Annotated in this window: 60 protein-coding genes and 4 pseudogenes (1 of these 64 cut by a window edge); 29 read left to right on the top strand and 35 right to left on the bottom strand. The window is 60.9% G+C overall.

All coding sequences use genetic code 11. The features are described 5' to 3' along the window. The 4 genes from hcnC to I5961_RS17170 all read right to left on the bottom strand — a co-directional run. On the bottom strand, positions 1 to 339 hold the 5' end (the start) of the coding sequence (gene hcnC / locus I5961_RS17155; RefSeq protein ID WP_227232916.1) for a cyanide-forming glycine dehydrogenase subunit HcnC. Its footprint begins 921 nt before the window's first position; 339 of the gene's 1260 nt are visible here — the first part of the coding sequence; its start codon is at positions 337 to 339; the stop codon falls past the left edge of the window. Then, the gene (hcnB, locus tag I5961_RS17160) at positions 332 to 1741 is read right to left on the bottom strand and encodes a cyanide-forming glycine dehydrogenase subunit HcnB (protein ID WP_227232917.1); all 1410 of its coding nucleotides are present in this window, start codon (positions 1739 to 1741) and stop codon (positions 332 to 334) included. The genes hcnC and hcnB overlap by 8 nt, the downstream gene beginning before the upstream one ends. Next, positions 1738 to 2052 carry a cyanide-forming glycine dehydrogenase subunit HcnA gene (gene hcnA / locus I5961_RS17165; RefSeq protein WP_085605085.1) on the bottom strand — a complete coding sequence of 105 codons (315 nt, stop codon included), beginning with the start codon at positions 2050 to 2052 and terminating at the stop codon, positions 1738 to 1740. Before hcnA ends, hcnB begins: the two co-directional genes overlap by 4 nt. Positions 2053 to 2458: 406 nt before the next feature. Next, a complete protein-coding gene (locus I5961_RS17170; protein WP_085703201.1) occupies positions 2459 to 3397 on the bottom strand; it encodes a hypothetical protein in 939 nt (312 codons plus the stop codon). 297 nt (positions 3398 to 3694) lie between these two features. Between I5961_RS17170 and I5961_RS17175 the strand changes: the two genes are divergently transcribed. Then, positions 3695 to 4378 (top strand): response regulator transcription factor, encoded by a 684-nt coding sequence (locus tag I5961_RS17175; RefSeq protein WP_007952956.1) that lies wholly within the window; start codon positions 3695 to 3697, stop codon positions 4376 to 4378. After that, a complete protein-coding gene (locus I5961_RS17180) occupies positions 4356 to 5750 on the top strand; it encodes a sensor histidine kinase (RefSeq protein WP_085699238.1) in 1395 nt (464 codons plus the stop codon). Before I5961_RS17175 ends, I5961_RS17180 begins: the two co-directional genes overlap by 23 nt. A gap of 127 nt (positions 5751 to 5877) precedes the next feature. Here I5961_RS17180 and I5961_RS17185 read toward each other — a convergent pair whose 3' ends face one another. The 3 genes and pseudogenes from I5961_RS17185 to I5961_RS17195 form a co-directional block, all read right to left on the bottom strand. Next, entirely contained in the window at positions 5878 to 6288 is a 411-nt protein-coding gene (locus tag I5961_RS17185; protein ID WP_085703202.1) for an SRPBCC family protein, read from the bottom strand. Between the two features lie 25 nt (positions 6289 to 6313). Beyond that, entirely contained in the window at positions 6314 to 7111 is a 798-nt protein-coding gene (locus tag I5961_RS17190) for an SDR family NAD(P)-dependent oxidoreductase (RefSeq protein WP_085699235.1), read from the bottom strand. A gap of 32 nt (positions 7112 to 7143) precedes the next feature. Next, positions 7144 to 7251, bottom strand: a pseudogene (locus tag I5961_RS17195) (aldo/keto reductase); the annotation flags it as partial. 363 nt (positions 7252 to 7614) lie between these two features. On the opposite strand from I5961_RS17195, the gene I5961_RS17200 reads away from it, so the two are divergent. Then, positions 7615 to 8274, top strand: coding sequence for a methyltransferase family protein (locus tag I5961_RS17200; RefSeq protein ID WP_085699234.1), 660 nt, complete (start codon positions 7615 to 7617; stop codon positions 8272 to 8274). Here the strand turns inward: I5961_RS17200 and I5961_RS17205 are convergent. Beyond that, the gene (locus I5961_RS17205) at positions 8268 to 8936 is read right to left on the bottom strand and encodes an HAD family hydrolase (protein ID WP_227232918.1); all 669 of its coding nucleotides are present in this window, start codon (positions 8934 to 8936) and stop codon (positions 8268 to 8270) included. The genes I5961_RS17200 and I5961_RS17205 overlap by 7 nt on opposite strands. Before the next feature lie 78 nt (positions 8937 to 9014). Continuing rightward, positions 9015 to 9428: a response regulator gene (locus I5961_RS17210; RefSeq protein WP_085699232.1), complete on the bottom strand. Its 414-nt coding sequence runs from the start codon at positions 9426 to 9428 to the stop codon at positions 9015 to 9017. A 188-nt stretch (positions 9429 to 9616) separates the two neighbouring features. On the opposite strand from I5961_RS17210, the gene I5961_RS17215 reads away from it, so the two are divergent. Next, the gene (locus tag I5961_RS17215) at positions 9617 to 10558 is read left to right on the top strand and encodes a class I SAM-dependent methyltransferase (RefSeq protein ID WP_227232919.1); all 942 of its coding nucleotides are present in this window, start codon (positions 9617 to 9619) and stop codon (positions 10556 to 10558) included. Between the two features lie 5 nt (positions 10559 to 10563). Here the strand turns inward: I5961_RS17215 and I5961_RS17220 are convergent, their stop codons facing one another. After that, positions 10564 to 11337 (bottom strand): helix-turn-helix transcriptional regulator, encoded by a 774-nt coding sequence (locus I5961_RS17220; protein WP_227232920.1) that lies wholly within the window; start codon positions 11335 to 11337, stop codon positions 10564 to 10566. 112 nt (positions 11338 to 11449) lie between these two features. Between I5961_RS17220 and I5961_RS17225 the strand changes: the two are divergent. Beyond that, positions 11450 to 12553: pseudogene (locus I5961_RS17225) on the top strand (polyamine ABC transporter substrate-binding protein). Positions 12554 to 12593: 40 nt separating this feature from the next. Beyond that, positions 12594 to 13712, top strand: a complete 1119-nt coding sequence (locus tag I5961_RS17230; RefSeq protein WP_227232921.1) for a P1 family peptidase — start codon at positions 12594 to 12596, stop codon at positions 13710 to 13712. A gap of 250 nt (positions 13713 to 13962) precedes the next feature. Here the strand turns inward: I5961_RS17230 and I5961_RS17235 are convergent, their stop codons facing one another. After that, positions 13963 to 14589, bottom strand: coding sequence for a TetR/AcrR family transcriptional regulator (locus tag I5961_RS17235; RefSeq protein WP_227232922.1), 627 nt, complete (start codon positions 14587 to 14589; stop codon positions 13963 to 13965). Positions 14590 to 14744: 155 nt separating this feature from the next. On the opposite strand from I5961_RS17235, the gene I5961_RS17240 reads away from it, so the two are divergent. Then, the gene (locus I5961_RS17240; protein ID WP_085699226.1) at positions 14745 to 15185 is read left to right on the top strand and encodes a hotdog fold domain-containing protein; all 441 of its coding nucleotides are present in this window, start codon (positions 14745 to 14747) and stop codon (positions 15183 to 15185) included. 67 nt (positions 15186 to 15252) lie between these two features. Here I5961_RS17240 and I5961_RS17245 read toward each other — a convergent pair whose 3' ends face one another. Next, on the bottom strand, positions 15253 to 15939 hold the full coding sequence (locus I5961_RS17245; protein WP_085699225.1) for a GNAT family N-acetyltransferase: 687 nt from the start codon (positions 15937 to 15939) through the stop codon (positions 15253 to 15255). 182 nt (positions 15940 to 16121) lie between these two features. Between I5961_RS17245 and I5961_RS17250 the strand changes: the two genes are divergently transcribed. Continuing rightward, the gene (locus tag I5961_RS17250) at positions 16122 to 16349 is read left to right on the top strand and encodes a YXWGXW repeat-containing protein (protein WP_085699224.1); all 228 of its coding nucleotides are present in this window, start codon (positions 16122 to 16124) and stop codon (positions 16347 to 16349) included. 6 nt (positions 16350 to 16355) lie between these two features. Here the strand turns inward: I5961_RS17250 and I5961_RS17255 are convergent, their stop codons facing one another. Both I5961_RS17255 and I5961_RS17260 read right to left on the bottom strand, forming a co-directional pair. After that, positions 16356 to 16913: a YceI family protein gene (locus I5961_RS17255; RefSeq protein ID WP_085699223.1), complete on the bottom strand. Its 558-nt coding sequence runs from the start codon at positions 16911 to 16913 to the stop codon at positions 16356 to 16358. Between the two features lie 91 nt (positions 16914 to 17004). Then, a complete protein-coding gene (locus I5961_RS17260) occupies positions 17005 to 18360 on the bottom strand; it encodes an MATE family efflux transporter (RefSeq protein WP_085699219.1) in 1356 nt (451 codons plus the stop codon). Between the two features lie 148 nt (positions 18361 to 18508). Between I5961_RS17260 and I5961_RS17265 the strand changes: the two genes are divergently transcribed. Both I5961_RS17265 and I5961_RS17270 read left to right on the top strand, forming a co-directional pair. After that, a complete protein-coding gene (locus I5961_RS17265) occupies positions 18509 to 19075 on the top strand; it encodes a chorismate mutase (RefSeq protein WP_085703211.1) in 567 nt (188 codons plus the stop codon). Positions 19076 to 19201: 126 nt separating this feature from the next. Next, the gene (locus tag I5961_RS17270) at positions 19202 to 19681 is read left to right on the top strand and encodes a phage infection protein (RefSeq protein WP_227232923.1); all 480 of its coding nucleotides are present in this window, start codon (positions 19202 to 19204) and stop codon (positions 19679 to 19681) included. A gap of 138 nt (positions 19682 to 19819) precedes the next feature. On the opposite strand, the gene I5961_RS17275 is transcribed toward I5961_RS17270, so the two are convergent. Both I5961_RS17275 and I5961_RS17280 read right to left on the bottom strand, forming a co-directional pair. Continuing rightward, positions 19820 to 20206: a c-type cytochrome gene (locus I5961_RS17275; protein ID WP_227235617.1), complete on the bottom strand. Its 387-nt coding sequence runs from the start codon at positions 20204 to 20206 to the stop codon at positions 19820 to 19822. Positions 20207 to 20263: 57 nt separating this feature from the next. Further along, a complete protein-coding gene (locus I5961_RS17280; RefSeq protein WP_227232924.1) occupies positions 20264 to 21595 on the bottom strand; it encodes a PLP-dependent aminotransferase family protein in 1332 nt (443 codons plus the stop codon). 89 nt (positions 21596 to 21684) lie between these two features. Between I5961_RS17280 and I5961_RS17285 the strand changes: the two genes are divergently transcribed. Further along, positions 21685 to 22578, top strand: coding sequence for a DMT family transporter (locus I5961_RS17285; RefSeq protein ID WP_227232925.1), 894 nt, complete (start codon positions 21685 to 21687; stop codon positions 22576 to 22578). A 3-nt stretch (positions 22579 to 22581) separates the two neighbouring features. On the opposite strand, the gene I5961_RS17290 is transcribed toward I5961_RS17285, so the two are convergent. Next, a complete protein-coding gene (locus tag I5961_RS17290) occupies positions 22582 to 23403 on the bottom strand; it encodes an AraC family transcriptional regulator (RefSeq protein WP_085699199.1) in 822 nt (273 codons plus the stop codon). Between the two features lie 134 nt (positions 23404 to 23537). Between I5961_RS17290 and I5961_RS17295 the strand changes: the two genes are divergently transcribed. Further along, positions 23538 to 24062, top strand: a complete 525-nt coding sequence (locus I5961_RS17295; protein ID WP_085699197.1) for a carboxymuconolactone decarboxylase family protein — start codon at positions 23538 to 23540, stop codon at positions 24060 to 24062. Between the two features lie 126 nt (positions 24063 to 24188). Here the strand turns inward: I5961_RS17295 and I5961_RS17300 are convergent, their stop codons facing one another. After that, positions 24189 to 25634, bottom strand: a complete 1446-nt coding sequence (locus I5961_RS17300) for a SulP family inorganic anion transporter (RefSeq protein ID WP_085699195.1) — start codon at positions 25632 to 25634, stop codon at positions 24189 to 24191. Positions 25635 to 25808: 174 nt separating this feature from the next. On the opposite strand from I5961_RS17300, the gene I5961_RS17305 reads away from it, so the two are divergent. After that, the gene (locus tag I5961_RS17305) at positions 25809 to 26105 is read left to right on the top strand and encodes a hypothetical protein (RefSeq protein WP_085699193.1); all 297 of its coding nucleotides are present in this window, start codon (positions 25809 to 25811) and stop codon (positions 26103 to 26105) included. 75 nt (positions 26106 to 26180) lie between these two features. Further along, a complete protein-coding gene (locus I5961_RS17310; protein ID WP_085703217.1) occupies positions 26181 to 26726 on the top strand; it encodes a hypothetical protein in 546 nt (181 codons plus the stop codon). Between the two features lie 52 nt (positions 26727 to 26778). Here I5961_RS17310 and I5961_RS17315 read toward each other — a convergent pair whose 3' ends face one another. After that, positions 26779 to 27393 carry a hypothetical protein gene (locus I5961_RS17315; RefSeq protein WP_085699189.1) on the bottom strand — a complete coding sequence of 205 codons (615 nt, stop codon included), beginning with the start codon at positions 27391 to 27393 and terminating at the stop codon, positions 26779 to 26781. 117 nt (positions 27394 to 27510) lie between these two features. Beyond that, positions 27511 to 27969, bottom strand: a complete 459-nt coding sequence (locus tag I5961_RS17320; RefSeq protein WP_227235618.1) for a GNAT family N-acetyltransferase — start codon at positions 27967 to 27969, stop codon at positions 27511 to 27513. Positions 27970 to 28093: 124 nt separating this feature from the next. Here I5961_RS17320 and I5961_RS17325 point away from each other — a divergent pair, with 124 nt between their 5' ends. Both I5961_RS17325 and I5961_RS17330 read left to right on the top strand, forming a co-directional pair. Then, positions 28094 to 28735 (top strand): TetR/AcrR family transcriptional regulator, encoded by a 642-nt coding sequence (locus tag I5961_RS17325; RefSeq protein WP_227235619.1) that lies wholly within the window; start codon positions 28094 to 28096, stop codon positions 28733 to 28735. A gap of 57 nt (positions 28736 to 28792) precedes the next feature. After that, positions 28793 to 29065: a DUF3630 family protein gene (locus I5961_RS17330; protein WP_227232926.1), complete on the top strand. Its 273-nt coding sequence runs from the start codon at positions 28793 to 28795 to the stop codon at positions 29063 to 29065. A 121-nt stretch (positions 29066 to 29186) separates the two neighbouring features. Here the strand turns inward: I5961_RS17330 and I5961_RS17335 are convergent, their stop codons facing one another. Beyond that, a complete protein-coding gene (locus I5961_RS17335; protein WP_227232927.1) occupies positions 29187 to 29720 on the bottom strand; it encodes a cysteine hydrolase family protein in 534 nt (177 codons plus the stop codon). Positions 29721 to 29785: 65 nt separating this feature from the next. Continuing rightward, on the bottom strand, positions 29786 to 31513 hold the full coding sequence (ggt, locus tag I5961_RS17340) for a gamma-glutamyltransferase (protein WP_085703221.1): 1728 nt from the start codon (positions 31511 to 31513) through the stop codon (positions 29786 to 29788). Between the two features lie 136 nt (positions 31514 to 31649). Here ggt and I5961_RS17345 point away from each other — a divergent pair, with 136 nt between their 5' ends. Further along, positions 31650 to 32165, top strand: coding sequence for a methylated-DNA--[protein]-cysteine S-methyltransferase (locus I5961_RS17345; RefSeq protein ID WP_085699179.1), 516 nt, complete (start codon positions 31650 to 31652; stop codon positions 32163 to 32165). On the opposite strand, the gene I5961_RS17350 is transcribed toward I5961_RS17345, so the two are convergent. From I5961_RS17350 to I5961_RS17365, 4 genes and pseudogenes are all read right to left on the bottom strand, one after another. Then, positions 32162 to 32752: an NUDIX domain-containing protein gene (locus tag I5961_RS17350; protein WP_085703222.1), complete on the bottom strand. Its 591-nt coding sequence runs from the start codon at positions 32750 to 32752 to the stop codon at positions 32162 to 32164. The genes I5961_RS17345 and I5961_RS17350 overlap by 4 nt on opposite strands. Before the next feature lie 143 nt (positions 32753 to 32895). Continuing rightward, a pseudogene (locus I5961_RS17355) lies at positions 32896 to 33921 on the bottom strand (chitinase); the annotation flags it as partial. Positions 33922 to 33961: 40 nt separating this feature from the next. Further along, positions 33962 to 34597 (bottom strand): lytic polysaccharide monooxygenase auxiliary activity family 9 protein, encoded by a 636-nt coding sequence (locus tag I5961_RS17360; RefSeq protein ID WP_007958235.1) that lies wholly within the window; start codon positions 34595 to 34597, stop codon positions 33962 to 33964. Between the two features lie 223 nt (positions 34598 to 34820). Further along, positions 34821 to 35258 carry a hemerythrin domain-containing protein gene (locus I5961_RS17365; protein ID WP_227232928.1) on the bottom strand — a complete coding sequence of 146 codons (438 nt, stop codon included), beginning with the start codon at positions 35256 to 35258 and terminating at the stop codon, positions 34821 to 34823. Positions 35259 to 35395: 137 nt separating this feature from the next. On the opposite strand from I5961_RS17365, the gene I5961_RS17370 reads away from it, so the two are divergent. Continuing rightward, complete coding sequence (locus I5961_RS17370) at positions 35396 to 35821, top strand: GNAT family N-acetyltransferase (protein WP_085699171.1); 426 nt, start codon at positions 35396 to 35398, stop codon at positions 35819 to 35821. A gap of 64 nt (positions 35822 to 35885) precedes the next feature. Here I5961_RS17370 and I5961_RS17375 read toward each other — a convergent pair whose 3' ends face one another. Continuing rightward, the gene (locus tag I5961_RS17375; RefSeq protein WP_085699169.1) at positions 35886 to 36236 is read right to left on the bottom strand and encodes a hypothetical protein; all 351 of its coding nucleotides are present in this window, start codon (positions 36234 to 36236) and stop codon (positions 35886 to 35888) included. A gap of 135 nt (positions 36237 to 36371) precedes the next feature. Between I5961_RS17375 and I5961_RS17380 the strand changes: the two genes are divergently transcribed. The 8 genes from I5961_RS17380 (at position 36372) to I5961_RS17415 (ending at position 40994) form a co-directional block, all read left to right on the top strand. Next, complete coding sequence (locus I5961_RS17380; protein ID WP_085699167.1) at positions 36372 to 36701, top strand: DUF6388 family protein; 330 nt, start codon at positions 36372 to 36374, stop codon at positions 36699 to 36701. A gap of 24 nt (positions 36702 to 36725) precedes the next feature. Beyond that, positions 36726 to 37427, top strand: a complete 702-nt coding sequence (locus I5961_RS17385) for a YoaK family protein (protein ID WP_085699165.1) — start codon at positions 36726 to 36728, stop codon at positions 37425 to 37427. A 100-nt stretch (positions 37428 to 37527) separates the two neighbouring features. After that, positions 37528 to 37920 (top strand): sulfurtransferase complex subunit TusD, encoded by a 393-nt coding sequence (gene tusD / locus I5961_RS17390; RefSeq protein ID WP_085699276.1) that lies wholly within the window; start codon positions 37528 to 37530, stop codon positions 37918 to 37920. Position 37921: 1 nt separating this feature from the next. Further along, a complete protein-coding gene (gene tusC / locus I5961_RS17395) occupies positions 37922 to 38278 on the top strand; it encodes a sulfurtransferase complex subunit TusC (RefSeq protein ID WP_085699163.1) in 357 nt (118 codons plus the stop codon). Continuing rightward, the gene (gene tusB / locus I5961_RS17400) at positions 38278 to 38571 is read left to right on the top strand and encodes a sulfurtransferase complex subunit TusB (protein WP_085699161.1); all 294 of its coding nucleotides are present in this window, start codon (positions 38278 to 38280) and stop codon (positions 38569 to 38571) included. Before tusC ends, tusB begins: the two co-directional genes overlap by 1 nt. Beyond that, on the top strand, positions 38568 to 38903 hold the full coding sequence (locus tag I5961_RS17405) for a TusE/DsrC/DsvC family sulfur relay protein (protein ID WP_085699159.1): 336 nt from the start codon (positions 38568 to 38570) through the stop codon (positions 38901 to 38903). Before tusB ends, I5961_RS17405 begins: the two co-directional genes overlap by 4 nt. Beyond that, on the top strand, positions 38900 to 39901 hold the full coding sequence (locus I5961_RS17410; protein WP_085699157.1) for a glycosyl transferase family protein: 1002 nt from the start codon (positions 38900 to 38902) through the stop codon (positions 39899 to 39901). Before I5961_RS17405 ends, I5961_RS17410 begins: the two co-directional genes overlap by 4 nt. Before the next feature lie 91 nt (positions 39902 to 39992). Next, positions 39993 to 40994 (top strand): glutathione S-transferase family protein, encoded by a 1002-nt coding sequence (locus I5961_RS17415; RefSeq protein ID WP_085699155.1) that lies wholly within the window; start codon positions 39993 to 39995, stop codon positions 40992 to 40994. 45 nt (positions 40995 to 41039) lie between these two features. On the opposite strand, the pseudogene cysG reads toward I5961_RS17415, so the two are convergent. The 6 genes and pseudogenes from cysG to I5961_RS17445 all read right to left on the bottom strand — a co-directional run bounded on the left by cysG (position 41040) and on the right by I5961_RS17445 (position 48558). Continuing rightward, a pseudogene (cysG, locus tag I5961_RS17420) lies at positions 41040 to 42433 on the bottom strand (siroheme synthase CysG). Then, positions 42434 to 43714: a serine--tRNA ligase gene (serS, locus tag I5961_RS17425; RefSeq protein WP_085703231.1), complete on the bottom strand. Its 1281-nt coding sequence runs from the start codon at positions 43712 to 43714 to the stop codon at positions 42434 to 42436. Between the two features lie 15 nt (positions 43715 to 43729). Next, positions 43730 to 44104 carry a fluoride efflux transporter CrcB gene (gene crcB, locus I5961_RS17430; protein WP_227232929.1) on the bottom strand — a complete coding sequence of 125 codons (375 nt, stop codon included), beginning with the start codon at positions 44102 to 44104 and terminating at the stop codon, positions 43730 to 43732. Beyond that, on the bottom strand, positions 44104 to 45426 hold the full coding sequence (locus tag I5961_RS17435; RefSeq protein WP_064597723.1) for a replication-associated recombination protein A: 1323 nt from the start codon (positions 45424 to 45426) through the stop codon (positions 44104 to 44106). The genes crcB and I5961_RS17435 overlap by 1 nt, the downstream gene beginning before the upstream one ends. Positions 45427 to 45450: 24 nt before the next feature. Then, positions 45451 to 46071: an outer membrane lipoprotein chaperone LolA gene (gene lolA, locus I5961_RS17440; protein ID WP_011334944.1), complete on the bottom strand. Its 621-nt coding sequence runs from the start codon at positions 46069 to 46071 to the stop codon at positions 45451 to 45453. 78 nt (positions 46072 to 46149) lie between these two features. Then, positions 46150 to 48558 carry a DNA translocase FtsK gene (locus I5961_RS17445; RefSeq protein ID WP_085687381.1) on the bottom strand — a complete coding sequence of 803 codons (2409 nt, stop codon included), beginning with the start codon at positions 48556 to 48558 and terminating at the stop codon, positions 46150 to 46152. Between the two features lie 521 nt (positions 48559 to 49079). Here I5961_RS17445 and aat point away from each other — a divergent pair. The 3 genes from aat (at position 49080) to infA (ending at position 50858) form a co-directional block, all read left to right on the top strand. Then, positions 49080 to 49760 (top strand): leucyl/phenylalanyl-tRNA--protein transferase, encoded by a 681-nt coding sequence (gene aat / locus I5961_RS17450; RefSeq protein WP_227232930.1) that lies wholly within the window; start codon positions 49080 to 49082, stop codon positions 49758 to 49760. A gap of 59 nt (positions 49761 to 49819) precedes the next feature. Continuing rightward, on the top strand, positions 49820 to 50527 hold the full coding sequence (locus I5961_RS17455) for an arginyltransferase (RefSeq protein ID WP_085699144.1): 708 nt from the start codon (positions 49820 to 49822) through the stop codon (positions 50525 to 50527). Positions 50528 to 50639: 112 nt separating this feature from the next. After that, positions 50640 to 50858, top strand: coding sequence for a translation initiation factor IF-1 (gene infA / locus I5961_RS17460; RefSeq protein WP_002553999.1), 219 nt, complete (start codon positions 50640 to 50642; stop codon positions 50856 to 50858). A gap of 164 nt (positions 50859 to 51022) precedes the next feature. Here infA and clpA read toward each other — a convergent pair whose 3' ends face one another. After that, positions 51023 to 53293: an ATP-dependent Clp protease ATP-binding subunit ClpA gene (gene clpA, locus I5961_RS17465; RefSeq protein ID WP_085699141.1), complete on the bottom strand. Its 2271-nt coding sequence runs from the start codon at positions 53291 to 53293 to the stop codon at positions 51023 to 51025. A 30-nt stretch (positions 53294 to 53323) separates the two neighbouring features. Further along, entirely contained in the window at positions 53324 to 53707 is a 384-nt protein-coding gene (clpS, locus tag I5961_RS17470; protein WP_011334948.1) for an ATP-dependent Clp protease adapter ClpS, read from the bottom strand. Positions 53708 to 53775 lie beyond the last annotated feature (68 nt).

Here is a 53775-nt window from a genome sequence, read left to right on the forward strand (position 1 = left end):
CTCACGGTGCAGCGCCGGGTACAGCGCGTTGGACTGCAAGGCAAAATCAAAGAACGACGGCGGCAGGATGTGCGGCGTGCTGGAGTCCACCGCCACCGCCGCGCCCTGGGTTTCGCGCTTGCGGTTGGCCGACATCATGCGGAAGAAAATCACCCCGCAGCCCAGCCCCACCGACTCGCCAATCGCCCACAGGCCGCCGGCCGAAGCGCGGGTCGCGTTGCCCGGACGCTTGGCGTCGATCAACGCGACCTTGAGGTCTTTGCGCTTGGACAACTGATAGGCGATGGACGCACCGATCACACCGCCGCCGGCGATGACCACGTCATAGAACTTACTCATGGGAAACGGCCTCCGTGCCGAGGGACTGGAACGCGGAAAAAGGAATCGGATCGATCGGGAAACGCGGTCGCAGCCAGCCGACATCCTTGCGCCCGGTGGCCTGACGCAAGCGGTCGCTGCAATAACCGACGCACATCCGCCCCTGACAATCGCCCATGCTCACGCGGGTGCGCATTTTCAGGCTGGCGATGTCTTGTACGCCCTGCTCCAGGGCGCGGTCGATGTCGGCGCGGGTCGCATGTTCGCAGCGGCAGATCACCGTGTCGGCGGCCGGCAATGCGGTCTGCCCGACGCCGCGTTCGGTGTAGCGATCCACCGCCGCGCGGAAACGCACGATGGCTTTGAGTTTGCCCAGGTAACGGTCGCGACGGACTCGCGCCAGTTCCTCCTCCAGCACACCGCGTTGCAGCAGGATCGAGGTCGCCGCGATCTTGCCGGCCAGCATCGCCGCTTCACCGCCGCGAATACCGCCCATGTCACCGGCCAGATGCACGTGGGGCTCGCTGCTTTGCTGCCAGATGTTGGCATTGGCGCGCAGGTAGCCGTCGTCGCTGAAGCCGTGATCCAGGCCCATCTGCTGACTCAGCTGCGTACGCGGAATGAAGCCGTAGCCGACCGCCAGCGTCTTCGCTTCGAAGCGTTCGACGCGGCTCATGTCCGGCTCCCACGTTGCCGAGTACGGCGCCACGCTGACGCTTTTCAGTTCGCCTTCGCCGTGCGCTTGGACCACGCCCCAGCCGTAGTTCATCGGGATGCCGTGCAGTTTCAGATAAGCGAGCATGCTCAAGCCATCGAGGAACAGCTGCGGCTTGTTCAGCAGTGCCAGACTTTCCTTGGCGATCTTGCCGAACGCACAGGCCTCGTAGACACCCGCCACACTGACGCCCGAGGCGTGCAACTGGGTCGCCACCAGTGGCAACAGCGGCCCGGTGCCGGCAATCACCACCGGCCCCTGCGGTTTGACCACGCCGCTTTTGATCTGCAATTGCAGACCGCCGAGCATGATCACACCGGGCAAGGTCCAGCCGGGAAACGGCACGCTGCGCTCGTGGCAACCGGCGGCCAGCAGCAACTGCGGGTATCGGATTTCGTGCAAACGCTCGTCGCCGTCCAGCACCACCAGCGAGCGCGTGCCTTCGGCGCCGACCACGCGGTGGTTGAGACGCACGTCGATCAGCCCGGACTGCTCCTGAAAATCACCGTGCAATTTGCCCAGCGCCTCGGAATAACGCGGCCCCAGATAATCCAGCTGCACCCCGTCACGCAGCGGTCCGCGATAGACCACGCCGCCAAGACGCGAAGCTTCTTCAAGCAAGGTGCAGCGCACCCCGTGCAGGGCCAGTTCGATGGCTGCGGCCATTCCCGCCGGGCCACCGCCGACGATCACCGGATGCGGGCTCATACCACCTCCTGCCCGTGAATACGGTTGACCTGGGTTTCGATCAACATGCCCTCGCGCACCACGGTCTGGCAGGCGCGGCGCTTGTGCCGGCCATTGATTTTCACCAGGCAGCACTGGCACACGCCCATGCCGCAATAGGCACCGCTGATCTGGTTGTGATCGTTGCGCGCGACCTGGCGCACGCCGAGGGACTGAATGACGCTGAGCACGGTTTCGCCAATGGCGGCGGTGACCGGCTGGCCGTTGATGTGGACAGTCATATCCGCCTGCGTCAAAGGCTGGATATCGAAGGTTCTTTCTAGGCAGTGCATTGCAATGATCATCCGTGAAAAGGTTCAGGTGAGGTTGAAACAGCTCCTTGCTGCACTACACCTCGCCGGCTCGTGGGGGTTATCGCTCTCTATCGGGCCGGCAGGTTATTCCTGCTCGCGCAGCAAAGTGCGCGCAAGCAATGTAGTCGATCCAGCGGCAAGGGCCTAGAAATTTCACGGTAGGGGATATTGCGCCGACGAATATTGATCCACGCCATGGAAATGACTGGTCGGTTCTGCGCCTTCGGCTCGCGCAGACAGCAAAAAGCCGCTTCAACCCGAAGGTGGAAGCGGCCAAGGCATATGCCTCAAGTAATCAGTGCACGAACAGGGCGATCAGGATGATGATCGGGATTGGAACGCCGAGGAAAAACAGCAGTAGTGAGCGCATGGTGGTTCTCCTTGATTAACGGACTGGCGGCAGCGTGGTCGTGGTGTAGGTTTCGACTTCGACGTACTCGACCGCATCCCGGCGGCGACCGCCGAAGGTGGCCGAGAGACTGGCGAAGAACGCACCGGCCAGCAGTGCGATGAACATCCACAGCGAAGTCCAGGCAGCGACTTTGGCGGCGGTGTCGGCAGCTTGTTGCGCTTTAACCTTGGCGTCGGCGATTGCCTTCTGGGTGCGGGCGTAGATTTCATCGACCCGACGTTCGGCGTCGGCCTGGGTCAGGTTGGTACGCTGGGCGACCAGTTGGGCGAGGTAGCTACGGTCTTCGGCGCTGAGCTGACCGTTGGCCAGGCTCTGGGCGAAGATCCGGGTCACGGTGCCACGGGCGGCGTCATCGCTGACGGCGGCGGGACGATCGTCGCGGAACAGGCTGTCGACGAAGTAGCCGTACTGATCGCTGTCAGTGTTGGACGCTGCGGTGCCGGCTGCTTGGGTCATCGCACTGGCTGCGCCACCGGCAACGCTTGCACCGGCCTGCACACCGCCGCTGACGATGCTGCTGACCGAACCGACCACCAGCGTCGCGGTAACCAGCGTTGCTACGCACCAGGCGAGGAAGCCATGGGCGGTATCGCGAAAGTACACTTCGTCACCGTGCATGTTGGCCCATTTCACCCGCAGGCGACCGGCGATGTAGCCACCCAGTCCCGAAGCGATGATTTGTGTGGCGGCCAGCCAGATGATGGTTGAAATGCCCAGGCCCTTGGCACTGACGCCCTCACCGGCCCAGGGTGAAACGGCGGAGAAGCCCAGACCGAAACCCAACAGCACCAGAATCAGCGACAGTGCCGCTGCAGCGGCAGCCCCTGCGAAAATCGCGCCCCAGGACACCCCTGAGACGTTGCTCGACTCTCCTTCGTAGGCAGGATAAAACCCATCAGAGGATCTATTCATTGTTGTAGTGCTCCAGGGATGAAAAATGGTGTTACAACTCGTCATCAGAGGAATTGCAGTGACCGTGCCAGTCGCCAACATTAAATAATTCGTTTTAATTCAATCAGTTAAAAATTATGAACTTCCCAGGACCATGCAATTTGCAACAACGGGTCGATATCAGCGGGTTTTATGCATTGGCACAAAAGCCGCGCCATCGCGTTTCTATCCGCTAAAACATGAAAGTTAATTTAAAGCGCCAGCGCAAAATCTTGGCAAAATGCTGCCATTGCGTTTGAACAGACCAGCAGGCCCACCATGACTCGCATCCTGACCATCGAAGACGACGCCGTGACCGCCCGGGAAATTGTCGCCGAACTGAGCAGCCACGGCCTCGACGTGGACTGGGTCGACAACGGCCGTGAAGGCCTGGACCGCGCCGTCAGCGGCAACTACGACCTGATCACCCTTGACCGCATGCTGCCGGAACTCGATGGCCTGGCCATCGTCACCACCCTGCGCACCATGGGCGTGGCCACACCGATCCTGATGATCAGCGCCCTCTCCGACGTCGACGAGCGCGTGCGCGGCTTGCGCGCCGGTGGCGATGACTACCTGACCAAACCGTTCGCCACCGATGAAATGGCCGCCCGGGTTGAAGTGTTGCTGCGCCGGCAGAACAGCAACGGCGCCCAACCGACCACCTTGCAGGTGGCGGATCTGCAACTCGACCTGATCAGCCACGAAGCCCGTCGCGCCGAACAGGTGCTGACGCTGCTGCCGACCGAGTACAAATTGCTGGAGTTTCTGATGCGCAACAGCGGCCAGATCCTGTCGCGGATGATGATTTTCGAGGAAGTCTGGGGCTATCACTTCGATCCCGGCACCAACCTGATCGACGTGCACATCGGCCGCCTGCGCAAGAAGATCGACCCGCCGGGCAATGTCCCGCTGATCCGCACAGTGCGAGGCTCGGGTTATGTCATTGCCGAACCCGTCTGACGGTTGGCGCTCCTCCAGCAGCCGCTTGCTGGCGCTGTACAGTTCGTTGTTCGTGGCGTGGAGTGCGATCCTGATGGGGGTCATGTACTTCGAGGTTTCCGGTTATCTCGACAACCTCGCCAAGCATTCGCTGATGCAACGTCAGCATCTGTTTTCGCACTTTCGCGGCGATCAACTGGAAGACGCGCTCGCCGCCAGCATGACCTTCGACATTCGCGGCATCGACGCCTATGGCCTGTTTGACGCCCAGCACCGCTACCTCGGCGGCGCGTTGCAGAAGATCCCCGAAGGGCTGCCGCTGGACGGCAAGATCCACATGCTCAGTGAATGCGCCGACTCCGACGATCCGACCCTGCCCAATGACAGTTGCGACGCGGTCGCCACCCCGACCCGCGACGGCCGCTGGCTGGTGCTGCTGCGGGACAACGGTTCGCTGTTCGCGGTGACGAAAATCATTCTGCATGCGTTGTTCTGGGGCGTATCGCTGACGATTGTGCCGGGGATCATCGGCTGGCATTTGCTGCGCCGTCGGCCGCTGCGGCGGATTCGGGCGATCCAGGCCAGCGCCCAGTCGATTGTCGCCGGCGACCTGACTCACCGTTTGCCGCTGTCCAATCGCCGCGATGAGCTGGACATGCTCGCCGCCATCGTCAACGCCATGCTCGATCGCATCGAGCGCCTGATGAATGAAGTCAAAGGCGTGTGCGACAACATCGCCCATGACCTGCGCACCCCGCTGACCCGTTTGCGGGCGCAGTTGTATCGCATGCAGCAACAGGCCGGCGAAGGCTCGCCGGAAGCGGCGCAACTGGATCTGGTGCTGGCCGAGGCCGATACGCTGATGGCACGGTTTCGCGGGTTGCTGAGAATTTCGGAACTTGAGGATCGTCAGCGGCGCTCGGGGTTTGTCGAGCTTGATCCGGTGTTGTTGTTGCAGGAACTGCACGAATTCTATCTGCCGCTGGCCGAAGACGACGAGCTGCGTTTCGAGCTGAACATGCCAGAAACCCTGCCCATGCTGAACGGTGACCGGGCGTTGCTGTTTGAAGCCCTGGCGAACCTGTTGAGCAACTCGATCAAGTTCACCCCGGCCGGTGGCACGGTGGTGTTGCGCGGGGTCAATGATGCGGGGCATACGCGGATCGAAGTGCATGACTCCGGCCCCGGCATTCCCGAATCCGAGCGGGAGGCGGTGTTCCAGCGTTTCTACCGCGCCGAGGGCGGGCAACTGCAAAATGGTTTTGGCTTGGGGCTGTCGATCGTCGCGGCGATCGTCAACCTGCACGGGTTCAGCCTTGAGGTGGGACGCAGCGATCTGGGCGGGGCGAAGCTGGTGCTGGATTGTCGGCAGAGCCTGATTTCACAGGCTTGACCTTCATAGATCGTTCCCACGCTCTGCGTGGGAATGCAGCCCGGGACGCTCCGCGTCCCTTCCAGAGCTGGAACGCGGAGCGTCCCTTGAGGCATTCCCACGCAGAGCGTGGGAACGATCAACAAACTCAGGTGGGGTAGTTGGCGCGCAGCGCTTCGAGCCCGCCCTGATAGACGCCGCTGAACAACGCCACCACTTCCTCATCGCTCACGCCCTTGGCCGTGAAGCGCCCCGACCACGTCACCCGCGCGCCCTGCCCCTGGGCTTCAACACGAATCGTCGCCAGATAATCGGTGGCCGGAAACGGTGCCTGCAGAATCGAATAGCTGTAGGTTTTGCCCGCGTTATCGAACGTCTCCAGACGCTCGACCACCACCGCGCCGTCAGCAGTTTGCAAAGTGCGCACGCGCCCGCCTTCGCTCAGTTCGCTGTTGAGAATGAACGGCAGCCAGTCCGGCAAGGTGTTGAAGCCGCCAATCAATTGCCAGACCTGATCGGCCGAAGCCGGGATGTCGATCGTTGCCGATGCTGTTGCCATAAATGAAAAGTCTCTCTCAATGAATTCAGATAGTCAGGCTGTCGACCACGCCGCCGTCGACCCGCAACGCGGCGCCGGTGGTGGCCGAGGACAGCGGTGAAGCGATGTAGGTGACCAGGTGCGCGACCTCTTCGACATCCGCCACACGCTGGATGATCGAGCTCGGACGGGCCCGGCGAACAAACGCGTCTGCCTCGTCCCGCAGGCTGCGGCCAGACTCGGCGGCGGCATCCTTGAGCATTTCCTCGACTCCGTCGGTCAAGGTCGGCCCGGGCAGGATCGCGTTGACCGTCACCCCGGTGCCCGCCAGGCGTTTGGCCAGGCCATGGGACACCGCGAGGTTGGCGCTTTTGGTCACGCCGTAGTTGATCATGTCGGCCGGGGTAGCCACGCCGGATTCCGAAGACAGGAAAATCACCCGGCCCCAGCCCTGCTCGACCATCGCCGGTACGTAATGCCGCGACAGGCGCACGCCGGAGATCACGTTGATTTCATAAAAGCGCGTCCACTCATCGTCCGGCGCGTCGAAAAAATCCACGGCGTTGTAAATCCCGAGATTGTTCACCAGGATGTCGGCTTTCGGTTCGGCGGCGAACAGTTTCTGCGCGCCTTCGGCCGTGCCCAGATCCGCCGTCAGACCGCGCAGTTGCGCGCCCGGCACCTTGTCGCGAATGCTTGCCAGCGCCTGCTCGACCTTGGCCGCGTCGCGACCGATCACCACCACCGTAGCGCCTGCCTCGGCCAGCGACTGGCAGATGCCCAAACCGATGCCCGCCGTGCTGCCGCTGACAATCGCCAGTTTTCCGCTCAGATCGATCTTCATGCTTTCACCTCATCAATGGGTAATGGTGCACGTCAGGACACCCGTTTCGCTTCACGCATGGCCTGCCAGAAACCGGCCGGACCGGCCAGCGAGAATTGTAGTGCAGTCGCCTTGATATCGACGCCATGGATTGCGGCGATGTGGATTTCGAGTGTGGGGAATTGAAGTGGGCGGTGGAGCTGGACGGAGCCGGCGGTCAACGCGCAATCCCTGAGCGCTCAAATCCCCATCCGCGCCCACTCCCCCAACCGTTGCGCACTGATACTCACCCCCGAGCCGCACGTTTGCTAGTTTCCCAGCTTCAGCCAGATGCGCCGGGATGCGGTCGACAGACTTGGATGGACGATCAGCGGCGTGCGGATGTACAGCATGGCGGACTCCCGAAGCGGCGAATCGGATGATCGGAAGGTCTCAGCCTGGAGTTTGGACCACGGCCCTGCCAGCGGTTAAACGCCGGGGATCGTGCCGGGATCTACACTGAACGGAACAGCCGTGAGGTGCCTATGAAAATGTCAGCGCAAATGACCGTGGTCGCAGTGCTCGCCACCCTTGCCTATCTGGGCCTGGCGATGTGGGGCATCGGTGGCGTGGCGGTGTTTTTTTCTCACGGGGCGCTGGTCGTGGTGGCGCTGGCCACGCTGGCCATGGTGGTGGCGTCGCTGTTCACGGAAGTGAACCTGAGCACCGGCGAACGCGAGGATCGGGCCAATCGCTGGGTGATTCCGGCGTTCGCGGTGATCGGTCTCGTTAGTGCCGTTCTGCCGGCTTACTGCGACCGCATCGGTTTCTGGACCATCGGCCGCGAAGGCACCCGCTGGTTGGGAGCGTTGCTGTTCATTGTCGGTGGCGTGTTGCGCTTGTGGCCGGTGTTTGTGCTTGGCAATCGGTTCAGCGGGCTGGTGGCGATTCAGCCGGGGCATCGGCTGGTGACCGAGGGCATTTATCGGCATCTGCGCAACCCCAGTTATCTGGGGCTGGTGATCAATGCGATCGGCTGGGCGCTGGCGTTTCGCTCGGTGGTCGGCCTGTTGCTGGCAGCGCTGACGCTGATCCCGCTGATCGCCCGCATCCACTCCGAAGAGGCCTTGCTGCGCACGCAGTTCGGCGCCGAATACGACGCCTATTGCGCGCGCAGCTGGCGCTTGGTGCCCGGTGTTTATTGAGGTTGCAGGCGCAACTGGCCGTCGCTGTCGATGTTCAGCGTGAGGTCGCGGTAGCTGGCGATGGTCGCGTGGGCGGTTTCAAGCGGATGCTGGTGAGTCGTGGTGATGATCATCAACAGCGCACCGGCGGCTTCAGCGGCTTGAATACCGACGGTGGCGTCTTCGAAGATCAGGCAGTCCGCCGGTTCCAGGCCCATACGCTTGGCCGCCAGCCGATAACCGGCCGGATCAGGTTTGCCAGCGGTCACGTCCTCGGCGGTGACCATCACCGTCGGTTCAGGAATCCCTGCCGCCGCCATCCGCCGCAACGCCAGGTCCCGAGGCGCCGAAGTCACCATGGCCCAGCGATCCGCCGGCAACGACTTGAGAAACGCCGCCGCACCGGGGATTTCGACAATGCCTTCGACGTCTTCGATTTCCGCCTCGGTGATGAACGCCGCTTGCGCCTCGGCGTCCACGCCCGGCAGGTTCAAACGCGTGATGGTGTCGATGGCGCGCGCTCCGTGGATGGTCGGCAGGAACGTGTCGACGTCCACCCCGTGGCGCACGGCCCAGGCGGACCAGATTCGCTCGGCAGCGGCAATGGAGTTGAGGACGGTGCCGTCCATGTCGAACAGGAACGCGCCGAACGCGCGATTGAAAACAGCATCGTGAGCAGACAAAAGATTACTTCCTCGCAAAGGGCCCGCTCGCAAAAGGCCGGGCAACGATGCCCGGCAATGTAGCACTTGCGAGACGCTTCAGTGCAGCCGCGGCGCCTTGGATTTGAACGCACCGTCGACGCAATCGAGCAACTGCCCGATGGCCCAGGGCTTCTTGATGAACGCCACCGGATGCTTCACGCCCGAGGTTTCCGGTGTTTCATAGCCGGACATGACCATCACCGGTTTGTCCGGCCAGCGATCACCGACCAGATTGGCCAGGTCGGCGCCGTTAAGCGTGCCGGGCATAGTGATATCGGTCAGCAACAGCGCGACTTCCGGCGCGTGCTCCTCCAGGTATTGCGACGCCGCATCGGCGCTGGTCTGCGGCTCTACCTTGAAACCTTCCTCCTGAAGAATTTCGCACAGAAACTCCAGAATCAACGGATCGTCTTCCACTACCAGAATCAACCCGTCAGGAAGGTGCGCGCTCGACGACGGAACTGGACACATGAACTGGCACTCCCTGAACAACATGAACATTTTCAGCGGATTGAACCCGCTGCTTATCTGGTATGAGCGACACCTTGTACAGAAATTCATTTTAGATACAGGTCTTTTCGATAACGTCGGTCGGCGAGCCCTCGTCACGGCCTGTTTGTGGTTAAAATGCCCGCCCTTTTGCTGGCCGATTCCGATTGATGAACCCTCAAGCCCTCGCCACTCTTCACACCCATCTGCTCACGGCGCTGACGTCGGCACCGACCGAAACCCGGCGCCTGTTCCATGGGCGCGGACGTTGCTGGCCGGGGCTGGAGCAAGTCACCGTGGACTGGCTGCAGGGCGTGGTGCTGGTGTCGCTGTTCAAGGAGCCCGAGGCTTCGCAGCTGGAAGACCTTAAACGTCTGTTGCTGGAGATCACCGATTCAGAGCAATGGCAGCAATCCGGCGCCCATACTTTGTTGATCCAGCACCGTTACTTGCCGCAAAGCACCGCCGAATGGCTGCTGGGGGACGAGATCGACGAAATGACCATCGTCGAGGGCGGGTTGAAATACCGCGTGGACCTGGGCCGCAAGCAGAACGCCGGGCTGTTCCTCGACATGCGTTATGGCCGCAACTGGGTGCGCGAACAAGCGGCGGGCAAACGGGTGCTGAACCTGTTCGCCTACACCTGCGGCTTCTCGGTGGCGGCCATCGAGGGCGGCGCCAGCCATGTAGTCAACCTCGACATGTCCCGCGCCGCCCTGAGCCGGGGCCGCGACAATCACCGGTTGAACGGGCATGACCTGAGCAAGGTGAGTTTCCTGGGCCATGACCTGTTCAAATCCTGGGGCAAGGTGATCAACAGCGGCCCGTACGATTTGGTGATCATCGACCCGCCGTCGTTCCAGAAAGGCAGTTTTCTGCTGACCAAGGATTACCGGCGTGTGCTGCGTCGTCTGCCGGAACTGCTCACCGCGCAAGGCACGGTGCTGGCGTGCATGAACGATCCTTCGTTCGGTTCGGACTTCCTGATCGACGGCGTAACCCAGGAAGCGCCAAGCCTGCGCTTCGAGCAAAGGTTGGAGAATCCGCCGGAGTTTCCCGATGTCGATCCTGAAAGCGGCCTGAAGGCGCTGCTGTTCAAGCAGATCGGCTGACCCCGTCAGCGCGGGCGCAATACCAGCGCAAACAACTCGCCATGCCCGGTGACGTTGAGCTTGTGATAGAGATTGCGCCGGTGCACCTTTACGGTCTCCGGCGAAATGTTCATGTGCTGGGCGATCGCCTTGCTGGAAAAGCCCTGGAGAATCAGGCGCGCCGTGTCGATTTCGCGCACAGTCAGGCGGGCGTCGAAGCGGTCGAGCAGCGCCGCAATATCACCGACCGGCGCCTCGACCGCTGCGCCTTGCGGCGGCATCAACTGCACATGCCGGCGCATCGCTGACAGCACCCAGTCCCGCACGCAGAGCAGGCGCCCCTGCTCCTGCAAACTGAACGCCGTCGAGCGGCCCATCGACAAGCCCAGCACGCCGTCATCGAGATTGACCAGAAATTGCAGCTCATCCGCGCCGACCACCGAACGGAAGTAGCTCTGGTAGTACTCGCTGTGCAGAAACTGGTCCGGCGCCACGGCCGCGAGGCTGTGCAGACCGTCGGCGATCCCGGCGACGGCGGCCTGATAGAACGGATCAAGCAGGTACATGCCGGCACAGTAACCGGCCAGTTCTTCCTGCTCGTCGGCGCGACCCTGGCTGTCGAAGTCGATCAGCAATTGCGGCGCCCGCCCCGCCTGCATCACCGCCACCAGCGCATTGTCCAGCGGCACCAGCAACCGCAGCGTATCCACCAGCGCCCGCCAGAAACCGTCCTGACCGACCGTTGCGAACACCCGCGACAGGCTCTGATGCACCGGCAATTCCTGCAGCAACGCGTCCACGCACTACCCCTTTTGAGTAACCCATGATGGGAATGGGTGCGGTGCGGCCCGCCCGATAGGCTGACCACTCCTGTTCATCACCGGCCTGCCAACAGGCCAGGAGTGCCGCATCATGCGTGGTCATCGTGGGTATATCAACCTGGGGCTGATGGGCGTTTTGTCCGCAGCGCTGAGTGCGCAGGCGGCCGATGCGCCGAGCGTGCATGTCTACAACTGGTACGACTACATCGGCCCGAACACCCTGCATGACTTCAAGCGTGACAGCGGTATCGAACCGGTCTACGACACCTTCGACAGCGCCGAGGTGCTGGAAGGCAAACTGATGACCAGCCGCAGCGGCTACGACGTGGTGGTGGCGAGCAACTTCAGCCTGCCGACCCTGATCAAGGCCGGCGCCCTCGCCCCGTTGCCCCGCGAACAACTGCCGGGCTGGAAGAACCTTGACAACGATCTGCTCGGCAAACTGGCCAACAACGACCCCGGCAACCAGTACGCCGTGCCGTATCTGTGGGGCACCAACGGCATCGGCTACAACGTCGACAAGGTGCGTGCCTTGCTGGGCGACAAGGCGCCAGTGGATTCCTGGGATCTGGTGTTCAAGGAAGAAAACCTGGCCAGGCTCGGCGAATGAGGCGTGGCGATGCTTGATTCGCCGTCGGAAATGCTCCCGGTCGCGCTGCACTACCTCGGCCTGCCGCCGAACAGCACCAACGCCGCGGACTATCAGAAAGCCGAAGCGCTGCTGCTGAAACTGCGCCCGCACATCGCCTATTTCAATTCCTCGAAATTCATCAGCGATCTGTCCAACGGCAACATTTGCGTGGCAGTCGGCTGGTCCGGCGCGATGCTCGAAGCCAAGACCAACGCCGAGCAGGCCGGCAACGGCGTGAAAATTCAGTACAGCCTGCCGAAGGAAGGCGCGCCGGTGTGGTTCGACACGCTGGTGTTGCTCAAGGACGCGCCGCATCCGGCTCAAGGTCTCGCGTTCATTGACTATTTGCTGCGGCCCGAAGTGATTGCGCCGGTCAGCGATCACCTTTCCTACCCCAATGGCAATCGCGCCGCCACGGCACTGGTTGCCCGGACCACTCGCGACAACCCGGCGGTTTACCCGTCCGCCACGGCGATGGCCACGTTGTACACCCTCGAGCCATTGCCCAAAGCCACCGAGCGAGTGCGCACGCGGGTCTGGAGCAAGATCAAGAATGGCCAGTAACAACTGTTCAAATCACTGCCTTCCAATAGAGAGAACATCAATGAAACCACGTGCCCGCGATCTCCATATCCGCATCGGCCAATTGCAGCCCGGCCCGCTCAACGCCATCACCGACGTACCCGGCGTACGGGTCGGCCACAGCAACGTGCGCGGCCGCAGCGCCAGCGGTCGTGACATTTGCACCGGCGTCACCCTGATCGAACCCCGCGTCGGTTCGACCAACGCGCAACCGTGTTTCGCTGGCGTTCATGTACTCAACGGCAACGGCGATGCCACAGGGCTGGAATGGATTCGTGAGGCCGGCCTGCTGACCAGTCCGATCGCCTTCACCAACACCCACAGCCTGGGTGTGGTGCGCGATGCCTTGATCGAACTGGATCGCGAGCAGCAACCGGACGACGGTCGGCTCTACTGGAACATGCCGGTAGTGCTGGAAACCTTCGATGGTCTGCTCAACGACATCAACGGCTTTCATGTGCAGCCCAGACATGTGGCCGAAGCGCTGAACAATGCCGTTGACGGCCCTGTGCAGGAAGGCGCGGTGGGCGGTGGCAGCGGCATGATCTGCCATGAATTCAAGGGCGGGATCGGCACCGCATCACGCCGATTGAGCAAGGCTCAGGGTGGCTGGACGGTGGGCGCCATCGTCCAGGCCAACCACGGGATTCGCAGCGAGTTGCGGGTCGACGGCTACCCGGTCGGGCGTTACATGGAACAGGCGGATTCGCCGTTCCTGCGCGCTTCGTTGCCGCATCCGGGCATGGGCTCGATCGTCGTGTGCCTGGCCACCGATGCGCCGTTGCTGCCGCATCAATGCACGCGGCTGGCGCAACGGGCGAGCCTCGGTCTGGCGCGCACCGGCGGCGGCAACGAGGATCACAGCGGCGACATTTTCATCGCCTTCGCCACCGGCAATGATCATGTTCCGCCCGCCGCCTATGAAGGCAAAGGTGCACCGATCTGCGACGGCCTGCGCATGGTCAACAACGACCACATCAGCGAGCTGTTTCTGGCGGCGACCGAGGCGGTGGAAGAAGCGATCATCAACGCCTTGCTGGCCAGCGACAGTACCGAAGGCAACGGGCATTCGGTGCCGGGGCTGGATGCTGCCACCCTGCTCGCAGCCCTCGAAAAAGCCGGCTGGCCGGGCGCTCGCTGACACGCTGATGCCCCTGGGGTGGAGGGAGCCGCCCGCGCCTCAAATGCAGGTGACTGACGGTACTTGAGCACATAACCTCACCTTCCTACGATGGAGTTACGCAATCGCCTGGGCCACCAGGCTGCTGCGTAGGTGCGGGTGCTCTGAACCCCAATCAAGCCCGCACCTGGCTTCATGCGCATCTTGAGCCTCGCGGGCTCTACTTCCTCCCCATCAAAGAGTCTTGAGGCTCTTTTTTTGTCTCTGAAAATCAGCGTTCGGGTTCGCGACGGATCGAACGCCATGCGGCCTGGGCCAGCAATTCGCGATACGCCTTCGGGCTGCCCTGCACTCGCCCGGACAGCCACGCCCGGCAATAGCTGTCGGCCTGACCGACGATCAGCGACGGCAACAGTTCGGCCGGGCACTCGTTGAGTTCAGCGGCGCGTCCGGACTCGGCCAGCCAGTTGCGCAGGCCCAGATTGCGGGTCTTGTTGCGCTCGGCCAGTTCATCCTTGTGCGGGCCCCGGGTCACGGCATAACGCGCGTGATACTGGAACCGCGCCCATTCAGGCTGGTTCTCGACCCAATCCACGTAGCTGTAGACCAGCGCCTGCACGCCCTCTTCGGTGGTCGTCGCCTGCGCCAGATAGGCGTCACGCAGGCGCGCCTGATCCTCCAGCGCGGTGAAGAACAACGCGGCCACCAGTCCTTCCTTGTTGCCGAAATGGTGGTAAATCGCCCCGACGCTGGTGTCGCACTCGGCACGGATCATTTCGATGGTGGTGGCCTCGATGCCTTGCTCGTTGAACAGGCGCAAGGCCTTGCGAAAGATGTCGCGCTTGAGTTCGGCGCGGCGGCCGGGGTAGCTGCGTTCGAGTAGATCTGCGGTGTCCATGGGCGTTGAAAATCCGGGTAAAGGGCACATCGGTGCCGGTCATCGAAACGCGCACAGGTTGACAGATTTCCCGCGGACAGAATACCGTTCCGTTACAGAACATTATTCTGTAACGGAACATCATTCTGTAAATTTCTAACCGCGAGGCTTCTTCCATGAGTCAGTTTCTCAGCATGTTCAACAGCGTCGGTTCCCAGGCGTTCAGCCAGATGGCCTGCCAGGTCGCGCCGTACTTCAGCACCATCAACCCGCTGGTGACTGAATTGCGCGCCGGTTCGGCGCAAGTACAAGTGCCGTTTCGCCGCGAGATCACCAACCACCTCGGCACCGTGCATGCCATCGCCCTGTGCAATGCCGCCGAACTGGCGGCCGGGATGATGACCGACGTGTCGATTCCCGCCGGCGCGCGCTGGATTCCCAAAGGCATGACCGTCGAATACCTGGCCAAGGCCAAGACCGACGTGACCGCCGTGGCCAATGGCGACGGGCTGGACTGGCAGACCGAAGGCGACAAGATCGTGCCGGTGGATGTCCATGATGCCGAGGGCAAGAAAGTGTTTACGGCGCGCATCACCATGAACGTGAAACTGTCCTGATATCACCGGCACAAAAAAGCCCTTGCTGCGCTGATCGCAACAAGGGCTTTTGCCGTTTCGAAGAGAATCAGTGAACGGTCAGGCGCTGGCGGACAAATTCTTCAGTGCGCCGAGTGACCTGATCCAGATGCCGGTCGCGCTGTTTCTCCGCATCGAGCATTGCCCGTTTGCCGTGTTTTTGCAGCAGGTAGGTGTGGATTTGCTGCACTTCCAGTGAGCGGTAGATCGGTGTGGTGTCGATGAAACCGCGCAGCCCGTTGCTGCGGTAATGCCGGGTGCTCATCAGCACCTGCGTCTCCAATCGACCCAGCACTTCAAAGCCCAGCGCCTCGAAATACGGCACCTTGCCGACGCTGCAGGTCAACTCGGCATGGGGGTAACGCGCCACCATGTCCGCGATCAACGAACGGCCCACGCCCTGACGCCGATGCCCCTCGCGCACCGCCAGATAGGCCACGTTGCACGCCTCCCAATCGCCCTGCACCGGCAGGTACAACAGGAAGCCGGTCACCTGCTCCGGATCATCGTCGTCGGTGGCCACCAGCAGTTCCACTTCTGTGCCCTTCTCGCCGTTCAATGCCTCCAGATACAGATGCACCTCGTAGCCCACCGCGTACTGATAGACGTTGTACAGCAGGTTGCTCGGGCCGAGGCCGATGGCACTGATGTCGGTCAGGTTATCGACCACCATCTGCAGGATCTGGCTGTTGACACCTTCGGGGCATGGGGATTTGTAGTGGGTGATGCGGGGCATGGCGGGCGGACTCCAACGGTAAAACACAAGTTGCCGCGCAGCTTTAGCGACCGGCGAACCGCGACATCATACCTTGTGCAAGCCTGACAAAAATTTCATCTGCCCGAGAACGGACTTTTCGCCGATTTGGCGTCCAATTTTCAGCTGCTTTGATTTCCCGACGCAGGCCTTGAGGAGCTGTCATGAACGTTCCGCGTTCCCCGAAAACCATGAAACCCTTGCTCGCTGCCACGCTGGTGGCAATCGCTTTGTCAGGCTGTGTCGTCGAACCGGCTCGCCCGCATCGGCCACCCCCGATCGTCGAAGTGGTTCCGGCAATGCCTGCGCCGGGCTATCACTGGGTCGCCGGGCATTACCGCTGGGCCGGCAACCAATGGCGCTGGATGCCGGGGCACTGGCGGGCGTATTGAGGCCGGTCACTGCGCGGGGGTAACGACCTTGAACTTGATGTCGATATCCTTCGACACCACGGTATCGGCCCACTCCCCCGCGCCGAGGCCGAACTCGTCGCGCTTGAGCACCAGTTCGCCGTCGAAGATGCCGATGCTGCTGTCGGGCTTGAGCTGCACCGGCACCTGCACCTCCCGGGTGATGCCTTTGAGGGTGAGGTGGCCGTCGACCAGATAACGGTTGTCCCCGGCCGGGCTGAAGCGGGTCGATTCGAACACTGCCACCGGGAATTTTTCGGTGTCGAACCATGCCGGTTTCACCAGTTCGGTGTTGGCGTCTTCACTGCCGGCGTCGATGCTGGTGAGGTCGATGTGCAGTGTGGTGCGGGCACTGGCGAGGTTGTCGGTGTCGAAATCCAGCGTCGCGTCGAACTTGCCGAACGTGCCGTACATCCGCGAGCCCATCTGGTTGTAAGTGAAACTGATCTGGCTGGCGGTGGTATTGACCCGGGTGTACTCAACCGCCTGCGCGGCAGGGACGACGATCAAGCAACACGCGGCCGCCAACAACAATCGAATCGACATGGAATGCTCCGGCGCCCGATGGGTCTCGAATGACTTAAGCAAACATCCGGCGGTTACGCCAGCCTCGCCAATATCTACCCGGATCGCTTCATCACACCAATCGCTCGATCTTCTGATGCTTCCAGACCCGCGTGTAATACAGCGTCTGCAACACCAGCATCCCCAGATACGCGATCGGAAACGCCATCCACACGCCCTGCAGACCGAACTGCCCGTCCAGCCAGTAGGCCGCCGGCAATTGCACGCCGAGCACGCAGATGATCGCCACGCCCACCGGCACCAGCACCGTGCCGCTGGCGCGCATGATGCCGCCGATGATCGCCTGGAAACCGAAGATCAGCAGGCTCCACAACATGATGTGCAACAGGTGTTCGGCCATCGCCCGGGTCGAGTCTTCGGTCAGGAACAGCCCGAGCAACCAGTGCGACAACAGGTAACCCGACAGGATCAGACCACCGGTCAGGCACACGTTGATCCACAGCCCGGTGCGCAGGATCGGGCCCATCCGCTCCAGCCGTCCGGCGCCGATCGCCTGGGCGCCGAGGATCGACGCGGTGATCGCAATCGACAGCGCCGGAAACTGCACGTAGTTGACGATCTGCGTGACCGCGCCATACGCCGCCGTCGCCTGCGAGCCGTGCTGGTTGACCAGCGCCAGAATCACCAGCTCCGACAGCGACAGCACGATCATTTGCACCCCGGTGGGCAGACCGATACGCAGCACTTTGCCGAGAATCGCGCCGTCCAGTCGCAGCGACGCGAAAAACTCGCGATCCGGCGCCAGCGGATGGCCCTTGCGGATCAGGCTCCATGACAGCCACGCCATCGCCGCCAGCGTTCCGGCCAGGCCTGCGAACGCCGCGCTCTGAATGCCCAGTTGCGGCAGGCCGAACCAGCCACGAATGAACGCCGGGGTCAGCGCCAGCCCGACAATGGTCGACAATAACAGCGCCAGCATCGGCGACAGCGTGTCGCTCACCCCACGCAACAACTGGGTGAACAGCACGTACACCAGCACAACCGGCAAGGTCCACATCATCACCCGGGCATAGGCCACCGCATCATCCAGCACATCCGTCGGCGTCCCCAACCCCTGCAAGGCCTGGCGCGCAAACACACTGCCCAGCACCGCCGCCACCAGCCCGATCAATACCCCCAGCAACAGCGTCGCCCCGGCAATCGCCTTGACCATATGCGACTCACGCGCCCCCCACGCCTGACCGATCAGCACCCCTGCCCCGGCGCCCAGTCCGATGACCAGCGCGATGAAGAAAAAGATGATCGGAAACATGCCGGACACCGCCGCCAGCGCCTGCGTGCCGAGCATCTGGCCGATGTAGATGCTGTTGACCGTGCCTGACATCGATTGCAGGAAGTTCGACAGCACCATTGGGGCCAGGAACAGCAGGTAGGTTTTCCAGAGGGGGGAATGAGCGGGGGTTTGCATTGAGGATCCATCTCGGGGCAGGAGCTGATGACAGAGTCTAAGGTATGCAATGCCGTTCAGGTCGTACCCGTTTGCATTAAAACTTCGTAATCTGCACCTCGACCCATCTGCATAGTCTTTCCATCACGACAGGAAGTGAATCCCTCCCATGCGCCGTTCCCCGTTTCTGCTGAGCTGCACTTTATTGACTGTACTGGCGTCGACTGCCCACGCCAGCCCTGCGCCCTCGCCCGAGGTAGTGCAAGGATTGATGAACACCCTGAACGAACGCCTGAACATCGGTGACCTCGTCGCCCTGACCAAATGGGACAGCGGCAAGCCGATCCAGGACAGTCCCCGTGAAGCGCAGGTGCTCGACAACGCGCGCAAGCTCGCCACCGAACGCCAGCTCGACCCGGAAGACGTCGCGCAGTTGATCGCCGCGCAGATTGAGGCCAACAAACTGGTGCAGTACGGTTTGCTCGCACAATGGCAAGCGGCCGGTGCGGCGCCCGATACGCCGCGCCCGGATCTGGGCAAGCAGATTCGCCCGCGTCTGGATGAGTTGCAAACCCGTCTGTTGCAGCAATATGCCGACTTCACACCCTACCGCCACGACCCGAACTGTCCGGCGTGGCTGGCCAAGGCGCGCACCGGTCTGAGTCGTGATGCACTGCATGATCTGGCATTGATCCGCGCCACCGGAGAGCTGTGCATTCGGCCGCTGGCGCCCTAGAACAAGGGTCCTGGCATTCATTGCTGGCGTCGATAGTCACCATCACGTCAATGAAGTTCTCATAAAAAATCCGCGGCGTAACATCCGCTCCATACCCAACAAACAACACCCCTGGAGCACACGATCATGAAACGCCAAATCCTTCTCGGCATCGCTTTCTCGGTTCTTGCAGTCAACGCTTTTGCAGCCAAACCCGCCCACACCATGATCGCCGAAGGCGGTTCGGACCGGTTGATTGAAAGTCGTGTGGCTGAGGGTGGTTCGGATCGTTTGATCGAACGTCGCGTTGCTGAAGGTGGCGCTGATCGTCTGATCGAACGCCGTGTGGCTGAAGGTGGCGCTGATCGACTGATCGAACGTCGTGTGGCTGAAGGTGGCGCTGATCGCCTGATTGAACGTCGCGTTGCTGAAGGTGGCGCTGATCGCCTGATTGAACGTCGTGTGGCTGAAGGTGGCGCTGATCGCCTGATTGAACGTCGTGTGGCTGAAGGTGGCGCTGATCGTTTGATCGAACGCCGTGTGGCTGAAGGTGGTGCTGATCGTTTGATCGAGCGTCGTGTGGCTGAAGGTGGCGCTGATCGCCTGATCGAACGTCGCGTTGCCTGAGTCCAACGCTCTAAGGCTGCACAAACAAAAAGCCCGGCCTGATCAGCCGGGCTTTTTCACGTCCAACCGGTGCTTACTGCACCGTTTCAGTTTGATCACGTCACCGAAGATTCTGGTGTTGTAACCGGTCAGCCGCGACTACTCGGACTGAAATGTCTGCAAATACGCCAACAAATTATCAATCTTCTCCTCGTCACTCAGCCCCCAAAAGATCATCCGAGTCCCCGGCACCACGCCCTTCGGATCTTTCAGATACTTCGTCAACGTTTCACGATCCCAGGTCAGGCCGGAGTTTTTCATGGCGTCGGAGTACACGTAATTCGCCGACGTCCCCGCTTGGCGGCCGATGATGCCGTTGAGTTCCGGGCCGAAGCCCGGGCGGGCGGATTCGCCGACCTGATGGCAACCGCCGCACAGGCGCGGGAAGATGTTTGCGCCGGCCTCGGCGTCACCGGCTGCCAGTGTCGGCGTGCTGAAAAGGCCTGCGTTGAGGATCAGGGCGAGAGCGAATGCAGCGTTTTTCATCAGGGGTTTTTCCAGATCGTCGGCGGCGCCAAGGGTAATCGGGCGCGGCAAGTTGCGCTACAGGTAGGCGCCCACCACCTGACGGACTTTGAGCAAGGCTTGACGCAGGACAAGCATGTCCACCGACCCCAGCGCCAGACGAATTGCGTGGGGCACATGGGCGGACACAGTGAAGGGTTCTGCGGTGGTGACGGAAACCTGTTCGTGCATCAACTCGACCACGATATGGTCGGCCCGGACATCTTCCGGCAGCGGCAGCCAAAGAAAATACGAAGAGGGATGGCCCACGGTCGGCAGGCCGTCGAGGATCTGCGCGGCCAGGGTTTGCCGGGCCCGAGCGTCGCTACGCTTTTGTGCTTCGAGCAAGGTGACGGTGCCGTCGTCCAGCCAGCCGCAGGCGATGGCGGTCATCACGCCAGGCGTGTTCCAGGTGGTGGCGCGGATGATCCGCTCCAGTGCCGCCACCCGCTCGATCGGCACGGCGATGAAGCCTACGCGCAGGCCGGTGGCGATGTTTTTCGACAGGCCTGAAACGTAGACCGTGCGCTCCGGTGCCAGAACCGCCAACGGGGGCGGTGGGGTATCGACAAGAAAGGCGTAGGCAGCGTCTTCGATGATCGTCAGATCATGCCGGCGGGCAATCGCGATCAAGTCCTCACGTTGCTCCAGAGGCATCACCCAGCCCAGTGGATTGTGCAGGGTCGGCATGCTGTACACCGCACGCACCGGGCGCTGGCGGCAGAGTTTGTCGAGGGCCGCCAGATCGGGGCCCTGCTCATTGACGGGAATCGCCACCACTTCAAGGTGCAGCGCTTCGGCCAACACTTTGAATCCGGAATAGGTCAAGGCGTCAGCGGCGATCACATCACCGGGTTTGAGCAAGGCCATCAGCGTCACCGCCAGCCCTTGCTGGGCACCGTTGACGATCAGCACCTGCTCGGCCTCGACATTCAAGTCCCGTGTCTGCAGGTGTCGTGCCACCGAGGCCCGCTCATGCTGGCGACCGGCGTGGGGCTGGTAACGCAGCAGCGCTTCGAGGTCGCCGGACAACGCGAGTTGCCGCAACGCGGTGCGCAGCAGCTCGGCCTGCCCCGGCAATGACGGGTAATTGAAGTTGAGGTCGATCATGCCGACCGCGATATCTTTCTGATCGATGCCCTGCCCCGGCAACAACGAGGTTTCCCGCACGAAGGTGCCGCGCCCGGCTTCGCCGCTGACCAGACCCATGGCCTCAAGCTCGGCATACACCCGCGACGCGGTAACCAGCGCCAGTCCTTCGCTGGCCGCCAGTTGTCGGTGAGTCGGCAAACGCGTGCCGGGCAGCAGGCGACCGGCACGAATGTCAGCCGCATAGGTGTCGACGAGGGTTTTGTAACGGGAGCGCGGCATGTCGGGCTGTATCCATGACAATTCTTTGATTGTGCTGATTCTCGACCCTAGGATTGTTGCAACGCAACCCACCTCTGAGCGCAACGCGTATGGAACGAACCACCCAATTCGGCACCCCGGCGCTGGAAAAAACCAGCGGCTGGATCAACGGCTTCATCGGCGTTGTGATCTTCAGCGGGTCGTTGCCGGCCACGCGGCTGGCAGTGCTGGAATTCGACCCGGTGTTTCTCACGGTCATCCGCGCAACCATCGCCGGCGTCCTGGCGTTATGTCTGCTGTGGCTGTTTCGCGAACGGCACCCGGCGCGGGACCAGTGGTTGTCATTGCTGATTGTCGCGCTGGGTGTGGTCGTGGGTTTCCCGTTGTTGACGGCCCTGGCGCTGCAATACGTAACGTCGGCGCATTCCATTGTGTTTGTAGGATTGCTGCCGCTGGCGACGGCAATTTTCGGCGTACTGCGCGGCGGTGAACGACCGCGTCCGGTGTTCTGGATTTTTTCGGTATTGGGCAGTTCGCTGGTGACGGGTTTTGCGATCTCGCAAGGACTGACCGCCTCGCCCACCGGCGATCTGCTGATGCTGGCGGCGATTCTCGCCTGCGGCCTCGGTTACGCCGAAGGCGCCAAACTGTCGCGCACCCTCGGCGGCTGGCAGGTGATCTGTTGGGCGCTGGTGCTGTCGTTGCCGGTGATGGCCATGCTGAGTGTGTGGCTGGCGCCCGCCTCGCTCAGCGGTATCAGCCTGTCGGCGTGGGTGAGCCTGGCCTACGTTTCGCTGTTCAGCATGCTGATCGGTTTTGTGTTCTGGTATCGCGGGCTGGCGCAGGGCGGGATTGCGGCGGTCGGACAGCTGCAATTGCTGCAGCCGTTTTTTGGCCTGGCACTGGCCGCGACCTTGCTCCATGAGCACGTCAGCGCGGGCATGCTGGTGGTCACGCTGGGGGTGATCCTGTGCGTGGCCGGGGCAAAGAAATTCGCCAGATAGTTTTCAGCTTGCGCCGGATTTCCATTCCCGCGGGCTGAGCCCGGTCTTGCGCCGAAACGCCCGGGCCAGCGCCGAGGGACTTTCATAACCGACCTCTTCGGCGATCAGGGCAATCGGTCGTCCCTCGCGCAGGCGTTTCTGCGCGAGGCTGATCCGCCAATTCACCAGATAATCCACCGGCGTCTGCCCCACCACCCGCCGAAAGTGTTCGGCGAAACCGGCGCGGGACAGGTTGGCGGCACTCGCCAGTTCAGCGACGCTCCAGGCCTTGGCCGGTTGGTCGTGCATCAGGTTCAAGGCTCGGGAAATCTTCGGATCCGCCAGTCCCGCCATCATGCCCGGCTGCTGGTGGCGACTGCTGATGAGGTGGCGCAACAACAGAATCACCAGCAATTCGAATAGCCGATCCATCACCGCTTCGCGCCCGCAATGGCCATCGAACGCTTCCTTGAACAGCCACTCCAGGGTGTTGGCCATTTCGGGAAGGTCGGCGAGTTTCAGCACCAGATAATCCGGCAGCGCTGCCGCGAGGGCATTACCCGCGCCGCCGTCGAACGTCAGCGATGCGCACACCAATTGCGTGCCCATGGCTTCGTTGGCGAACAAGCGATGGGCCATGGGGCGGGGGAAAAAGATCAGGGTCGGTTCATTGAGCGAGATTTCAGGATCATTGCCCGGTTTGAGCAGCAGCTCCCCCGCCTGCAACAGATGCACATGCCCGCACACCTGATCGCCGCCGTAGGCGCTCACCCCGCAAAACGTGCCGCTGTGAAAGGTGCCGGCATTGACGCCGAAATGGCTGAGTAACGTAGAAAGGCGATCCATGACTGATTCTCGCAACGACAGGTTTGGACGGTCTGTCGCATATCCTCGACGATTTGCACCCAAAGCACCAGCCGCGTTCCGTAGCATTCACTCCATCCCCGGCGCACTTCGCACCGGACTTTTGGAGAATCACCATGAGCCGCATCGCCCCTCTCAGCCTCGAAACCGCCACCGACGCCACTCGCCCGACACTTGAAGGCGTGCAGAAAAAAATCGGCTTCCTGCCCAATATGTTCAAGACCCTGGCCACCGCGCCCGTTGCGCTGGATGCCTACGTACAAATCTCGGCAACCTTGGGCAAAACGTCCCTGAGCGCCAAGGAAAAAGAGGCGGTGTATCTGGCCACCTCGCAAGTCAACGGTTGCGATTATTGCCTGGCGGCGCACACCCTGTTCGCCAGCAAGGCCGGGCTGGCAGCAGAGGAAATCATCGAAGCACGTCACGGTCGATTGAATGCTTTTGCCACCCTCGCCCATCAACTGACCGAAACCCGTGGTCATCTGAGCGATGAACAGATCGCCGCCGCCCGCGCTGCCGGCATCGACGACAAGAAGATCATCGAAGTGATCGCCATCGTCGCCGCGCAGACCCTCACCAACTACCTGAACAACGCGGCGCTGACCGACATCGATTTCCCCGCCATTGAAAATCCAGCGTAATGCAAAAAACTGTGGGAGCGAGCTTGCTCGCGATGGCGGTGGATCAGTCGGCATCTTTGTCGATTGATACTCCGCTATCGCGAGCAAGCTCGCTCCCACATTGAATTTTGTACTGCGTAGGACGCGTCAGTCGTGATCGACCCCGGCGCGTTTCAGCAACTTCTTGCAGCGCTCGGACAGGTGAAACACCTGCAACTGCTTGCCGGCCTTGGCGTAGCGTTCACGCAGGGTTTTCAGCGCCGCGATGGCCGAGTAATCGACGAAGCTCAGGTGCCGGCAATCCAGCGTCACCCGCTGCGGGTCGTTGGCCGGGTCGAACTGATTGAGGAACGGCGTGGTCGAGGCAAAGAACAGCGTGCCGTGCAGGCGATAGAGTTTGCTGCCGTCCGCTTCCAGATGTTCGTCGGCGTACAGCTCGCGCGCTTGCTGCCAGGCAAAATTCAACGCCGCGATAATGATCCCGCACAAGACCGCCGTGGCCAGGTCGGTGAACACGGTGATGGTCGTTACCGCGATGATCACCAGCACATCGTTGAGCGGCACTTTGTTCAGCACCCTCAATGACGCCCAGGCGAAAGTCTGTTGCGACACCACGAACATCACCCCCACCAATGCCGCCAGCGGAATCCGCTCGATCAGCGGCGACAGAAACAGGATGAACAGCAGAATCAACACACCCGCCACTACGCCGGACAAGCGTCCGCGTCCGCCGGAGCTGAGGTTGATCACAGTCTGGCCAATCATTGCGCAACCACCCATGCCGCCGAACGCGCCGGAGACTACGTTTGCCGCGCCCAGCGCCACACACTCGCGATCCGGGTAGCCACGGGTTTCGGTGATTTCGTCGGTGAGGTTGAGGGTCAGCAGGGTTTCCAGCAGGCCGACCAGCGCCATCAGAATCGCGTAAGGCGCGATGATGCGCAGGGTGTCCAGCGTCCACGGGATGTCCGGCAAGGCGAACGTCGGCAAGCCGCCGGCGATGTGCGCCATGTCGCCGAGGGTACGGGTCGGCAGACCGAGCACATAAACCAGCAAACCGACGCCGAGGATCGCCACCAGCGCCGGCGGCACAGCCCGGGTCAGGCGTGGCAATACATAGACGATGGCCATGGTCAGCAGCACCAGCCCGGTCATCAGGTACAACGGCGTGCCGCTGAGCCACTGCTCACCGCTCTTGAAATGCTCCAGTTGCGCCAGCGCAATGATGATCGCCAGACCGTTGACGAACCCGAGCATCACCGGGTGCGGCACCATGCGCACCAGTTTGCCCAGTCGCAACAGACCGAACGCCATCATGATCAAACCGCCGAGCAATACCGTCGCCAGCAGATACTGCACACCGTGCTGCACCACCAGCGCGACGATCACCACCGCCATCGAACCGGCGGCCCCGGAAACCATGCCCGGCCGGCCACCGAACAACGCGGTCAACGTGCAAATGATGAAGGCGCCGTACAGGCCCATCAGCGGATTGAGATGAGCCACCAGCGCAAACGCAATGCATTCGGGCAACAGGGCAAACGAGGTGGTGAGTCCGGCCAGGACATCGGCGCGCAGACGAATCGGTTTCATGGCTTACCTGACAGAGCGGCCGACGGGCGCGGCCGCATGCATTTGCGCAAAAGAGCGCTGCGGAAAAAGAGGGTTGCGGATGTTACGCAAATGCACCGGCGTGGGCCAGTGATCGCTGACATCCGCTGGCGTGCGCTCTATGCTGACGCGCTGTTTCAGGCTATGGAGCCCAGGATGCCGACCGAATTGACCAGCCGCGAAGTGTGCCAGCGATTGCGCGATGCCGCGTTGGGCGTGTGTACCTTGCGGGTGACGAGCGCGCGAGCGGATCGGGTGTCGGTCGAAATCGAAGGCTGGCGTTTGCAGCTGGACTTCGACGGCCAGCGCCTGCATCACTGCGCTGATTGTTTTTGCCCGGACGGCCGCCAATGGACCCTCGACACCCGGCAGCGTTTCGGCACCGATCCGGTGAGCCTGTTAAGTACCTGGGAACTGGCGCAGATCGAGGGCTTGTTGCGGCAACGTGAATGAGGCGGCGAAGACAGTTGCCCAATGATGGCACTCTGCCCATAATTCGCCCCCCTCTTCTACGCGCAAGGAACTGCCGTGAAAAAATCGCTGCTGTTGGTCCCGCTGTTTGCTCTGCTCCTGCAAGGCTGTGGCATGACCATGACCCGCTACGAGCCAAGCTTCGACAACGTTCAAAAGCTCAAGCAAACCCCGCCGCTGCACGCGATCAGCAATCCGCAGGTCACTGCCGAATCGGGCGAAGGCTCGTTGATGGTCCGCGCCAACCCGATCAAGTCGCCGACAGGCAGCATCCCGGCGCATATCCAGGACGCAATCACCGAAGAACTGCGCAAGGCCGGTCTGCTTGATCCGCAGGCGACGCGTCATCTGCAAGTGCTGGTGGTGAAAAACCAGTTGAACGCCGGTATGGGCACAGGTGACGGCACCATCGCTGCGCGCTTCACCCTGCGCAATGGCAACGATGTGGTGTACGACGCCACCAAAGATGTCAGCCATCAGTGGAACAGCAGCTTTTTCGGCTTTATCGCGATCCCCAACGCGACCAACGCCTACAACCCGATGCTGCAGGACTTGCTGAAGAATCTGTACAGCGATCCACAGTTCATCCAGGCCCTGAAGTAAGGGCAAAAAAAGAGCCGCGATTGCGGCTCTTTTTTTGCTGCTGTCTCGTGCGTCAGATACCCGAATATTTCGGACGGTTGCTGTCGGCCCACTCCTTGAGCAACGCATTGACCTGCCGAGTGAACGTATCGGTCACCGCCGCTTTCGGCGTATTGAACGCCAGCGGAAGGAACCAGATGCCCATCCAGGTGCCGACCGCGTCATGGTTGCTGGCGGTGGACAACGGCTGGCCTTGCTGATCGAGAGTTTCCAGGCTCATGGTGTATTGGTCGGTGGCGTAGGCCGGAATGATCGTCATGCTCAGGCCACTGATGAACGCCAGCACCATCTGACCGCCATTCGGTGGATGGTTGTACATTTTCAGACGCAGACTGTAGTCACCTGGCTGCTTCTCGAACTGGTCGAAGGTGACACGACCGAACAAACCGGAATCCTTCAGGACGGTTTGCAATTGCGGTTTGAGCATCTCCCGAGCTTGCGGCATTTCCACGGCGGAAGCGCTTTTCGGCTCGCCCTGGTAGAAGTCGAAATCCACATAGACATTTGGCTTGTTGGCATAGCTGGCCATCGATGGCAGCGTGACCGGGGCCACTTCGTCCTTGGTGAAACTGGCACAGCCACCCAGCGCGAGCACCAGACCCAGCGCAAGGATTTTCCCGAATTGCATGATGTCGTCCCTAAAATGATATCAAAGAGCCTCCATTGCGGAGCGCCGGGGGCGGATTCTAGTGATGGTCTACGTTCGGGGAAAGACCTGATTCGGGAAAAACCTGAAAAAGCCGATTCAGCTTTGACGCAAATCGAGGGTGTACGTGTAATAGGCCGTATCACGCACCCAGCCAAGTGATTCGTACAAACCCTGGGCGGTGAAATTGTCGGTGGCGGTTTCCAGCACCAGCCCTTTGGCGCCGGTATTGACGGCAAAGTCGCGGGCGGTGTTCATCAATAGCCGCCCGACTCCACGGTCCCGAGAGGCCGGCGTGGTGAACAGGTCGCTGAGCAGCCAGGTGCGATGGGCGTCTATCGAAGAGAACGTCGGGTATAGCTGGACGAATCCCAGCGCCTCACCACTTTCATCCTCAACCAGAAAAATCGCCGATTCATTGCCGGTCATGCGCTCGGCGATGAAGGCCCGCGATTGCTCGAGATTTGACGGCTGGCCATAAAAACCACGATAGGCGTCGAACAGCTTCGCCACCGCGTCGAGGTGAATCGTCGTGGCGCGCAGTGCCTGAAGGGGCATTGTCATTTTCCTGAGGTTACCGAAACTGATACCAGCATAGCGCTGAGGAACAAGTTCGCTGGCCCAATCGCTATATAGTTTTGTATATTGCGAACCCGCAATGGCCAGACCCTTCATGCCGTCCATGAGCAGCATCCGCGAACGCAACCAGCAACTGATCCTGGCCGCCGCCAGCGAGGAATTCGCCGCCAACGGCTTCGACGCGACCCAGACCCGCGACATCGCCGCTCGCGCCGGTGTACCCAAAGCCAACCTGTATTACTACTTCCAGAGCAAGGAAAACCTCTACGGCAAAGTGCTGCTCGGCTTTATCGAACCGTTGCTGGAAGCCTCGGCGGTACTGCGCGAAAGTGACGATCCGCTGATCGGCCTGCGCGCCTACGTCGCCGCCCGCATCCGCATCGCCCGCGAATATCCGGCAATTGCCAAAGTGTTCAGCGGCGAGTTGCTGCTCGGCGGTCGCCAACTGCCCGACGAATGCCGCGACCTGCTGCACGGCGAAGCCCGGCGCAATGTCGAGTGCCTGCGCAGCTGGATCGACCGTGGGCTGCTGGCGCCGGTCGCTCCCGAGCATTTGATGTTGTTCATCTGGTCGGCGACGCGCACCTACACCAACATTGGCTGGCAGATGGGGCGCATCACCGGGCGGGAAGTGCCGCAGGATGAGGACTATGCGTTGGCGGCGGAGACGATTACGCGGTTGGTGCTGAGCGGTGCGGTGTCCGAGCCGGTGAGCGATGTTCGCAGGTTGATGTTTGCGACTTGATTTCAGGCGGTCGCAATATGCCTTCGCTTATTCCCGACGTCATTCAAGGAGCAACACATGGCCGAGTCAGATATTCACTTGTCGGGCAGTTCGGACACAGAATCCTTCAAGCGCATCGCCGATGAGCTCCAGCAGACGCTGAGCGGAACCTGGACAACCCAGGCCAGCGGTCTGGATCAGTGTTACTGGGACCTGGCAGTCGACGGTCAGGTGATCACCCTTCACCTGGAGCATCACCTGGGGATCATGTTGCTGGTGGAGGACGCGGATCCGCAGTGGGTAGAATCGGAGCGGTTTCAGGCCGTGGTGCGGCGGTTGCAAATGGCGTGATTCACACGCGTCAGTGTGGGAGCGAGCTTGCTCGCGATAAGGGCAGCACATTCAACATCATCGGTGACTGAACGAATGCCATCGCGAGCAAGCTCGCTCCCACAATGACTGTGATAACCCATCAGAACGTAATCTGGGCCGCCGGCTTCACATCGATCCGCGCCACGGAACCGCTCAGATGCGCCCAATCCTTGTTGTACTCGGCGATGATGTCTTCGGCGCTCATGTTGCCGTTGTCGACCGTCGTATGGGCGTCGGCCGCCAGTTCCACGTCGTACCCCAGCTGGTGGGCCTGACGCACGGTGGCGTTGACGCAGTAATCGGTTTGCATACCGCAGATCACCAGGCGGTCGAAGTCCTCCCGGGGGATCAGTTTCTGCAGGTTGGTCTGGTAGAACGAGTCGTTGGCAGTCTTGTCGACGCGCACATCGCCGGGCGCGGTTTCCAGTCCTTCAGCCAGTTGCCAGCCTTCGGCACCGTGAGCGAACGGGCTGTCCTTTTCGCTGTGCTGGATCAGCACCACCGGAATGCCCGACTTGCGGGCGCGGGCGCTGAGGCCGTTGATGGTGTCGATTACCCGCTTGGCGTCGTGGCACTCGTACTCGCCTGCGCACAGGGCGCGCTGGACATCGATGATCAGCAATGCGGTGGTCATGGTGAGCCTTCCTTGATCGGTCCTTGAGACAGGGGCGGACGTGTGCCCGCCCCTTTTTACTCCGCTCAGTAACCCAATGACAACCCGGTGTTGCGCCGTGGATCGTTGGCGCCGTAGAAGCGGTTCTTGCCGACCGGTTTGCCACCCAGCGACGGTGCACCGACCAGAATCGCGGCGATATGGTTGGCGTCCTGCGGCCCGGCGAACTTGTGGCCCCAGCTCTCGAGGATCTTCTTCGTGTCGGGGCTGGCGGCGAAGTCTTCGAGATTGGTTTCCTCCGGCATCCACTGCTGGTGGAAGCGCGGCGCGTCGACCGCCTCCTGCAGGCCCATGCCGTAGTCGATGACGTTGAGCATGGTCAGCAACGTCGCGGTGATGATGCGACTGCCGCCCGGCGTACCGACCACCATCACCACCTTGCCGTCCTTGGTGACGATGGTCGGGCTCATCGATGACAGCGGCGCCTTGCCCGGGGCGATAGCGTTGGCTTCACCCTGCACCAGGCCGTACATGTTCGGCACGCCGACCTTGGAAGTGAAGTCGTCCATTTCATCGTTGAGGATCACCCCGGTCTTGCTCGCCATCACGCCCGCGCCGAACCAGTCGTTGAGGGTGTAGGTGACCGAGACCGCGTTGCCCCATTTGTCGACGATTGAGTAGTGCGTGGTGTTGCTGCCTTCATGAGGTGCGACACCGGGTTTGAGCTCCGCCGACACGCCGGCCTTCTGCGGCTGGATCGCGTTACGCAGTTTGGTTGCGTAGTTCTTGTCCAGCAGGTGCTCGATCGGGTTTTTCACAAAGTCCGGGTCGCCCAGGTAGCTGTTGCGATCCACGTACGCGTGGCGCATCGCCTCGATCTGGTAGTGCATGCCCTGGGCCGAATGGAAGCCCAGATCCTTCATCGGGTAGCCTTCGAGAATGTTCATGATCTGGCAGATCACCACCCCGCCGGAGCTCGGTGGTGGTGCCGACACAACGTGGTAGCCACGATAGTCGCACTCCACCGGGGCCAGTTCGCGGGTCTTGTATTTGTCGAGGTCGGCCTGGGTGATGATGCCCTTGTTGGCCTGGCTGGACGTCACGATGGCGTCGGCCACCCAGCCTTTGTAGAAGCCATCGGCGCCTTTTTCGGAAATGGTGCGCAGGGTTTTGCCCAGATCCTTCTGCACCAGTTTCTGCCCGACCTGCATCGGCTCGCCGTTGCTCAGGAAGATCGCGCCGGAATCCTTGATGTCCTTCTTGAACACGTCGGTAGCGTACTCCAGCAGTTCGACGTCGCCCTGTTGCAGCTCGAAACCTTCTTCCGCCAGTTTGATCGCCGGGGCAATCATGTCCTTGCGCGGTTTGGTGCCGTACTTGCTCAGCGCCAGCTCCATGCCGGACACGGTGCCCGGAACGCCCACCGCGAGGTGGCCACGGGTACTCAGGTCCGGAATGACGTTGCCGTCCTTGTCCAGGTACATGTTGGCCGTTGCGGCCAGCGGGGCTTTTTCCCGGAAGTCGAGGAAGGTCTTGCGTCCGTCCGCCAGTTGAATGGTCATGAAACCACCGCCACCGAGGTTACCCGCCGCCGGGTAAACCACCGCCAGTGCATAACCCACGGCGACCGCCGCATCCACCGCGTTGCCACCACTTTTCAAGACGTCGACGCCCACGTGAGTGGCCAGGTGCTGGGCGGTGACCACCATGCCGTTTTCGGCGGCAACCGGGGCAACCGAAGCGGCGTGGGCCATCAGGCAGCTCAGCGCCAATGAGGTCGCAATCAGCGATTTGGCAAAAGGTTCGTACTTCATGAGTCGGTCTCTTCTTTTTATAAGGTAGGAAAGCGCTTCAAGAGCATCAGCCAGTATGGTCGCGTTTACGGTTTGCGCCTCCCCGATCCGGCAGTATGCTGGGCGCAGTTTTCGCCCCCGTACCGGAGTTTTTTCCATGGCCTACACGTTCATCACCCTGCCCTCGCCCGTCGGTGAGTTGAAGCTGGTCGCGAACGGTTCACGTCTGGCCGCCATCCTCTGGGAAAACGACAAACCGAACCGGGTGCGCCTCGGACCGATGAGCGAGGCACCGGACAACCCGGTGTTGATGAAAACCGCGCGACAGCTGGAAGAATATTTTGCAGGCACGCGAAACGCGTTCGATCTGGAGCTGGACTTTGCCGGCACCGAGTTCCAGAAAAAAGTCTGGGCCGCACTACTCACCATTCCGTTTGGCGAAACCCGCACCTACCGCCAGATCGCCGAACAGATCGGCCATCCGAGCGCGGTGCGTGCGGTCGGCGCGGCAAACGGGCGCAATCCGATTTCGATCATCGCGCCGTGCCATCGAGTCATCGGCGCATCAGGAAAACTGACCGGGTTTGCCGGAGGCCTGGAAGCCAAGGAGCGCTTGCTGACCCTTGAGGGTGGCCAGTGGTCGGACATTGGCAAAACCGGTGATCTGTTTTAACCGCCAAACAGGTTATTCATCGCCGCATATTGCAGCAGCATGATGGTCTTGGCATCGCAGATCTCACCACGCTGGAACGCCGCCAGCGCGTCGTCGAAACGCCACTCCAGCACTTCAAGTTCTTCGGTCTCCTCTTCCAGACCGCCCCCTTCACTGACCTTTGACGAGGCATCGTACTCGGCGATGAAAAAGTGCAACTTCTCGGTCACCGAGCCGGGACTCATGTAGGCCTCGAACACCTTCTTCACGTCATGCACGCGGTACCCGGTTTCTTCCTCGGCTTCGTCACGGATGCGCTGCTCAGGCGCCGCACCTTCAAGCAACCCGGCCGCCACTTCAATCAGCAAACCGTCGTGACCGTTGACGAACACCGGCAGGCGGAATTGTCGGGTCAGCACCACGGTGCGTTGCTCGCGGTTGAACAGCAGAATCGCCGCGCCATTGCCACGGTCGTAGACCTCGCGCGTCTGACGCTGCCAGTCACCGTTGTTGCGGCGATAGTCGAAGGTGATTTTCTTCAGCAGATACCAGTCGTGGGACAACACCTGGGTATCGACGATGTTGACCCGCTCGGTTGTGTTGGACATGACGCCTGATCCTTTTTGTCATTCGGAAGATGGCCATGGTAGGTGAAATGATGCGAACCGCCGACGAAAAAAAGCCCGGCAGCGCTACCGGGCTTTTACTTCATTGACTACTGATGAGCCACGTTCACGGTTGCTGCATCAGTGCCCTGCGCCGCAAACGGCGCCCCGTGAATCAGCGGTCCATAACGCCGACTGAACTCCCAGTTGTACGACACGCGATCCTTGCTGGTGCCGTTATCCCAGTTCACCGACCAGGTCATCAGCCCCTTGATCGGATGCCCTTTGACCGCCAGGCGTTTCATCGCGTTACCAACCACGGTCTTGTCGATCACGTAACCGGTGGCAGCGGCATCGACGTTGGCCGGCAGGCCGATGACGAATTTGTCCGCCGGGATCTTCGTGAAACCGCGAGTGCCGGTCACCAGGCTTTCGGTCAGGTAATAGAGGAAGTCCTCTTTCATCGCGTCGTTGTTCTGGGCGATCCACGCTCCATTGCCGTTATTGGCTTCCGGCACCCAGACCCCGTCGCCACCCTGGTTGTAGAACTGCGGAGCGATGAAGTCGTAATAACCTTCCAGCGCCTGCAAGTAACCGGCGTATTTGCCGGAGGTGGTCAGGTACGGAAACTCCGGCGCCATGCTGATGATGAAATGCTTGCCTTGGCCGGCGTAGTGATCCTTGACCAGTTTCAGTGCGGCGGGCAGGACGGTCTTGTTGGCAGCGAAATCAATCGCGCTCTGTTCAAGATCGATGTCCAGGCCGTCGAAGCCGTAGGTTTCCACCAGACGGATGATTTCATTGGCCAGCGGTTGCTCCTGGCCGGCGCGCAAGTCGATGTGCGCATCGGCACCGCCCAGGGAAATCAGAACGGCCCGCCCCTGACTGTTGAGCACGCCAACCTGACGGCGGAACTCGGCATCGGAGACGTTGAACGGCTTGAAGGTCGGAATCCCGCTGCCCTTCATGAAGGCCACCGCGACCACGTTGTATTCCTTCGGCACGTTTTCCAGAGCGATGTTGGCGAACTGGCCGCGCTGGTAACCATCGCTCGGTCCGGCTGGCCAGTTGTGCCAGAAGCCCATGAGGATCTTCTTGCCGGCAAGTGTCGGCATCAGCGACGCCGCGTCACTGGCCTGGTTTTTCAATAGGGTGAAGTCGATGTTTGACATGTTCTAATCCTTCAGAACCTGTGGGTTTGATGTTGCGGGCTTATTTGAAGTCCACATCGAAGGCCTGATAGAAGGCGTTGCCGGTGTTGGCGACGATCCACATCAGGACAATGACGTGATGCCCCTGCTTGTTGCCGGGAAGTTTTACGGCGTGGTTGACCTTGGCTTTCAATTCCGCCGAGTGACTGTAATAAGGCACTTGCGGATAGAAATCCTCGGCGAACGGCTGCGCCTCCAGTTGCGCTCGCGTGATGCGTTGTTTCGGGTCCCAGCCATCCTTGGTGATCAGCCAGCGGTAACCGCGGGTGGTGTGCGGCGCGGTGTACTCCCACTTGACCTCAAGGGTCTGGCCGGGGGTGACATTGAGCAGCGGCCAGGAGAACGGACGTCCGAGTTTCTTGCTCATTTCTTCTGCGGTGAAGTTCACGCAATCACGTGCGTCGTTCTTGCCGCCACTGAGAATATAGCCGTCGGCAGGCGGCACGACGCTCGGATTGTCGCTTTCGAATGGCGCGGGAAACGGGCCGGCCGCGAGTGCCGGGAAGTTCTTGCCGCCTTCCATTTCATTGACCTGCCAGCCGCCGAGCAATCCTTGCTCGATGGCCACCGCACCGCGGCTTGCAGGGGAAATGACGCGACCGTGTCGCAGTTGGGTTTGAGCTTGTGGTTGATTCATGTTTTTCACTCCGTTGATTTAAGAACTCTCCTGTCCAAGGAGAGGCCTTCAAGCTAACGGAGGGGGATTTTTTGTCCATCGGCGGTTTTGTCGCAGTCTGCCTCGACGAAATCCGAAAAACGCCGAAAACACTGTATATAAACACAGTTCATTGCGATGAAGCTCACTCAACGCATGGCAAAAGGACTACACCGCGTTATTGCAAAAACCTGCATTCAGCGGTTCAGGAAAGCTGTGCCCTGAACTCCTTTTCATATTGCCCGGCGAGCTGTTCCTTTTGCTTGTCGTCGAGCAGCTTGCCGGCCATCTGGAAGAACTTCTGCTCTTCTTCCTGCAGGTGGTGATGGACCTTCTCCGAAAGCTTTTTCGCCGTGGCCAGCCAGGCCGGACTGGACATCTCGATCTCGTCGAGTTCTTCCATCATCTCGTCCATTTCATGGTGTTCGGCAATGGCATGGCGGCTGAGGTCGATACCGTTGTCGAACTCCATCAGCGGGATATAGAAGTGGCGCTCTTCGGCCGTTTCGTGGGCCTGCAGCTCAGCCTTCAACTGCTTGTAGGCCTCGACCCTTTCCGGGGTGTCGCCGCTGGTCTCGATCAACGATTTCGCGTAGGTCCGCTGACGGTCGTGGCTTTCACGAAGGGCTTCGAAAATGTTCATGGAATCTCCCAGGCAAACGCGTTCCGGATGGACGCCCTAAAGGGCTAGACCCCGGCACAACAGCGACGGTTCCAAGCGTTTGCCTGAATCGGCTGCGGCGCGATAGGCTGCCGATTCATTACTACAAGGAAGACAACATGACGTTGCGGATCGAGCTGTCACAAGCCCCCACCGAAGAACAGCGCGCAGCCATCCTGGCGCCCCTGCGTGCCCATAACATCGCCAAGGCCGGGCCTTCGCTGTACGAACCGGTCGCTCTGCTGGTGCGCGACGATAACGACGCGATCCTCGGTGGCCTTTATGGGCACACGTTCTATCGGTGGCTGTTTATCGAGTTGCTGGCGGTGCCGGAGGAAGGTCGGGGACAGGGAATCGGCTCGAAGCTGATGCAGATGGTCGAGCAATTCGCCCGGGAAAAAGACTGCGTAGGGATCTGGCTCGATACCTTTGATTTTCAGGCGCCCGGGTTCTACAAAAAACTGGGGTATACCGAGTGTGGCGAGATTGCGGATTACCCGCTGGGGCACAAGCGGCATTTCTTCCAGAAGCGCTTGATTGATTGAATTCAGCGCCCCTCGCCCGCAGGCTGGCGCGGGGCGCGTAGCGTCAACGCATCCAGCTGCCTCTTTACAGACAGGTTGCCAGTGCCGCCAAGCGGCGCTTGGCCACAAAATCATCCTTCTGCGCGTAGTAATTCAGCACGGTGCCGGACGCCTCCGTGGTCAAGTCGACAAACGACTCCGCCGAGCGCGTATAGACCGTCGAACCGCCCTTCTTGCCCGGTTGCAGATACGCCGCCGCGTCCACGCCGAACACCGCTTCGTCCTGCCAGGCGAATTGCACACACCGGGCCACGTCTTTTTCGGGCTTGTCCGAATTCAGGGTCTTGTAAGGGGTTTGCGTGCGGGCGTCTTCCATCGCCGAACCCGCGCAACCGGCCAGCAGGGTTGCCGCCAGTGCCACCATCAGCATTCGCATTGCATTCGCTCATTCGGAAAAAAGCGGACTGTATCACCGCAACGCCAAAAAACGTTCTGCTTTACTGCATTTAGAGCGCGACACAGGGCGGCCGCTGCGGCACATTAACGGTCATCAGCCTTACAAGGAAAGCCCATGGCGCCTACTGAACAGCGACACGAACAGGCCCTGAAACTGTTTCTCGAAGCGCATGCGGAACTGCGCGAAACCCTCGACCACCTCAACCCGCTACTGGCCCAGGCCAAGGGCGAAACCCAGGCGCAGTACCGCGAAGAACGGCTGCACGAAGCTTTCGAAGCCGAGGCCGAAAGCCAAGGGTTGTTTGCCTGGGAACTGACGTTGCAGCTCACCGCCGCGACGCCCGAGGAGTACCAGGCGCAACGCCTGGAAGTGCATCGCGAAGTAGCGGAAATGGCCGGGATGGACTGGCTGGAATATTGCGATCTGTATGGCATAGAACCGTAACCCCTGCACAAGGATGCTGCCTCGATGCTGCCTTCCACCTCGACCCACCGCGCCAGCCCCGGACATCTTCACATACAGAAATGGCGCGGCCGTGTTGGCCTGGCACTGGTTGCCTGTCTGTCGGTATTGGCCGGCATGACCGACGCCATCGGCTTCATGGCCAGCGGCGATTTCGTTTCCTTCATGAGCGGCAACACAACGCGACTGGCAGTGGCGATCAGCGAGGGTGACAGCGGACTGACATTGAGGCTGATCCTGCTGGTGGCGACGTTCATTGTCGGCAATGCCCTGGGTGTCGTGGTCAGCCGACTGGGCGGACGGCGTGCGCTGCCATTGCTGCTGTCTATCGCCGCTCTGCTCTGTTTGGCGGCCTGGCCCTTTGACACGCAACTGCCTGCCCTGCTGGCGGCGATCATTGCGATGGGCATGCTCAACGCAGCGGTGGAAGAAGTGAACGGTCTGCCGGTCGGGCTGACGTATGTCACCGGCGCACTGTCACGATTCGGCCGGGGATTGGGGCGGTGGGTGCTAGGCGAACGGCGAAGTGGCTGGCGGGTGCAACTGGTGCCGTGGAGCGGGATGCTGGTCGGGGCCATTCTGGGGGCGGTGCTGGAACATCATCTGGGGCTCAAGGCGATGTTGGTCAGCGGACTGTTTGCTGGCGTTCTGGGGCTGCTGACCCTGAAAATTCCGCGGCGCTGGCAGTTGGGCTACATGCCGCGCTGACAGCCTCCTGTTCGCATCGAGACGGGCGCGGGAAACATCGACTTCGCCGCCCCGCCGAGAAAGCTTTATCATGGCCGCAGTTTTGCTGATCGAGTCCGTCATGAAGTTCGCCATTGCGCTGTTTTCCGCCGCCCATGCGCCGTCCTCGCGCCGCGCCCTGCTGTTCGCCCAGGCTGCGCTGGCCGGCGGGCATGAGATTGTCCGGCTGTTTTTCTATCAGGACGGGGTCCACAACGCGTCCGACGCCGTGGTCACGCCGCAGGACGAACTGGACCTGCCCAAGCAGTGGCGAACCTTCATCACCGAACAAAACCTCGACGGCGTGGTGTGCATCGCCGCGGCCCTGCGCCGTGGCGTGTTGAATGCCGAGGAAGCCGGACGTTATCAGCGTGACGCCGTGGCAGTCAGCGCACCGTGGGAATTGTCCGGCCTCGGTCAGTTGCATGACGCGGTGCAGGATGCCGACCGCCTGATCTGTTTCGGAGGCGCATGACATGGCCAAGTCCCTTCTGATTATCAGCCGTCAATCGCCGTGGTCCGGCCCCGGCGCCCGCGAAGCGCTGGACATCGTGCTGGCCGGTGGCGCGTTCGATCTGCCGATCGGCCTGCTGTTTCTCGACGACGGCGTGTTGCAACTCGCCGCCGGGCAGAATGCCAAGGCCCTGCAACAGAAAGACCTGAGCGCCAACCTGCAAGCATTGCCAATGTTCGGTGTCGAAGAGCTGTTCTACTGCGCCGACAGCGCCAGTGCTCGCGGCCTCGTCAATCGTTCGCTGGACGAGGCGCAGCCTTTGACCGCCGAGCAAATCACCGCCCTCATTGACCGTTACGACCAGGTGATCACCCTCTGATGTCGACTCTGCATGTGTTGTCCCATTCCCCGTTCGGCGACGAACGCCTGACCAGTTGCCTGCGTCTGCTGGGTGCCAGCGATGCGTTGTTGCTGTGTGGCGATGCCGCTTATGCGCTACAACCCGGCACTGCGCCGTTCAGTGCGCTGGAATTCCGCAAGGTGAAATTGTTCGTGCTGGCCGAAGATGCGCAAGCCCGCGCCGTGCAGGTTCCGGACTGGGCCGAAGCCATCGATTACCCGGCCTTCGTCGAACTGTCGATCCACCACGCCAAGGTCAACAGCTGGCTATGAGTGCGCTGACCGTCGGCGCTCGCGCCATTGAACTGGACAAGGACGGCTTTCTGGTCGACCTCAACGACTGGTCGGCCGAAGTCGCCAGCGCCCTCGCCGCTGCCGAAGACATCGAACTGAGCCCGGAACACTGGGAAGTCCTCGAGCTGCTGCGCAGCTTCTATGCCGAATTCCAGCTCTCCCCGGCCACCCGGCCGCTGATCAAGTACACCGCGCTCAAACTCGGCGCGGAGAAAGGCAACAGCCTGCACCTGAACCGACTGTTCAAAGGCACCCCTGCCAAACTCGCCGCGAAACTGGCGGGCCTGCCCAAACCGACGAATTGCCTATGACCGACTATCCAGCACTGACCCTCGAAACGCCCGCCGAGCATCCGTTCGCCCAGTTCGTGCGTATCCTCGGCAAGGGCAAGCGCGGCGCCCGAGACCTGACCCGCGAGGAAGCCCGGCAAGCCATGGGCATGGTGCTCGATGAAGCGGTCGAGGAAACCCAGCTCGGCGCGTTCCTGATGTTGCTGCGGCACAAGGAAGAAAGCGCCGAGGAAATGGCCGGCTTCACCGAAGCTCTGCGTGAACGCTTGCAGGCACCGGCACTGGACGTCGATCTGGACTGGCCGACCTACGCAGGCAAGAAGCGTCACCTGCCGTGGTATCTGCTGGCTGCCAAGTGCCTGGCGCAGAACGGCGTGCGCATCTTCATGCACGGGGGTGGCGCCCACACCGCCGGGCGTTTGTATTCCGAACAGTTGCTCGGTGAGCTGAACATTCCGCTGTGCCGCAACTGGCAGCAAGTCGGTGCGGCGCTGGATAACGGTGGCCTGGCGTTCATGCCACTGGTGGACTGGGCGCCGCAGCTGCAAAGGATGATCGACCTGCGCAATACCCTGGGTCTGCGCTCGCCGATCCATTCGCTGGCGCGAATCCTCAATCCACTGGGCGCGCGTTGCGGCCTGCAGAGTATTTTCCACCCCGGCTACCAAGCGGTGCATCGCGATGCCAGCGGCCTGCTCGGTGACACGGCGATCGTGATCAAGGGTGACGGCGGCGAAATCGAGATCAACCCGGATGCCGACAGTCACTTGTACGGCACCACCGGCGGCGAGAGCTGGGACGAGGAATGGCCGCAACTGTCGACGCAGCGTCATGTCAAACCGGCGTCGCTGGATGTCGAGCATCTGAAGGCGGTCTGGCGCGGCGATGTGGTCGACAGCTACCCGCAAATGGCGCTGATTTCGACCATGGCGCTGGCACTTCGTGGCCTTGGCCACTCCCGTGAACAGGCTTTCGAAACCGCCGAGAAATACTGGGCTGCGCGGGACAAATCGATTTAACCGATCATTAACGCCCGATCTTTGCGCTTTTTGTTCGAACTCATCGGAATAGACTCGGCTCCAACGAATATTGGTTTATGGAGTCTTGATCATGGGTTTACTCGTCGACGGCCGCTGGCAGGACAAGTGGTACGAAAGCAGCAAGGACGGCGCGTTCCAGCGTGAACAGGCGCAACGCCGCAATTGGGTCACTCGCAACGGCGAGCCGGGCCCCAGCGGTGAAGGCGGTTTTGCCGCCGAAGCCGGGCGTTATCACCTTTACGTCTCCCTGGCGTGTCCATGGGCTCATCGCACGCTGATCCTGCGCAAGCTCAAGGGCCTGGAAAGCCTGATCGACGTGTCAGTCGTCAGCTGGCTGATGCTGGAAAACGGCTGGACCTTCGACCAGAACCTCGGTTCGACCGGCGACAAACTCGACCACTTCGATTTCATGCATCAGCGCTACACCGCCGACACCGCCGACTACACCGGCCGCGTCACCGTACCGGTGCTATGGGACAAGAAACTGAAACGTATCGTCAGCAACGAATCGGCGGAGATCATCCGCATGTTCAACAGTGCCTTCGATGACTTGACCGGCAACGATCTGGACTTCTATCCGGCGCCATTGCGCGGCGAGATCGATGCGCTGAACGAGCGGATCTACCCTGCCGTGAACAACGGCGTGTATCGCGCCGGGTTCGCCACCTCGCAAAAAGCCTATGAAGAGGCGTTCGACGATGTGTTTGCCGAACTGGATCATCTGGAGCAGGTTCTGGGCGCCAACCGTTATCTGACGGGCGAATACCTGACTGAGGCGGACGTGCGTCTGTTCACCACGGTGATTCGTTTCGACGCGGTGTACCACGGGCACTTCAAATGCAATCTGCGGCGGATCAGCGATTATCCGAACCTGTCGAACTGGCTGCGGGAGATGTACCAGTGGCCGGGCATTGCCGAGACCGTGGATTTCCAGCACATCAAGAATCATTACTACGGCAGCCACAAGACCATCAACCCGACCGGAGTTGTGCCGAAGGGGCCGAAGCAGGATTTCACTGTTGCCCATGACCGGAACCGGTTGAGCGGGAAAGGGATCTGGCGCAGAGGTTGAAAGCAGGATTGTTCCCACAGCGTGGGAACAATCCCTTCAGAGTCGTCAGATTTGACCCTGAGCGCCCTCGAACCAGGCCAGTTTCTCGCGCAGTTGCACCACTTCGCCGACGATCACCAGCGTCGGCGCATGCACTTCATGCTCCGCCACCAGACGCGGCAGGTCGGCCAACGTGCCGGTGAAGACTCGCTGATTGACCGTGGTGCCCTGCTGGATCAGCGCGGCCGGCGTTTCGGCTGCACGACCATGCTTGATCAACTGCTCGCAAATGATCGGCAACCCCACCAGGCCCATGTAGAACACCAGCGTCTGCGCCGGCGCGACGAGGTCGGCCCATGGCAGATCGCTGGAACCGTCCTTCAGGTGGCCGGTGACGAAACGCACCGACTGCGCGTAATCGCGATGAGTCAGCGGAATCCCGGCATACGCCGCGCAACCGCTGGCCGCCGTGATGCCCGGCACCACCTGGAACGGGATGCCATGGGCCGCCAGTTCCTCGATCTCTTCGCCGCCACGGCCGAAGATGAACGGATCCCCGCCCTTCAACCGCACCACGCGCTTGCCGGCCTTGGCCAGATTCACCAGTTGCTGGTTGATCTGATCCTGCGGCACGGCGTGATCGGCGCGTCGCTTGCCGACGTAGACCCGCTCGGCATCGCGGCGGCAAAGCTCAAGAATCGCCGGAGCCACCAAGCGGTCGTACAGCACCACATCGGCTTGCTGCATCAGACGCAAGGCGCGGAAGGTCAGCAGATCCGGATCGCCCGGCCCTGCGCCCACCAGATAAACCTCGCCGGTGGTTACGCTCGCTTCGCCGTCGATTTTCGCCTGCAACAGACGCTCGGCCTCGGCGCCCTGCCCAGCCAGCTGGCGATCGGCAATCGGCCCCTGGAACACGTCCTCCCAAAAACCGCGACGTTGCTGCACATCGGGAAACAGGCCTTTGACCTGATCGCGAAACCGTGCGGCCAGACCGGCCAGATGGCCGTAGGTCGAAGGAATCCAGGTTTCGATCTTGGCGCGGATCAACCGGGCCAGCACCGGCGCATCGCCGCCACTGGAGACCGCGATGATCAGCGGCGAACGATCGACAATTGCCGGGAAGATCACGCTGCACAACGCTGGCGCATCCACCACATTGACCGGTACGCAACGCCGATGAGCATCGGCGGAGACCTGCGCGTTCAACGCTTCGTCATCGGTGGCGGCAATGATCAGCCCGCAACCGTCCAGATCCGTTTCGGCGTAGCCACGCAGCAGGCATTCGCCACCGCTGGCGGCAACCAGTTCGCGCAGTTGCGCTTCGATTTCAGGTGCAACCACCCGCAGCAGCGCACCGGCATCGGCCAGCAGGCGGGACTTGCGCAAGGCAATCTCCCCCCACCGACAACCAACACACGACTGCCGCGCAGGTTGTGAAACAGCGGCAGATATTTCATTTAGCCGATGACCTCAAGGCCACCCATGTACGGCTTCAGCACGTCCGGCACACGGATCGAACCGTCGGCCTGCTGGTAGTTTTCCAGCACGGCCACCAGAGTACGACCGACCGCCAGGCCGGAACCGTTCAGGGTGTGCACCAGCTCAGGCTTGCCGGTTTCCGGGTTGCGGAAACGCGCCTGCATGCGGCGGGCCTGGAAGTCGCCGCAGTTGGAGCACGACGAGATTTCGCGGTATTTGTCCTGGCTCGGAATCCACACTTCCAGGTCGTAAGTCTTGACCGCGCTGAAGCCCATGTCGCCGGTGCACAGCGCCAGGGTACGGTAAGGCAGACCCAGCAGTTGCAGGACCTTCTCGGCGTTGGCGGTCAGGCCTTCCAGCGCTTCCATCGACTTCGACGGCTCGACGATCTGGACCATCTCGACCTTGTCGAACTGGTGCTGACGGATCATGCCGCGGGTGTCACGACCCGACGCGCCGGCTTCGCTGCGGAAGCACGGAGTGTGGGCGACGAATTTGATCGGCAGCTGTTTCGAATCGACGATTTCACCGGCGACGATGTTGGTCAGAGACACTTCGGCGGTCGGGATCAGATACAGATCGGCTTCGCCTTCACGACCGATCTTGAACAGGTCTTCTTCGAACTTCGGCAGTTGACCGGTACCTTGCAGCGCCGGGGCCTGAACCAGATAAGGCGTGTAGGCCTCTTCATAGCCGTGCTCGGTGACGTGCAGGTTGATCATGAACTGCGCCAGCGCGCGATGCAGACGGGCAATCGGGCCGCGCAGCAGGGCGAAACGGGCGCCAGACAGCTTGGCGGCGGTTTCGAAATCGAGCCAGCCGAACTTCTCGCCCAGGGCCACGTGGTCCTGAACCGGGAAATCGAAAGCGGTCGGAGTGCCCCAGCGACGGACTTCGACGTTGCCGTCTTCGTCCTCGCCGACCGGTACCGATTCGTGCGGCAGGTTCGGGATGCCCAGCAGGATCGAATCCAGTTCGGTCTGGATCGCGTCCAGTTCGACTTTACCGGCGCTCAGTTCGCCCGCCATGCGCTCGACGTCCGCCATCAGCGGCGCAATGTCTTCGCCGCGCTGCTTGGCCTGACCGATGGATTTGGAACGCGCGTTACGCTCAGCCTGCAGTGCTTCGGTGCGGGTCTGGACGGTCTTGCGCTGTTCTTCCAGCGCTTCGATGCGCGCGACATCCAGGGCAAAGCCACGGGAAGCCAGGCGGTCCGCTACGTCCTGAAGGTTGCTACGTAACAGTTTGGGATCGAGCATGTCGGTTTCTCGTTATCAAAGTTTGGTCAGGGACAGGCCGGCCCAGGTCGCGAGCAGCCCGCCGAATACGCTGATGGCCGCATAGCCCAGGGCCAGCGGCACCTGCCCGCTTTCCAGCAGGCGCACCGTATCCAGTGAAAAGGATGAAAAAGTCGTCAGCCCCCCGAGGAAGCCGACCAGCAACCCGGCACGTACCTCGATCGGCACTTCCGGGCGTATCAAAAACAGGCCGTACAACACGCCAATCAGCAGGCAGCCCACGATATTAACGGCCAGCGTCGCGGTATAGAAGTGCCGCGGCCAATTGGCGTTGACCCAATTGCCGGTGGCGAAGCGCAACAAGGTGCCGGCAATCCCGCCGACGGAGACTGCAACGATCAATGGAACCACTATTTTCTCCGCTGCCGGGGGCTTAAACGATCAAGTTGGGCGAGATGGTTGAGCTTTTCGCCGATCTTCAACTCCAGGCCACGGGGCACCGGTTGGTAGAACGGAATCGGGTCGAGTTCTTCCGGGAAATAGTCTTCGCCGGCCGCGTAAGCATCCGGTTCGTCGTGGGCGTAACGATATTCGTCGCCGTAGCCCAATTGCTTCATCAATTTGGTCGGTGCATTGCGCAGGTGCAGCGGCACTTCCAGTGAACCATGCTCGGCGGCGGCGCGCAGCGCGGTCTTGAAGCCCATGTACACCGCATTGCTTTTCGGCGCACACGCCAGATAAGTGATGGCCTGAGCCACTGCCAACTCACCTTCCGGGCTGCCAAGACGTTCCTGCACTTCCCACGCGGCCAGGCACAGGCTCAGGGCGCGAGGATCGGCGTTGCCGATATCTTCACTGGCCATGCGCACTACGCGCCGAGCCAGGTAAAGCGGATCGCAGCCGCCATCGATCATTCGCGCAAACCAGTACAACGCGCCGTCAGGATTGGAACCGCGCACTGACTTGTGCAGCGCGGAAATCTGATCGTAGAACGCTTCGCCGCCCTTGTCGAAACGCCGGCGAGTGTCGCCGAGCAGGCTCTGCAGCAACTCGGTGCCCATTTCGCTGTGGTCTTCGGCCAGATCCGAGGCATTTTCCAGCAGGTTCAGCAGGCGCCGGCCATCGCCATCGGCGGCGGACAGCAACATCTGAAAGCCTTCATCGCTGAGGGTCAGATGACGCTTGCCCAGACCACGCTCTTCAGTCAGCGCGCGATGCACCAGTTTGCGCAACGCCGCTTCGTCGAGGCTCTTGAGCACGTAGACCCGCGCCCGCGACAGCAATGCATTGTTCAGTTCGAAAGAAGGGTTTTCGGTGGTGGCGCCAATGAAGATCAGCGTGCCGTCTTCAACGTACGGCAGGAAGGCGTCCTGTTGAGACTTGTTGAAACGGTGCACTTCATCGACAAACAGAATCGTGCGCTTGCCGTACTGGCCGGCCTGCTGCTTGGCGATTTCCACCGCCTGACGGATCTCCTTGACCCCGGCCAGGACTGCCGAGACCGTTTCGAAGTGCGCATCCGAAACTTCCGCCAGCAACCGCGCCAGCGTGGTTTTGCCCACGCCCGGCGGGCCCCAGAAGATCATCGAATGCAGGGCACCCTGCTCCAGTGCTTCGCGTAAAGGCTTGCCGCGAGCGAGCACGTGTTCCTGACCGACGTACTCATCCAGATTGGTCGCCCGTAAACGGGCGGCCAGTGGCTGGGCAATCGGTGCACTGCGAAACAGATCCATCACGAACCGTTGAAACCTCTGTGTTTATTCCTGGATCACATCGGCACCCTTCGGGATGTCGAACTTGAACTTCGATGCCGGGACCGCTTCGTTGGCCTTCACACCGGTAAACAGGATGTTGGTGCGCTGGCCGACGCTGTCGATCAGTTGCATGTCATTGACCAGACCGTTGCGGAACGACAGGCGCAGGCTGTCGAACAGGGTGTCCTTGGTTTTCGGCTTCAGGGTGAAGTCGATCACGCCACCGGCCTCTTTAGCGGTGATGTCGAAGCTCTGGCTGATCTTCGATACGTCGCCGGACAGCAACAGGGCTGGAGTCTGAGTCAGGCGCTCATCGAGCTTCTTGATGGTGGCCTGTTCCAGATCCGGGTCCCACAGGGTGACTTTCTTGCCGTCGGACACCATGGTCTGCTCGGCTGGCGCATTGGTGTGCCAGTAGAACAGGCCCGGGCGCTGCAGGGTCATGTCGCCGGTGGTTTCCTGCAACTGGGTGCCACTGCCGTCGAGGGTCAGTTGGGAAAAGTTGGCAGTCAGAGTCTTGGATGTTTCGAGCAATTGGGTCAGGCGAGCCACATCCTTGTCATCGGCGTGAGCCGTGAGGGTGGTCAGAGCCAGTACCGGCAGCAACATGCGGATAAGACGCATGGGAGTCCTCTTGAATACTCGTGGGAAAGTGGACGGCGCTTCATGCACCGTCCATTGCATTTGGATCAGGGTATCGAATCAGTCGCGTACCGGGCCAGGGGCCAGAACTTCGCGGGAACCGTTGGTGTTCATGGACGTCACGACCCCGGCCATTTCCATGGCTTCGATCATGCGCGCGGCACGGTTGTAACCGATCTTCAGCTTGCGCTGCACAGCGGAGATGGAGGCGCGGCGACTTTCCAGTACGAACTGCACGGCTTCGTCGTACAGCGCGTCGGCTTCCGGATCGTCGCCGTCTCCGCCGCCGCTGCTGCCTTCGAAACCACTGCCCGCCTCCTCGACACCGTTGAGGATGTCGTCGTTGTATTCCGGTGCGCCGCGCAGTTTCCAGGCTTCTACCACCCGGTGAACTTCATCGTCGGACACGAATGCGCCATGAACCCGGATCGGCAGACTGGTGCCCGGCGGCATGTAGAGCATGTCACCGTGACCAAGCAATTGTTCGGCGCCGCCCTGGTCGATGATGGTTCGGGAGTCGATCTTGCTCGATACCTGGAACGCCATCCGCGTCGGGATGTTGGCCTTGATCAGACCCGTGATCACGTCCACCGACGGCCGCTGGGTCGCGAGGATCAGGTGGATACCGGCCGCACGCGCCTTCTGGGCGATACGGGCGATCAGTTCTTCTACCTTCTTGCCGACGATCATCATCATGTCGGCAAACTCGTCCACGACCACAACGATGGTCGGCAGCTTCTGCAACAGCGGCGCTTCGTCGTGGATGCTTTCGCGTTTGTACAGCGGATCGCTCAGCGGTTCGCCGGCGTCCTGGGCTTCCTTGACCTTGGCGTTGAAGCCGGACAGGTTTCGCACGCCCATCTTCGCCATCAGCTTGTAGCGGCGCTCCATCTCGGCAACGCTCCAGCGCAGGGCGTTGGCGGCGTCCTTCATGTCGGTCACGACCGGGCACAGCAGGTGCGGAATGCCTTCGTAGATCGACAGTTCAAGCATTTTCGGGTCGATCATGATCAGCTTGGCGTCGTCCGGACCGGACTTGAACAGGATCGACAGAATCATCGCGTTCACGCCCACCGACTTACCGGAACCGGTGGTACCGGCTACCAGCAAGTGCGGCATCTTCGCCAGGTCGGTGATGACCGGCTTGCCGCCGATGTCGTGGCCCAGGGCCAGAGTGACCGGCGACTTGAAGTTGTCGTATTCGGATGTCGACAGCACTTCTGAGAAGCGCACGATCTGTCGGTCTTCGTTGGGAATTTCGATACCGACCGTGGTCTTGCCAGGAATCACTTCCACCACCCGGACGCTGGTCACGGCCAGCGAACGTGCAAGGTCTTTCGCCAGGTTGGCGATACGGCTGACCTTCACGCCTGCAGCAGGCTGGATCTCGTAACGGGTAATGACCGGGCCGGGATGGATGGAATCCACGGTGACTTCGACGCCGAATTCCTTGAGCTTGATCTCCAGCAAGTGGCCGACCGCCGCCAGGGATTCGGGCGAATAATTGAGTTGTTTCTTTTCCGCAGGGTCGAGAATCGAGATCGGTGGCAAGGTGCCTTCGACGGCGCTGTCGACAAACAACGGCACCTGTTTCTCTTTCTGCACGCGCTTGCTCGGCTCCGGCGCCTTGACCGGGGCCGGGGCGATGACCGGCGGCACCTGTTTCTCGCGCTCGGACATGTGCTTGCTCAGGGCCTGCTCGCGCTCGATCAGACGCTCCTTGACCTTGGCCTGCTCGCGCTTGTCGGTGACGGTCGGTGCAACCACGTCATGCACTCGATCATCGACTTCACGCAATTGCGCGACCAGTTGCTTGCGCTCGGTACGCGCCGACCACCAGCGGTTGACCGCGCCCTGGAACAGTTCGAACAGGTCGAGGGTGATCTTGCCGGTGATGTCCATCACCTTGAACCACGACAGGTCAGTGAACACCGTCAGCCCGAACAGGAACAGCGCGATGAACAGCAAAGTGCTGCCCTGTATGTTCAGAGCATTGCGGGCCAGGTCACCGAGGCTTTCACCCAGCGCACCGCCGGCGCCAGCGGGCAAACCAGTGGCCGCATGGAAGTGGATGTGCGCCAGCGCGGCGCCGGACAACACCAGGAACACCAGGCCAATCAGGCGCCAGGAAAACAGCCAGCCGCTCCACTGCCATGGCTCGTGACGCTGACGGAAGATCTGATACGCCTTGATCGCCAGCAGCAACGGGAAGATATACGCGAAGTAACCCAGCACCATGAACAGGATGTCGGCGCTGTAGGAGCCGGCCGGACCGCCGAAGTTCTGCACATCGTCGATCTTGCTGTTGTGGCTCCAGCCTGGATCGTCCTTGCCGTAAGTTAGCAACGCCATCATCAGGAACAGGCACAAGGCGCCGATGGCGATCAATGCACCTTCCTTGAGCCGGTAGTGCAACTGTTGACGCCAGAGCGGAACGACTGTTTTTGGTGCTTCCGTGGATTTCTTCAAAACGCTTCTTTTCCTGCGCCAGAGGCGCGTCCATCTATTGAATGACGATAAAAAACTGCCCGATCCAGGCAGGTAAAAAAATGACGGGCGAAACGGAGACTACTTTTAACACTGCGCCCCGCCTTTTATAAACACGGTACGCGGCGAATATTCTGTAACAGCCCGGCATTGTACGGGTTTGCGCGTTCGACGCCATGCTTCGCGGCCCCTGGTTCAAGCATAGCCAAAGGCACAAGGCCCGGCGTTCAATTTGAGCATGCATTGTCTTTTGTGACAAAGGCTTATGAGGTGTATTTGATGAACGTAGCGAAGCATTCGCGCCTCATCCCCCCTGAGCGCCACACATTGGCATCGGTCACCTTGCCCGCAGCGGTGTTGCGCCCGATTACGACCGCATCCGGATGCTCAAGTTGCAGCAGCCCAATCATCCCACTGCAACGGAGGACATTCGCGTCATTTCCCGGCACACTTTACCGCGGGCCCAGCGCCCACCGCCCTCCCCTTCTGCAAGCCCGGACGCCATGCTGACTTGGTTACAACGCAATTCACTGACTTTCCCGCCACTGGAAAAGGCCATGCGCGATCCCAACGGATTGCTGGCGGCCGGTGGCGACCTGTCCGCCGATCGCCTGATCCAGGCGTATCGCCACGGCTGCTTTCCATGGTTTTCCGAAGGTCAGCCGATTCTCTGGTGGTCGCCGGATCCGCGCACCGTACTTTTTCCCGACGAACTGCACGTCTCGCGCAGCCTCGGAAAATTGATGCGCAAACAGCGTTATCAAGTGACCTTCGATCAGGATTTCGAAGCGGTAATCCGTGCCTGTGCCGCTCCCCGGGATTACGCCGACGGCACCTGGATCACCGAAGCGATGCAGGACGCTTATGTCGAATTGCATCGACGCGGCTTTGCTCATTCAGTGGAAGTCTGGGATGAGGGCGAACTGGTCGGCGGCCTGTACGGTCTGGCGATGGGGCAACTGTTCTTCGGTGAGTCGATGTTCAGCCGCGCGGACAATGCCTCCAAGTACGGTTTTGCGACGCTGGTGCAACATCTGAAAGAAGCGGGTTTCGTATTGATTGACTGCCAGATGCCTACCGATCACCTGCACAGCCTCGGCGCCCGGGCCATTTCACGGCAGACATTCGCCGAATACCTGGCCCGGCACCTCGACCAACCCAATCATGCAACCTGGGTTTGCTGAGCGACTTTTGCGCGCGTGGCTTACACTTAATTTCACCAGCTTACCCTTGAGGGTTGATCATGACCGAGTTGGCGCGGTTGAAGTTTTATGCCACTCAGCCTCACTCTTGCAGTTATCTGCCCGAGGAACAGGCGACGACCCTGTTTCTCGACCCGAGCCAGCCCATGGATGTGCATGTCTACGCAGACCTGTCAGAAATGGGCTTTCGTCGCAGCGGCGACCATCTGTACCGCCCGCATTGCCAGAATTGCAATGCTTGCGTGCCGGCGCGCATCCCGGTGGCGCAGTTCACCCCCAACCGTCAGCAAAAACGCATTTTCAAACGCAACATCGATTTGCAGGTGCGCCCGGTCAAGCCGGCATTCAGCGAAGAATACTTCGACCTCTATCAGCGCTACATCGAACAGCGCCACGCCGACGGCGACATGTACCCGCCGAGCCGGGATCAATTCTCGACTTTTCTGGTACGCGACCTGCCCTTCTCACGCTTTTACGAGTTCCGGCTCGACGGACGGTTACTGGCGGTTGCCGTGACCGATCTGCTGCCCAACGGACTGTCGGCGGTCTATACCTTCTACGAACCGCAGGAAGAACGCCGCAGCCTGGGGCGCTACGCGATCCTCTGGCAAATCGCCGAAGCCCGGCGCCTGGGGCTTGAGGCGGTGTACCTTGGCTACTGGATCAAAAACTGCAAAAAGATGAACTACAAGACCCAATATCGGCCTATCGAACTGCTGATCAACCAGCGCTGGGTCATCCTGAACTAAACGCAAACCCTAAACCCCTTGGCGTAAACCCCATTTTTCGGGCACAATGCACGCCGCTTTTGCCTGGCGCAGTTGCACCGGGCCATTCACTGGACACCGAGGGCTTTACTGCATGTCGAAAGAAGACAGCTTCGAAATGGAAGGCACTGTCGTCGACACCCTGCCAAACACCATGTTTCGCGTGGAATTGGAAAATGGGCACGTCGTAACCGCGCATATCTCCGGCAAGATGCGCAAGAACTACATTCGTATTCTTACCGGTGACAAAGTGCGCGTCGAGCTGACGCCCTATGACTTGAGCAAAGGGCGTATTACTTACCGCGCTCGCTAATCAAGTCAATACAGAACGCCCGGCTTAATGCCGGGCGTTTTTGTCTGTGCGTTTTTTGAGTTTGGGTGTATATCCGTTGCTGCGGTAACGGCTATACACCCAAAACCGCAGACAGCAAAAAGGCACCAAAAGGCGCCTTTCGCTTTACAACAGACCAACAACCATCAGGCCATTTCCGCAGTAGTCTCGAAGTCAAACGTCAGCTCACCATCCTTGATGTCGATGTGAACCACACCGCCATGCTCGGCCAGTTCGCCAAACAGAATCTCCTCCGCCAGCGGACGTTTGATCTTGTCCTGGATCAGACGCGCCATCGGACGAGCGCCCATGGCCGAATCGTAACCACCGGCCGCCAGCCAGCTGCGCGCCGCATCGGTAACTTCCAGAAGCACACGCTTGTCTTCCAGCTGCGCCTGAAGCTCGGTGAGGAACTTGTCCACCACGCTTTTGATGACCTCATGACTGAGGCGACCAAACTGAATGATGGTATCCAGACGGTTGCGGAATTCCGGCGTGAAGCTCTTCTTGATCACTTCCATCGCATCGGAGGAGTGGTCCTGATGGGTGAAACCGATCGAGGCACGCGCCGCCGTTTCAGCACCGGCGTTGGTGGTCATGATCACGATCACGTTGCGGAAATCCGCCTTGCGCCCGTTGTTGTCGGTCAGCGTACCGTGGTCCATCACCTGCAGCAGCAGGTTGAAGACTTCCGGATGCGCCTTCTCGATTTCATCGAGCAGCAATACGCAATGCGGTTGCTTGGTGATCGCCTCGGTCAACAGACCGCCCTGGTCGAAACCGACATAACCCGGAGGTGCACCGATCAGACGCGATACGGTGTGGCGCTCCATGTACTCGGACATGTCGAAGCGAACCAGCTCAATGCCCAAGGCCTTGGCCAGTTGACGCGCGGCTTCGGTTTTACCGACACCGGTCGGACCTGCAAACAGGAACGAACCGACAGGCTTGTCAGGCGACTTGAGACCGGCACGGGACAGTTTGATCGCGGTCGACAGCGAATCGATCGCCGCGTCCTGACCGAACACCGTCAGTTTCAGGTCACGCTCGAGGTTGCGCAGCAGTTCCTTGTCGGAGCTGGTGACATGCTTCGGAGGAATCCGCGCGATTTTCGCCACGATGTCCTCGACCTCAGACACTTCGATGCGCTTCACACGCTTCTCGACCGGTTGCAGACGCTGGAAAGCGCCAGCCTCGTCGATCACATCGATGGCCTTGTCCGGCATGTGCCGGTCATTGATGTAGCGCGAAGCCAGTTCCGCAGCGGCGCGCAGCGACTCATCGCTGTATTCGATGTTGTGGTGCTGTTCGAAACGACCTTTCAGGCCACGCAGGATACCGATGGTGTCTTCCACCGACGGCTCGACGACGTCGACCTTCTGGAAGCGCCGTGCCAGAGCACGGTCTTTTTCGAAAATGCCACGGAATTCCTGGAACGTGGTCGAGCCGATGCAGCGAATGTCGCCAGACGACAGCAGCGGCTTGAGCAGGTTCGAGGCATCCATCACGCCACCGGACGCAGCACCCGCACCGATAATGGTGTGGATTTCGTCGATGAACAGGATCGCCTGCGGACGTTTTTTCAGTTCGCTGAGCAACGCCTTGAAGCGCTTCTCGAAATCACCGCGATACTTGGTACCCGCGAGCAAAGCACCCAGATCAAGGGAATAAACGACGCTGTTGGCCAGCAGGTCCGGCACCTGGTTGTCGACGATGCGCTTGGCCAGGCCTTCGGCAATCGCGGTTTTACCCACGCCCGCCTCGCCTACCAGCAGCGGATTGTTCTTGCGACGACGCGCGAGAATCTGCGCCACACGCTCGACTTCCGTTTCACGCCCAACCAGCGGATCGATCCGGCCCTGGCGCGCGAGTTCGTTGAGATTGCTGGCATACGCATCCAGCGGATTGCCTGAAGAAGAAGACTCACCGCCCTCGTCGTCCTGCATATCTTGTTCACCTTCAGAGTGATCGCCATGCCCCGGCACTTTGGAAATGCCGTGAGCGATGTAATTGACGACATCAATGCGTGCAACGCTCTGCTGTTTCAGCAGGAACACCGCCTGACTCTCTTGCTCACTGAAGATTGCAACCAGCACGTTGGCGCCGGTCACTTCGCGCTTGCCCGAGCTCTGCACATGAAAGACAGCACGTTGCAGCACACGCTGGAAGCCCAGGGTTGGCTGGGTTTCGCGATCCTCGTCGTGGACGGGGATCAGTGGCGTGGTGGAGTCGATGAACTCCTGCAGGTCGTGCTTGAGTTTGTCGAGGTTTGCGCCGCAGGCACGCAATACAGTGGCGGCAGCCTCATTGTCCAATAGGGCCAGCAGCAGGTGTTCGACGGTCATGAATTCATGACGCTTCGAACGAGCCTCCTTGAAGGCAAGATTGAGGGTGACTTCGAGCTCGCGGTTTAACATAGCTTCACCTCATACCCAAGTGGTCGGCGATTAACCGTCCTTCTCGATTTCACAGAGTAGCGGATGCTGGCTTTCCCTGGCGTACTGGTTGACCTGCATGGCCTTTGTCTCGGCGATGTCGCGGGTAAACACTCCACATACTGCCCGCCCTTCTGTGTGGACGGCCAGCATGACCTTGGTCGCCAGCTCGCGATTCAGGTTAAAAAACACCTCGAGCACTTCGACGACGAAATCCATCGGTGTGTAGTCATCATTGAACAAAACCACCTTGTACATCGGCGGCGCCTGTAACGCGGGCTTTGCTTCCTGAACAGCAACGCCTGCCGAATCGTCGTCGTGCTCCTGTGGAAGATCCTTTTGGAGAAGCGGGCGATCCTGATTGAATGTTAGTCGAATCTGGCTGATTGCATGCATGGAAAGAAAGGTTCGTCAGTTGTGCAAATACAGTGGTGGGGGCGGCTTGACACGTTTTCAACTCCGAC

The organism is Pseudomonas sp. IAC-BECa141 (assembly GCF_020544405.1).
In the GTDB taxonomy this organism is placed as follows: domain Bacteria; phylum Pseudomonadota; class Gammaproteobacteria; order Pseudomonadales; family Pseudomonadaceae; genus Aquipseudomonas.

Coding starts and splice junctions, on each gene's coding strand:
- I5961_RS17290 (WP_085699199.1), bottom strand. CDS start 23,403: ATGGATCGCCTTTCTACGTTACTCAGCCATTTCGGCGTCAATGCCGGC.
- I5961_RS17265 (WP_085703211.1), top strand. CDS start 18,509: ATGCGCCGTTCCCCGTTTCTGCTGAGCTGCACTTTATTGACTGTACTG.
- I5961_RS17380 (WP_085699167.1), top strand. CDS start 36,372: ATGGCGCCTACTGAACAGCGACACGAACAGGCCCTGAAACTGTTTCTC.
- tusB (WP_085699161.1), top strand. CDS start 38,278: ATGTCGACTCTGCATGTGTTGTCCCATTCCCCGTTCGGCGACGAACGC.
- I5961_RS17360 (WP_007958235.1), bottom strand. CDS start 34,597: ATGAATCAACCACAAGCTCAAACCCAACTGCGACACGGTCGCGTCATT.
- clpA (WP_085699141.1), bottom strand. CDS start 53,293: ATGTTAAACCGCGAGCTCGAAGTCACCCTCAATCTTGCCTTCAAGGAG.
- I5961_RS17200 (WP_085699234.1), top strand. CDS start 7,615: ATGAAAATGTCAGCGCAAATGACCGTGGTCGCAGTGCTCGCCACCCTT.
- I5961_RS17385 (WP_085699165.1), top strand. CDS start 36,726: ATGCTGCCTTCCACCTCGACCCACCGCGCCAGCCCCGGACATCTTCAC.
- I5961_RS17335 (WP_227232927.1), bottom strand. CDS start 29,720: ATGACCACCGCATTGCTGATCATCGATGTCCAGCGCGCCCTGTGCGCA.
- tusC (WP_085699163.1), top strand. CDS start 37,922: ATGGCCAAGTCCCTTCTGATTATCAGCCGTCAATCGCCGTGGTCCGGC.
- I5961_RS17235 (WP_227232922.1), bottom strand. CDS start 14,589: ATGGACACCGCAGATCTACTCGAACGCAGCTACCCCGGCCGCCGCGCC.
- I5961_RS17415 (WP_085699155.1), top strand. CDS start 39,993: ATGGGTTTACTCGTCGACGGCCGCTGGCAGGACAAGTGGTACGAAAGC.
- I5961_RS17190 (WP_085699235.1), bottom strand. CDS start 7,111: ATGAAGATCGATCTGAGCGGAAAACTGGCGATTGTCAGCGGCAGCACG.
- I5961_RS17325 (WP_227235619.1), top strand. CDS start 28,094: ATGAGCAGCATCCGCGAACGCAACCAGCAACTGATCCTGGCCGCCGCC.
- I5961_RS17210 (WP_085699232.1), bottom strand. CDS start 9,428: ATGTGTCCAGTTCCGTCGTCGAGCGCGCACCTTCCTGACGGGTTGATT.
- infA (WP_002553999.1), top strand. CDS start 50,640: ATGTCGAAAGAAGACAGCTTCGAAATGGAAGGCACTGTCGTCGACACC.
- I5961_RS17180 (WP_085699238.1), top strand. CDS start 4,356: ATGTCATTGCCGAACCCGTCTGACGGTTGGCGCTCCTCCAGCAGCCGC.
- I5961_RS17240 (WP_085699226.1), top strand. CDS start 14,745: ATGAGTCAGTTTCTCAGCATGTTCAACAGCGTCGGTTCCCAGGCGTTC.
- I5961_RS17275 (WP_227235617.1), bottom strand. CDS start 20,206: ATGAAAAACGCTGCATTCGCTCTCGCCCTGATCCTCAACGCAGGCCTT.
- serS (WP_085703231.1), bottom strand. CDS start 43,714: ATGCTCGATCCCAAACTGTTACGTAGCAACCTTCAGGACGTAGCGGAC.
- I5961_RS17435 (WP_064597723.1), bottom strand. CDS start 45,426: ATGGATCTGTTTCGCAGTGCACCGATTGCCCAGCCACTGGCCGCCCGT.
- I5961_RS17270 (WP_227232923.1), top strand. CDS start 19,202: ATGAAACGCCAAATCCTTCTCGGCATCGCTTTCTCGGTTCTTGCAGTC.
- I5961_RS17375 (WP_085699169.1), bottom strand. CDS start 36,236: ATGCGAATGCTGATGGTGGCACTGGCGGCAACCCTGCTGGCCGGTTGC.
- I5961_RS17455 (WP_085699144.1), top strand. CDS start 49,820: ATGACCGAGTTGGCGCGGTTGAAGTTTTATGCCACTCAGCCTCACTCT.
- hcnA (WP_085605085.1), bottom strand. CDS start 2,052: ATGCACTGCCTAGAAAGAACCTTCGATATCCAGCCTTTGACGCAGGCG.
- tusD (WP_085699276.1), top strand. CDS start 37,528: ATGAAGTTCGCCATTGCGCTGTTTTCCGCCGCCCATGCGCCGTCCTCG.
- I5961_RS17255 (WP_085699223.1), bottom strand. CDS start 16,913: ATGTCGATTCGATTGTTGTTGGCGGCCGCGTGTTGCTTGATCGTCGTC.
- I5961_RS17410 (WP_085699157.1), top strand. CDS start 38,900: ATGACCGACTATCCAGCACTGACCCTCGAAACGCCCGCCGAGCATCCG.
- clpS (WP_011334948.1), bottom strand. CDS start 53,707: ATGCATGCAATCAGCCAGATTCGACTAACATTCAATCAGGATCGCCCG.
- I5961_RS17260 (WP_085699219.1), bottom strand. CDS start 18,360: ATGCAAACCCCCGCTCATTCCCCCCTCTGGAAAACCTACCTGCTGTTC.
- I5961_RS17285 (WP_227232925.1), top strand. CDS start 21,685: ATGGAACGAACCACCCAATTCGGCACCCCGGCGCTGGAAAAAACCAGC.
- I5961_RS17300 (WP_085699195.1), bottom strand. CDS start 25,634: ATGAAACCGATTCGTCTGCGCGCCGATGTCCTGGCCGGACTCACCACC.
- aat (WP_227232930.1), top strand. CDS start 49,080: ATGCTGACTTGGTTACAACGCAATTCACTGACTTTCCCGCCACTGGAA.
- I5961_RS17295 (WP_085699197.1), top strand. CDS start 23,538: ATGAGCCGCATCGCCCCTCTCAGCCTCGAAACCGCCACCGACGCCACT.
- ggt (WP_085703221.1), bottom strand. CDS start 31,513: ATGAAGTACGAACCTTTTGCCAAATCGCTGATTGCGACCTCATTGGCG.
- I5961_RS17175 (WP_007952956.1), top strand. CDS start 3,695: ATGACTCGCATCCTGACCATCGAAGACGACGCCGTGACCGCCCGGGAA.
- hcnB (WP_227232917.1), bottom strand. CDS start 1,741: ATGAGCCCGCATCCGGTGATCGTCGGCGGTGGCCCGGCGGGAATGGCC.
- I5961_RS17305 (WP_085699193.1), top strand. CDS start 25,809: ATGCCGACCGAATTGACCAGCCGCGAAGTGTGCCAGCGATTGCGCGAT.
- I5961_RS17315 (WP_085699189.1), bottom strand. CDS start 27,393: ATGCAATTCGGGAAAATCCTTGCGCTGGGTCTGGTGCTCGCGCTGGGT.
- I5961_RS17345 (WP_085699179.1), top strand. CDS start 31,650: ATGGCCTACACGTTCATCACCCTGCCCTCGCCCGTCGGTGAGTTGAAG.
- I5961_RS17350 (WP_085703222.1), bottom strand. CDS start 32,752: ATGTCCAACACAACCGAGCGGGTCAACATCGTCGATACCCAGGTGTTG.
- I5961_RS17245 (WP_085699225.1), bottom strand. CDS start 15,939: ATGCCCCGCATCACCCACTACAAATCCCCATGCCCCGAAGGTGTCAAC.
- I5961_RS17170 (WP_085703201.1), bottom strand. CDS start 3,397: ATGAATAGATCCTCTGATGGGTTTTATCCTGCCTACGAAGGAGAGTCG.
- I5961_RS17185 (WP_085703202.1), bottom strand. CDS start 6,288: ATGGCAACAGCATCGGCAACGATCGACATCCCGGCTTCGGCCGATCAG.
- I5961_RS17280 (WP_227232924.1), bottom strand. CDS start 21,595: ATGCCGCGCTCCCGTTACAAAACCCTCGTCGACACCTATGCGGCTGAC.
- I5961_RS17370 (WP_085699171.1), top strand. CDS start 35,396: ATGACGTTGCGGATCGAGCTGTCACAAGCCCCCACCGAAGAACAGCGC.
- I5961_RS17320 (WP_227235618.1), bottom strand. CDS start 27,969: ATGCCCCTTCAGGCACTGCGCGCCACGACGATTCACCTCGACGCGGTG.
- lolA (WP_011334944.1), bottom strand. CDS start 46,071: ATGCGTCTTATCCGCATGTTGCTGCCGGTACTGGCTCTGACCACCCTC.
- I5961_RS17215 (WP_227232919.1), top strand. CDS start 9,617: ATGAACCCTCAAGCCCTCGCCACTCTTCACACCCATCTGCTCACGGCG.
- I5961_RS17230 (WP_227232921.1), top strand. CDS start 12,594: ATGAAACCACGTGCCCGCGATCTCCATATCCGCATCGGCCAATTGCAG.
- I5961_RS17365 (WP_227232928.1), bottom strand. CDS start 35,258: ATGAACATTTTCGAAGCCCTTCGTGAAAGCCACGACCGTCAGCGGACC.
- I5961_RS17330 (WP_227232926.1), top strand. CDS start 28,793: ATGGCCGAGTCAGATATTCACTTGTCGGGCAGTTCGGACACAGAATCC.
- I5961_RS17250 (WP_085699224.1), top strand. CDS start 16,122: ATGAACGTTCCGCGTTCCCCGAAAACCATGAAACCCTTGCTCGCTGCC.
- I5961_RS17405 (WP_085699159.1), top strand. CDS start 38,568: ATGAGTGCGCTGACCGTCGGCGCTCGCGCCATTGAACTGGACAAGGAC.